The sequence below is a fragment of the Brevundimonas sp. SL161 genome (genome assembly GCF_049896985.1).
In the GTDB taxonomy this organism is placed as follows: domain Bacteria; phylum Pseudomonadota; class Alphaproteobacteria; order Caulobacterales; family Caulobacteraceae; genus Brevundimonas.
In genome coordinates, this window is record NZ_JAFCVJ010000007.1 from 55,123 (window position 1) to 109,650 (window position 54,528).

57 protein-coding genes (2 of these 57 cut by a window edge) are annotated in these 54,528 nt (G+C 68.0%); 37 read left to right on the plus strand and 20 right to left on the minus strand.

The annotated features are described in order from the left end of the window. Positions 1-139, minus strand: the start of a protein-coding gene (gene acnA, locus ACP7AU_RS07370; RefSeq protein ID WP_426051001.1) for an aconitate hydratase AcnA. It extends 2,555 nt beyond the left edge of the window; only the first 139 of its 2,694 coding nucleotides appear in the window; its start codon is at positions 137-139; the stop codon falls past the left edge of the window. 203 nt (positions 140-342) lie between these two features. Here acnA and ccmA point away from each other — a divergent pair, with 203 nt between their 5' ends. After that, on the plus strand, positions 343-966 hold the full coding sequence (ccmA, locus tag ACP7AU_RS07375) for a heme ABC exporter ATP-binding protein CcmA (RefSeq protein ID WP_426051002.1): 624 nt from the start codon (positions 343-345) through the stop codon (positions 964-966). Then, on the plus strand, positions 963-1,628 hold the full coding sequence (gene ccmB, locus ACP7AU_RS07380; protein ID WP_426038096.1) for a heme exporter protein CcmB: 666 nt from the start codon (positions 963-965) through the stop codon (positions 1,626-1,628). Before ccmA ends, ccmB begins: the two co-directional genes overlap by 4 nt. Positions 1,629-1,635: 7 nt before the next feature. On the opposite strand, the gene ACP7AU_RS07385 is transcribed toward ccmB, so the two are convergent. Continuing rightward, positions 1,636-1,950 carry a hypothetical protein gene (locus tag ACP7AU_RS07385; protein ID WP_426038098.1) on the minus strand — a complete coding sequence of 105 codons (315 nt, stop codon included), beginning with the start codon at positions 1,948-1,950 and terminating at the stop codon, positions 1,636-1,638. Positions 1,951-2,179: 229 nt separating this feature from the next. On the opposite strand from ACP7AU_RS07385, the gene ACP7AU_RS07390 reads away from it, so the two are divergent. The 3 genes from ACP7AU_RS07390 to ACP7AU_RS07400 all read left to right on the plus strand — a co-directional run bounded on the left by ACP7AU_RS07390 (position 2,180) and on the right by ACP7AU_RS07400 (position 6,666). Next, positions 2,180-4,201, plus strand: a complete 2,022-nt coding sequence (locus ACP7AU_RS07390) for an AsmA family protein (protein ID WP_426051003.1) — start codon at positions 2,180-2,182, stop codon at positions 4,199-4,201. Positions 4,202-4,260: 59 nt separating this feature from the next. Next, the gene (locus ACP7AU_RS07395; RefSeq protein WP_426038102.1) at positions 4,261-5,145 is read left to right on the plus strand and encodes an alpha/beta hydrolase; all 885 of its coding nucleotides are present in this window, start codon (positions 4,261-4,263) and stop codon (positions 5,143-5,145) included. A 66-nt stretch (positions 5,146-5,211) separates the two neighbouring features. After that, entirely contained in the window at positions 5,212-6,666 is a 1,455-nt protein-coding gene (locus ACP7AU_RS07400; protein WP_426038104.1) for an AMP nucleosidase, read from the plus strand. Positions 6,667-6,891: 225 nt separating this feature from the next. Here the strand turns inward: ACP7AU_RS07400 and ACP7AU_RS07405 are convergent, their stop codons facing one another. Next, positions 6,892-7,638: an SAM-dependent methyltransferase gene (locus ACP7AU_RS07405; RefSeq protein WP_426051004.1), complete on the minus strand. Its 747-nt coding sequence runs from the start codon at positions 7,636-7,638 to the stop codon at positions 6,892-6,894. A gap of 242 nt (positions 7,639-7,880) precedes the next feature. Here ACP7AU_RS07405 and ACP7AU_RS07410 point away from each other — a divergent pair, with 242 nt between their 5' ends. Genes ACP7AU_RS07410 through ACP7AU_RS07430 form a run of 5 tightly spaced genes read left to right on the plus strand, consistent with a single transcriptional unit; the run spans position 7,881 to position 11,525 of the window. Continuing rightward, positions 7,881-8,453: a hypothetical protein gene (locus ACP7AU_RS07410; protein WP_426051005.1), complete on the plus strand. Its 573-nt coding sequence runs from the start codon at positions 7,881-7,883 to the stop codon at positions 8,451-8,453. 28 nt (positions 8,454-8,481) lie between these two features. Further along, positions 8,482-9,108, plus strand: a complete 627-nt coding sequence (locus ACP7AU_RS07415) for a hypothetical protein (protein WP_426051006.1) — start codon at positions 8,482-8,484, stop codon at positions 9,106-9,108. Between the two features lie 2 nt (positions 9,109-9,110). Further along, positions 9,111-9,413: a winged helix-turn-helix domain-containing protein gene (locus tag ACP7AU_RS07420; protein WP_426038112.1), complete on the plus strand. Its 303-nt coding sequence runs from the start codon at positions 9,111-9,113 to the stop codon at positions 9,411-9,413. Positions 9,414-9,432: 19 nt separating this feature from the next. Then, positions 9,433-10,212, plus strand: a complete 780-nt coding sequence (locus ACP7AU_RS07425; protein ID WP_426051007.1) for a tyrosine-protein phosphatase — start codon at positions 9,433-9,435, stop codon at positions 10,210-10,212. Next, positions 10,209-11,525: an anthranilate synthase component I family protein gene (locus tag ACP7AU_RS07430; protein WP_426051008.1), complete on the plus strand. Its 1,317-nt coding sequence runs from the start codon at positions 10,209-10,211 to the stop codon at positions 11,523-11,525. The genes ACP7AU_RS07425 and ACP7AU_RS07430 overlap by 4 nt, the downstream gene beginning before the upstream one ends. Before the next feature lie 6 nt (positions 11,526-11,531). On the opposite strand, the gene ACP7AU_RS07435 is transcribed toward ACP7AU_RS07430, so the two are convergent. Genes ACP7AU_RS07435 through ACP7AU_RS07445 form a run of 3 tightly spaced genes read right to left on the minus strand, consistent with a single transcriptional unit; the run spans position 11,532 to position 13,063 of the window. Further along, on the minus strand, positions 11,532-12,077 hold the full coding sequence (locus tag ACP7AU_RS07435; RefSeq protein WP_426038118.1) for a TadE/TadG family type IV pilus assembly protein: 546 nt from the start codon (positions 12,075-12,077) through the stop codon (positions 11,532-11,534). Then, a complete protein-coding gene (locus ACP7AU_RS07440; protein WP_426038120.1) occupies positions 12,074-12,625 on the minus strand; it encodes a TadE/TadG family type IV pilus assembly protein in 552 nt (183 codons plus the stop codon). Before ACP7AU_RS07440 ends, ACP7AU_RS07435 begins: the two co-directional genes overlap by 4 nt. Before the next feature lie 3 nt (positions 12,626-12,628). Next, a complete protein-coding gene (locus ACP7AU_RS07445) occupies positions 12,629-13,063 on the minus strand; it encodes a pilus assembly protein N-terminal domain-containing protein (RefSeq protein WP_426038122.1) in 435 nt (144 codons plus the stop codon). Between the two features lie 367 nt (positions 13,064-13,430). On the opposite strand from ACP7AU_RS07445, the gene ACP7AU_RS07450 reads away from it, so the two are divergent. The 10 genes from ACP7AU_RS07450 (at position 13,431) to ACP7AU_RS07495 (ending at position 23,352) form a co-directional block, all read left to right on the plus strand. Continuing rightward, positions 13,431-13,595 carry a Flp family type IVb pilin gene (locus tag ACP7AU_RS07450; RefSeq protein WP_425991931.1) on the plus strand — a complete coding sequence of 55 codons (165 nt, stop codon included), beginning with the start codon at positions 13,431-13,433 and terminating at the stop codon, positions 13,593-13,595. A 414-nt stretch (positions 13,596-14,009) separates the two neighbouring features. Further along, positions 14,010-14,174, plus strand: a complete 165-nt coding sequence (locus ACP7AU_RS07455; RefSeq protein ID WP_426051009.1) for a Flp family type IVb pilin — start codon at positions 14,010-14,012, stop codon at positions 14,172-14,174. Positions 14,175-14,288: 114 nt separating this feature from the next. After that, on the plus strand, positions 14,289-14,801 hold the full coding sequence (locus tag ACP7AU_RS07460) for an A24 family peptidase (RefSeq protein ID WP_426038124.1): 513 nt from the start codon (positions 14,289-14,291) through the stop codon (positions 14,799-14,801). A 103-nt stretch (positions 14,802-14,904) separates the two neighbouring features. Next, complete coding sequence (gene cpaB, locus ACP7AU_RS07465; protein ID WP_426051010.1) at positions 14,905-15,846, plus strand: Flp pilus assembly protein CpaB; 942 nt, start codon at positions 14,905-14,907, stop codon at positions 15,844-15,846. Continuing rightward, positions 15,843-17,495, plus strand: a complete 1,653-nt coding sequence (locus ACP7AU_RS07470) for a type II and III secretion system protein family protein (protein ID WP_426051011.1) — start codon at positions 15,843-15,845, stop codon at positions 17,493-17,495. The genes cpaB and ACP7AU_RS07470 overlap by 4 nt, the downstream gene beginning before the upstream one ends. Before the next feature lie 8 nt (positions 17,496-17,503). Continuing rightward, the gene (locus ACP7AU_RS07475) at positions 17,504-18,181 is read left to right on the plus strand and encodes a CpaD family pilus assembly protein (protein WP_426038130.1); all 678 of its coding nucleotides are present in this window, start codon (positions 17,504-17,506) and stop codon (positions 18,179-18,181) included. Positions 18,182-18,187: 6 nt separating this feature from the next. Further along, complete coding sequence (locus ACP7AU_RS07480; protein ID WP_426051012.1) at positions 18,188-19,702, plus strand: cellulose synthase operon protein YhjQ/BcsQ; 1,515 nt, start codon at positions 18,188-18,190, stop codon at positions 19,700-19,702. A 3-nt stretch (positions 19,703-19,705) separates the two neighbouring features. Then, positions 19,706-21,337, plus strand: coding sequence for a CpaF family protein (locus ACP7AU_RS07485; protein WP_426038134.1), 1,632 nt, complete (start codon positions 19,706-19,708; stop codon positions 21,335-21,337). A 5-nt stretch (positions 21,338-21,342) separates the two neighbouring features. Beyond that, the gene (locus ACP7AU_RS07490; protein WP_426051013.1) at positions 21,343-22,323 is read left to right on the plus strand and encodes a type II secretion system F family protein; all 981 of its coding nucleotides are present in this window, start codon (positions 21,343-21,345) and stop codon (positions 22,321-22,323) included. A 9-nt stretch (positions 22,324-22,332) separates the two neighbouring features. Next, positions 22,333-23,352: a type II secretion system F family protein gene (locus tag ACP7AU_RS07495; RefSeq protein ID WP_426038138.1), complete on the plus strand. Its 1,020-nt coding sequence runs from the start codon at positions 22,333-22,335 to the stop codon at positions 23,350-23,352. A 6-nt stretch (positions 23,353-23,358) separates the two neighbouring features. Here ACP7AU_RS07495 and ACP7AU_RS07500 read toward each other — a convergent pair whose 3' ends face one another. Together ACP7AU_RS07500 and ACP7AU_RS07505 are read right to left on the minus strand one after the other, a co-directional pair. Beyond that, the gene (locus tag ACP7AU_RS07500) at positions 23,359-23,790 is read right to left on the minus strand and encodes an SRPBCC family protein (RefSeq protein WP_426038140.1); all 432 of its coding nucleotides are present in this window, start codon (positions 23,788-23,790) and stop codon (positions 23,359-23,361) included. Positions 23,791-23,928: 138 nt separating this feature from the next. Then, positions 23,929-25,224 (minus strand): MFS transporter, encoded by a 1,296-nt coding sequence (locus tag ACP7AU_RS07505; protein ID WP_426051014.1) that lies wholly within the window; start codon positions 25,222-25,224, stop codon positions 23,929-23,931. A gap of 302 nt (positions 25,225-25,526) precedes the next feature. On the opposite strand from ACP7AU_RS07505, the gene ACP7AU_RS07510 reads away from it, so the two are divergent. Beyond that, positions 25,527-25,928, plus strand: coding sequence for an SRPBCC family protein (locus ACP7AU_RS07510; protein WP_426038144.1), 402 nt, complete (start codon positions 25,527-25,529; stop codon positions 25,926-25,928). A 123-nt stretch (positions 25,929-26,051) separates the two neighbouring features. On the opposite strand, the gene ACP7AU_RS07515 is transcribed toward ACP7AU_RS07510, so the two are convergent. After that, a complete protein-coding gene (locus tag ACP7AU_RS07515; protein ID WP_426051015.1) occupies positions 26,052-26,441 on the minus strand; it encodes a hypothetical protein in 390 nt (129 codons plus the stop codon). Between the two features lie 92 nt (positions 26,442-26,533). Here ACP7AU_RS07515 and ACP7AU_RS07520 point away from each other — a divergent pair, with 92 nt between their 5' ends. From ACP7AU_RS07520 to ACP7AU_RS07530, 3 genes are all read left to right on the plus strand, one after another. Then, complete coding sequence (locus ACP7AU_RS07520; protein WP_426051016.1) at positions 26,534-27,853, plus strand: amidohydrolase; 1,320 nt, start codon at positions 26,534-26,536, stop codon at positions 27,851-27,853. A gap of 83 nt (positions 27,854-27,936) precedes the next feature. After that, positions 27,937-28,086, plus strand: a complete 150-nt coding sequence (locus ACP7AU_RS07525) for a hypothetical protein (RefSeq protein ID WP_426038150.1) — start codon at positions 27,937-27,939, stop codon at positions 28,084-28,086. A gap of 38 nt (positions 28,087-28,124) precedes the next feature. Then, the gene (locus tag ACP7AU_RS07530; RefSeq protein WP_425991901.1) at positions 28,125-28,349 is read left to right on the plus strand and encodes a hypothetical protein; all 225 of its coding nucleotides are present in this window, start codon (positions 28,125-28,127) and stop codon (positions 28,347-28,349) included. Here ACP7AU_RS07530 and dapE read toward each other — a convergent pair. Continuing rightward, entirely contained in the window at positions 28,346-29,530 is a 1,185-nt protein-coding gene (dapE, locus tag ACP7AU_RS07535) for a succinyl-diaminopimelate desuccinylase (protein WP_426051017.1), read from the minus strand. The genes ACP7AU_RS07530 and dapE overlap by 4 nt on opposite strands. Before the next feature lie 47 nt (positions 29,531-29,577). Between dapE and ACP7AU_RS07540 the strand changes: the two genes are divergently transcribed. Together ACP7AU_RS07540 and ACP7AU_RS07545 are read left to right on the plus strand one after the other, a co-directional pair. Further along, a complete protein-coding gene (locus tag ACP7AU_RS07540; RefSeq protein ID WP_426038155.1) occupies positions 29,578-30,054 on the plus strand; it encodes a cupin domain-containing protein in 477 nt (158 codons plus the stop codon). Further along, entirely contained in the window at positions 30,038-31,333 is a 1,296-nt protein-coding gene (locus tag ACP7AU_RS07545; RefSeq protein WP_426038157.1) for an MFS transporter, read from the plus strand. Before ACP7AU_RS07540 ends, ACP7AU_RS07545 begins: the two co-directional genes overlap by 17 nt. A gap of 129 nt (positions 31,334-31,462) precedes the next feature. Here the strand turns inward: ACP7AU_RS07545 and ACP7AU_RS07550 are convergent, their stop codons facing one another. Continuing rightward, entirely contained in the window at positions 31,463-32,485 is a 1,023-nt protein-coding gene (locus tag ACP7AU_RS07550; protein WP_426038159.1) for a 2'-deoxycytidine 5'-triphosphate deaminase, read from the minus strand. An 89-nt stretch (positions 32,486-32,574) separates the two neighbouring features. On the opposite strand from ACP7AU_RS07550, the gene apaG reads away from it, so the two are divergent. Beyond that, entirely contained in the window at positions 32,575-32,979 is a 405-nt protein-coding gene (gene apaG, locus ACP7AU_RS07555; protein WP_426038161.1) for a Co2+/Mg2+ efflux protein ApaG, read from the plus strand. A gap of 253 nt (positions 32,980-33,232) precedes the next feature. Here the strand turns inward: apaG and ACP7AU_RS07560 are convergent, their stop codons facing one another. Next, positions 33,233-33,751: a GcrA family cell cycle regulator gene (locus ACP7AU_RS07560; RefSeq protein ID WP_303696410.1), complete on the minus strand. Its 519-nt coding sequence runs from the start codon at positions 33,749-33,751 to the stop codon at positions 33,233-33,235. 283 nt (positions 33,752-34,034) lie between these two features. Here ACP7AU_RS07560 and ACP7AU_RS07565 point away from each other — a divergent pair, with 283 nt between their 5' ends. From ACP7AU_RS07565 to argF, 5 genes are all read left to right on the plus strand, one after another. Then, positions 34,035-34,157 (plus strand): hypothetical protein, encoded by a 123-nt coding sequence (locus tag ACP7AU_RS07565; protein ID WP_426051018.1) that lies wholly within the window; start codon positions 34,035-34,037, stop codon positions 34,155-34,157. Positions 34,158-34,197: 40 nt separating this feature from the next. Further along, complete coding sequence (locus ACP7AU_RS07570; protein WP_426051019.1) at positions 34,198-35,019, plus strand: ABC transporter permease; 822 nt, start codon at positions 34,198-34,200, stop codon at positions 35,017-35,019. A 32-nt stretch (positions 35,020-35,051) separates the two neighbouring features. Beyond that, on the plus strand, positions 35,052-35,432 hold the full coding sequence (locus ACP7AU_RS07575; protein ID WP_426038167.1) for a YkvA family protein: 381 nt from the start codon (positions 35,052-35,054) through the stop codon (positions 35,430-35,432). Between the two features lie 119 nt (positions 35,433-35,551). Further along, positions 35,552-36,733 carry an aspartate aminotransferase family protein gene (locus ACP7AU_RS07580; protein WP_426051033.1) on the plus strand — a complete coding sequence of 394 codons (1,182 nt, stop codon included), beginning with the start codon at positions 35,552-35,554 and terminating at the stop codon, positions 36,731-36,733. Positions 36,734-36,878: 145 nt separating this feature from the next. Continuing rightward, a complete protein-coding gene (gene argF, locus ACP7AU_RS07585; protein WP_426038169.1) occupies positions 36,879-37,793 on the plus strand; it encodes an ornithine carbamoyltransferase in 915 nt (304 codons plus the stop codon). 66 nt (positions 37,794-37,859) lie between these two features. Here argF and ACP7AU_RS07590 read toward each other — a convergent pair whose 3' ends face one another. Then, complete coding sequence (locus tag ACP7AU_RS07590; RefSeq protein WP_426051020.1) at positions 37,860-38,366, minus strand: pyridoxamine 5'-phosphate oxidase family protein; 507 nt, start codon at positions 38,364-38,366, stop codon at positions 37,860-37,862. 60 nt (positions 38,367-38,426) lie between these two features. Beyond that, positions 38,427-38,627 (minus strand): hypothetical protein, encoded by a 201-nt coding sequence (locus ACP7AU_RS07595; protein WP_426051021.1) that lies wholly within the window; start codon positions 38,625-38,627, stop codon positions 38,427-38,429. 216 nt (positions 38,628-38,843) lie between these two features. Here ACP7AU_RS07595 and ACP7AU_RS07600 point away from each other — a divergent pair, with 216 nt between their 5' ends. The 4 genes from ACP7AU_RS07600 (at position 38,844) to ACP7AU_RS07615 (ending at position 44,105) form a co-directional block, all read left to right on the plus strand. Beyond that, positions 38,844-41,843 carry an SEL1-like repeat protein gene (locus tag ACP7AU_RS07600; RefSeq protein ID WP_426051022.1) on the plus strand — a complete coding sequence of 1,000 codons (3,000 nt, stop codon included), beginning with the start codon at positions 38,844-38,846 and terminating at the stop codon, positions 41,841-41,843. A gap of 98 nt (positions 41,844-41,941) precedes the next feature. After that, positions 41,942-42,868, plus strand: coding sequence for a sulfite exporter TauE/SafE family protein (locus ACP7AU_RS07605; RefSeq protein WP_426038177.1), 927 nt, complete (start codon positions 41,942-41,944; stop codon positions 42,866-42,868). A 65-nt stretch (positions 42,869-42,933) separates the two neighbouring features. After that, a complete protein-coding gene (locus ACP7AU_RS07610; protein ID WP_426038179.1) occupies positions 42,934-43,689 on the plus strand; it encodes a TIGR02186 family protein in 756 nt (251 codons plus the stop codon). Then, positions 43,689-44,105 carry a DUF3429 domain-containing protein gene (locus ACP7AU_RS07615; protein ID WP_426038181.1) on the plus strand — a complete coding sequence of 139 codons (417 nt, stop codon included), beginning with the start codon at positions 43,689-43,691 and terminating at the stop codon, positions 44,103-44,105. Before ACP7AU_RS07610 ends, ACP7AU_RS07615 begins: the two co-directional genes overlap by 1 nt. On the opposite strand, the gene pdeM is transcribed toward ACP7AU_RS07615, so the two are convergent. Both pdeM and ACP7AU_RS07625 read right to left on the minus strand, forming a co-directional pair. Continuing rightward, on the minus strand, positions 44,102-44,845 hold the full coding sequence (gene pdeM, locus ACP7AU_RS07620; protein ID WP_426051023.1) for a ligase-associated DNA damage response endonuclease PdeM: 744 nt from the start codon (positions 44,843-44,845) through the stop codon (positions 44,102-44,104). The genes ACP7AU_RS07615 and pdeM overlap by 4 nt on opposite strands. Next, the gene (locus ACP7AU_RS07625; protein WP_426051034.1) at positions 44,842-47,463 is read right to left on the minus strand and encodes a ligase-associated DNA damage response DEXH box helicase; all 2,622 of its coding nucleotides are present in this window, start codon (positions 47,461-47,463) and stop codon (positions 44,842-44,844) included. The genes pdeM and ACP7AU_RS07625 overlap by 4 nt, the downstream gene beginning before the upstream one ends. Positions 47,464-47,569: 106 nt before the next feature. On the opposite strand from ACP7AU_RS07625, the gene ACP7AU_RS07630 reads away from it, so the two are divergent. Next, positions 47,570-50,425, plus strand: a complete 2,856-nt coding sequence (locus ACP7AU_RS07630; protein WP_426051024.1) for an ATP-dependent DNA helicase — start codon at positions 47,570-47,572, stop codon at positions 50,423-50,425. Between the two features lie 30 nt (positions 50,426-50,455). Here ACP7AU_RS07630 and ACP7AU_RS07635 read toward each other — a convergent pair whose 3' ends face one another. The 4 genes from ACP7AU_RS07635 to yidC all read right to left on the minus strand — a co-directional run. Beyond that, entirely contained in the window at positions 50,456-51,406 is a 951-nt protein-coding gene (locus tag ACP7AU_RS07635) for an esterase-like activity of phytase family protein (protein ID WP_426051025.1), read from the minus strand. Next, positions 51,406-53,292, minus strand: a complete 1,887-nt coding sequence (cobT, locus tag ACP7AU_RS07640; RefSeq protein ID WP_426038189.1) for a cobaltochelatase subunit CobT — start codon at positions 53,290-53,292, stop codon at positions 51,406-51,408. Before cobT ends, ACP7AU_RS07635 begins: the two co-directional genes overlap by 1 nt. 197 nt (positions 53,293-53,489) lie before the next feature. Further along, entirely contained in the window at positions 53,490-54,131 is a 642-nt protein-coding gene (gene yihA / locus ACP7AU_RS07645; protein WP_426038192.1) for a ribosome biogenesis GTP-binding protein YihA/YsxC, read from the minus strand. Continuing rightward, on the minus strand, positions 54,128-54,528 hold the final stretch of the coding sequence (yidC, locus tag ACP7AU_RS07650) for a membrane protein insertase YidC (RefSeq protein WP_426038194.1). Its footprint extends 1,432 nt past the window's final position; 401 of the gene's 1,833 nt are visible here — the last part of the coding sequence; its start codon lies beyond the right edge, outside the window; the stop codon is at positions 54,128-54,130. Before yidC ends, yihA begins: the two co-directional genes overlap by 4 nt.

Below are 54,528 nucleotides of genomic sequence, written 5' to 3' on the forward strand. Positions count from 1 at the left end.
GCAGCACCTTCATCGAGCGCGGCAGGCGCGAGATCCCGGTCAGACCGGCTTCCTCGGCGGCGGGAAGGCTGTAATAGGCGTATTTCTTGCGCCCGACGGAGAGATCGCGCCGGGTGGAAAGGCTGTCGACTGACGGCATGGGAGAGGTCCTCTGGTCAAAGCCGCCCGGACATCCGGTTGCGCCGTCTCGCGGCAAACGACGGGGCGCACAGGTCCCCGTCGCGCGCGGCGACAGCCTGCTGCGACGAGGCCGGATATAGCCGTGGTTGCGGGGTGCGTCCATGTATCCACTTCGGCTGTGGAGACATTGAGAACGGATCGCAAATTTAAGGGCTTGCGGCCGTGATTTCGACCCTGTCCATCACCGACCTCCGGCTCGCCCGCGGCGAACGCAACCTCTTCAGCGCCCTGTCGTTCACGACGGCGTCAGGCGAGGCCGTGGCCCTGACCGGGGCGAATGGCGCGGGCAAGACCTCGCTGCTGCGCGCCATCGCCGGATTCATCCGACCGGAGGCCGGGACGATCGTGTTCCGCGAAACCGACGACGAGCCGATCGAAGCCGATCTGGCGCGGGCTCACCAGGTGCATCTTCTGGGCCACCTGGACGGGCTGAAGGGGCAGCAGACGGCTCGGGAAGAGCTGATGTTCCAGTCCCAATGGCTGGGCCACAGCCACCATGGCATCGAGGAAGCCATCGACACCCTGGGCCTGAAGCCGCTGCTCGACCTCGAGGTGCGTAAGCTATCGGCGGGACAGAGGCGCAGGCTGGCGCTGGCCCGGCTGATTGGATCGCCGCGCGCCCTGTGGCTGCTGGATGAGCCATTGAGCCCGCTGGATGCGAGGTGGCGCGAGGTGGTCGGGACGATGATGGCGCGACATCTGGCGGGCGGCGGCCTGATCCTGGCGGCGGTGCATGATCCGCTGCCGATGCCGACCCGGTCGCTGGATCTGGGGACGGGGCGATGAGGGCCGCATACATCCTCTTCAGGCGCGAACTAGCCCTGGCCTGGGGTGGCGGCGGCGGGCCGTTGCTGGCCTGCGGTTTCTTCGCCTGTCTGACGACGGTCGTGCCGCTGGCGGCGGGGGGCGATCCGACTGTGCTGAAACCGGTAGCTGCGGGGATCGCCTGGCTGGCGCTGGCCCTGTCGAGCCTGTTGTCGCTGGAGCGGCTGTTCGAGCGGGATCTGGAAGACGGAGCGCTGGACCTGCTTGCGACCGGGCCGCTGCCGCTGGAGGGGGTGTTCGCGATCAAGGCGGTCAGCCAATGGCTGGCGACCGGACTGCCGCTGGCCCTGACTGCGCCCCTCGCGGCGCTGGCCCTGGGTCAGTCGATCGAACTGGCGCCGCTGACGGCGCTGTCAGCTCTGATCGGGGGTCTGGGTTTCGCCTTCACCGGGGCGCTCGGGGCGGCCCTGGCGCTGGGAGCGAAGCGGGGCGGTCTGCTGATCGCAGTCGTGGTGCTGCCGCTGTTCATTCCGCCGGTGGTGTTCGGATCAGGCGCGCTCGACCGGGCGGCGGCGGGATTGAGCCCGCTCTCGGCGCTGGCGCTGCTGACGGCCTATGTGCTGTTCGCGGCCGTCATCGCCCCTCCGGCGGGCGCCGCGGCGATCCGCAGCGCCCAGGGGTAGTCGAGCCTCAGCGGACCGAGGCGTAGGTGTTCAGTGTCTGGGTCAGACGGCCATGCTCGCGCGTGTTCATGCAGCGAGGGGCGGACCAGGCCTCGCCGGTCGCGCGGGCCTGCAGCACCTGATCGGCGGTCACGAAGGTCGGGGGCGCGCCGTGCTCGCGGCGGAAGGCGCTTCGGGTCGCAGCGTCGTTCGTGCACATCATCACCACGCGCTGGGCGCCGGCGGGCGCCTCGGTCGGCAGGCGGTTCTGCTGCGCCAAGGCAGGGGCGGCGACGGACGCGGCCAGGGCGGCGACGGCGGCAATAGGGGTGAAACGGTTCATGGCGGGCTCCTCCTCAAGACCCGAAAGACATCAGGGTTCGGAGGAATAATGCGCGCAATTCCGGCTCTGTAAAGAAAATAAGACAAATCTGCTGCAAACGGATGAAAATGCCGATGGCTAGCAATCTCGAACAAGGGGCTTTGGCGCCTTTCCGGCGTCTGGCGCGTTGTGTTCCTCGGTGAAGCGCCTCCTCCCCAACCGTCTGAATTTGCCACCGAACTGGCGGGAAGTGCGCACGCGCGCCCTGGTTCTCGCCGGCGCGCGGATGCGTGAATGGCGCGACTGGGTGGTCGAGAACGATCCTGTTTTTGGCTCCTTCCGCCGCCCTGGGCGGACAGAGAAGGTTGCCGCCTCGGTCACTCTTCTGCTGATTCTGGCTGTGGCGATCTTCCTGCTGCTGTTCGACTGGAACTGGCTGAGAGAGCCGATCGGGCGCTGGGCCTCGGCGAAATATGATCGCGAGATCGCGCTCCAGGGCGAACTGGACGTCACCCTGTTCAGCTGGACTCCGTCGGTGATCGTGCGCGACCTGAAGTTCGGCGGTCCGGAGTGGGCGCGCGAGGCCGACACCGCCAATGTCGAACGGATCGAGGCGAAGTTCCGGCTGAGGAAACTGTTCGCCGGCCAGATCGAGATGCCGCTTCTGGCCGTCACGCGGCCCAAGGTCGTGCTGATCTCGACCAAGGACGGCCGGCAGAGCTGGGAGCTTGAGCCCAACAAGCCGGACAGCGGCGAGGGCATGAAGCTGCCGCTCATCAACCAGCTGGTGATCGAGGACGGCCTCATCTCGCTCGACGCCCAGGATCGCGACATCACCCTTGAAGCCGCGATCACCGCGCGAGAGGCGGCCAGCGCAGCCGACGGCGACACCGGCTTCCGGCTCACCGGCGAGGGATCGATCAACGGCTCGCCCCTGACACTGAAGATCGAAGGCGGGCCCTTCATCAATATCCGCCGCGACCGGCCCTATCGGTTCGAAGCGACCCTGGCCGGCGCGCGCTCCCGGCTGGTGGCGGATGGGTCTATCACCCGACCGTTCGATCTGGGTCAGTTCACATCGACCCTGAGCCTGCAGGGTCAGGACCTGAACGACCTCTATTTGCTGACTGGCGTCACCCTGCCAAACACCCCGCCCTATCGGCTCTCCGGCACCCTGACCCGCGATAATGCGATCTGGACGTTCGCCGACTTCAATGGCCGCGTCGGCGCATCCGACCTGTCCGGCGATGTACGGGTCGATGCGAGAGAGCGGTTGAGAGTCGAGGCGGAGCTGGCCTCGCGACTGCTCGATATTGATGACCTTCTGGCGATCCTGGGCGCCGATACGCGGACGAATGCGGCGGGCACCAATACGACGACTGTGGCCTCTGGCTCTGGCCCGGAAATGCTGCTGCCCGACGCGACCCTGCAGGTCGATCGCCTGCGGACCATGGACGGGACCCTTACCTACCGCGCAGCCAGCGTGAAGGCGAACGACCTCGATATCCGTACGGTGCGCCTCGGCGCCGTGCTGGAGGCAGGCGTCCTCGATCTCGATCCCGTCTCCTTCGCCTTCAATCGCGGCGAACTGAACGGGACGGCGAAAATCAACGCCACGCGTGACATGCCTTACAGCGCCATCGATTTCCGCCTGGCGGGCTATCCGCTGGAATCTATCGTTCCGGTCCGGGGCGGCGCGGCGCCGATCACGGGCCGGGCCTTGGGTCGTGCGCGCCTGGAGGGGCAGGGCAATTCGATCCATCGCTTCGCCGCCGGATCGAAGGGTTCGATCAGCCTGGTCGTGCCCCAGGGCGAATTGCGCGCCGCCTTCGCTGAACTGCTGGGGGTCAACGCCAGCGCCGGCCTGCTGAAACTTTTGAGCGGCGACCAGTCGCGCAGTTCGATCCGCTGCGCCGTAGCCGACTTCGAGGTCACAAACGGTGTGGCTCAGGCGAAGACCTTTGTGGTGGATACCGACGTGGTGCTGGCGCAAGGATCGGGTTCGATCAATCTCGGGACCGAGACGCTGGACCTGAAGATCGATGGCGAGTCGAAGAGGCCGCGCCTGCTGCGTCTGTGGGCCCCGGTCCTCGTGCGCGGTCATCTGTCGGCGCCGAGCGTCGGCGTGGACACGGGCGCTGTCGTCGTCCAGGCCGGGCTGACCGGCCTGCTGGCCGCCGTGGTCGCGCCGATCGCGGCGCTTTTCGCCTTCGTCGAGCCCGGTCTGGCCGAGGACGCCAACTGCGGCTCCCTGATCGCCAATGCGCGGTGAGGCCGGATGGCGCAGGCGTGCGTATCTGGCCTCGTCTTGTTCAGTGAGAGAAATATCCGATGACTCGTAGAGGCCTGCTCGCGCCGACGCTCGGCGCCGTGGTCGCGTCGCTCGGCGCCGCTTGCAGTCCCCTCGCCGTGTTGAATGCGGTGGCTCCGCGCGACCGGGGCGTGCGTCGGGTGGCGCGCGATCTGGAATACGGGGCGGATCCTCGCCAGCGGTTCGACCTCTACGCCCCTGACGTCGCCGGCCCGTCCCTGCCGGTGCTGGTCTTCTTCTACGGCGGCGGCTGGGACTCGGGGGCGAAGGACCTCTACGGCTGGGCGGCGCAAGCTCTGGCGGCTCAGGGGTTCGTCGTCGCCGTGCCTGACTATCGGCTCGTCCCGCAGGTGCTGTTCCCGGTCTTCATCGAGGATGCGGCCGCCGCCGTCGCCCGGGTCGCCGAGGTCGCGGCGACCTATGGAGGCGATCCAGCGCGGCTGGGCGTGATCGGCCATTCGGCGGGCGCCCACCTGGCCATGATGATCACCCTGGATCGCAGCTATATGGCCGCAGTCGGCAAGCCGGAACTGATCCAAGCGACGGCGGGCCTGGCCGGTCCCTATGACTTCCTGCCGTTCGATGTGGCGTCTTCCATCAATGCCTTCGGCCAGGCGCCCGACCCGGTCCAGACCCAGCCCCTCCATTTCGCCCGCGCCGACGCCCCGCCCCTGTGGCTTGGCCACGGCACGGCCGACGTCATCGTTCACGACGAGGACACGATCCTTCTGGAAGCCCGCATGCGCGAGCTGGGCGGGCGCTGCGAGGCCAAACTGTATCCCGGTCTCAGCCACGAAGACTTGATCGCGACCTTCTCGCCGCTGTTCCGCAGGAAAGCGACGGTGCTGGCCGACGTCTCCGCCTTCTTCCATCGCGAGCTGGGCCAGGTCGCGGCGAGCCCGTAACGGTCGCTCACACGACATGAAGCGCTGCCGTCTCGCCAGAGCCACGATGATCCGCTAGAGGAGGTCATGACAGAACAGAAAAACGAGGCGCTCTCGGCGCCCGAGGCGCTGGATCGCCTCGAAACCCTCTACACCCAATCCGTCGCCGCCCTGCGGGACGCCGTCCGGACCTTCCTCGCCACCGGCGAGCGGGCGGACCCCGAGGCCCGGGCGAACGGGCTGTTTTCCTACCCCTCCCTGAAGATCAGCTGGTTCGGCGACCGCCCCACCAATCTGCCGATCCGCTCCTATGCCCGGATGTCGCGTCAGGGCGTCTACGCCACCACGATCACCCGGCCGGATCTTTACCGTCCCTATCTGATGGAGCAGCTGACCCTGCTGCAGCACGACTACGATGTCGCCTTCGAGGTCGGACCGTCGGAGCAAGAGATCCCCTTCCCCTATGTGCTCGACGGCTCGGACGTGGTGCTGAACCCGTCGCAGACGGCGGCCATCGCGCGATATTTCCCGACCACCGACCTGGCCCATATCGGGGACGAGATTTCCGACGGCCTGTTCAATCTGGACGAGGATTTTCCCCTGTCGCAGTTCGATGGGCTGCGCACCGACTTCTCGCTGGCGCGGCTCAGGCACTACACCGGCACGCCGGTCGAGGACGTCCAGTCCTACATCCTGTTCACCAACTACAACCGATACGTCGACGACTTCGTACGGTGGGCCTGCGAGCAGCTGAAGGATCCGAACAGCATCTACGAGACCCTGTCGTGCGCCGGCGGCGTGGTGATCACGCGCGAGACCGCGGACGCCGATGCGGTCATGGATGCGGCCTGGAAGAAGCACCAGATGCCCGCCTATCACCTGACCGCGCCGGGCCATAACGGCATCACCCTGGTCAACATCGGGGTCGGGCCGTCGAACGCCAAGACGATCTGCGACCACCTGGCCGTGACCCGGCCGCACGCCTGGCTGATGATCGGCCACTGCGGCGGCCTTCGGCCCAGCCAGACCATCGGCGACTATGTTCTGGCCCACGCCTATCTGCGCGACGACCATGTGCTGGATGCCGTCCTGCCGCCCGACATCCCGATCCCCTCGATCGCCGAGGTCCAGCGCGCCCTCTACGACGCCGCCAAACAGGTCTCCGGCGCGCCGGGCGAAGAGGTCAAGCGGCGCCTGCGCACCGGCACGGTGGTGACCACCGACGACCGGAACTGGGAGCTACGCTATTCTAAGTCGGCGCTGCGCTTCAACCAGTCCCGCGCCGTGGCCATCGACATGGAGAGCGCCACGATCGCGGCCCAGGGCTATCGCTTCCGCGTGCCCTACGGGACCCTGCTGTGCGTCTCCGACAAGCCGCTGCACGGCGAGATCAAGCTGCCGGGCCAGGCGAACCGCTTCTACGAGGGTTCGATCTCGGAACACCTCCAGATCGGCATCCAGGCGATCGACCTGCTGCGCAAGGAGGGAGCGAGCCTTCACTCCCGCAAGCTGCGCGCCTTCGACGAGCCGCCGTTCCGCTGACCGGTCCGTTTCGTCCGGACGGAAAACACCCTGACGAAACGGACAAATCTCCTTTGCTCGGCGGCGGACGAAGGCCCTGTTCGCGAGTATTCTATCCCGGCTGCAAGGAGCGTCGAACAAAACGCCCTTCGTTAGACCCGGCCTTTGATTTGAAGGGCGGATTCGGACGATCCGTTGATGGGTGTGGGCGTCAATCCGAGTATCGGAAGTTAAGTAGCGAGGCCGTCAGGGCTTCCTGAACAGGTAGAGACCGAAGCTGAGCCAGGGCCTGCCGAAGTCGAAGGTGGCCCTGGACAGGTCGGCGCGCCGGCGGATCGACGGCGCGGCAGGGTCATCGGGATTGGCGACGAGCCAGTCGCGGACGCGCGTGTCGGCGCCGCCGAAGAAGGCGTCCCAGTCGGCGTCCGGGGCGATTTCGGCCGAGACGACCTCCAGTCCAGCGGCTTCGGCGGCGGCCAGCCAGCCCTCGTGGGTCGCGTAGTCGCCAGTCGCTCCGATTACCTGACGCAGTGGCTCGGGCGGTTCGCCCTTCCACGTCAGATCCCCCCATAGCAGCCAGCCGGACGAGGCCAGTCTGTCGGACATGCGGGCGAAGATGTCGGTGGGGGACCGGATGTCTGGCCCGGCCGGCTCGGTCGAGCCCAGGGCCACGATCAGGTCGGCTGGGGCGAGCCGGTCGAGCGCCGTGGCCGAGCCTTCGGCGACCACGGCGACCCTGTCGGCGACACCGGCCGCTTCGGCACGATCGCGGATCATCTCCGCCATGTCGGGATAGCGCTCGATGGCCTGGACCCGGAGGCCGAATTCCTGCGCCAGGGCGACCGACACGCCTCCGGCTCCGGCGCCGATGTCCAGCGCGACTGCGCCTTCCGGCAGGCCGGTCCGGGCGACCAGGCCCAGGATGGCGTCGAGCGTCACGGGGTTGGCGACCCCGAAACCGGCATAGGCAATGCTGTGGTAGGTCGGCGTCATGGGCGGATCCGATGGTCTGGTGATCTCCGACATCCGTGCACCCCGGCGAAGGCCGGGGTCCAGATCACGGATGCGGAAGTTTGGGATATCGCACACCACTCTCGTTGATGAATCGGCGTCCTCCCTCTGGACCCCGACCTTCGCCGGGGTGCACAGGGGAAGGCATAACTAAGTAACAAAAAGAACCTTACAACACAAAGTCAATGTGGGATTGAAGCGTCATCAGCCACGGACGCATAGCGATGACCGCCACCACCTTCGACCCCGTCGCCTCCTTCCAGGCCCAGCCGACGCTCGCCGTCGCGGCCGGTCGCAACCTGATCGCCGCCGGTTCGATCTTCGGCGCCGCCAACCTGTTCCAGTGGGGCGTGATGAGCGGGGCGATGCCCCTGCACCCGGCGATGCTGTCTCTCAGCTGGCCGGTGGCGGTCGCCGCCTTCATCATCATCGTGAGGCGCCTGCGCGGCGCGGGCGGCGAACCGGCGCTGCGGGCGGCCTCGTGGTCGCGCTGGGCCATCCTGTTCCAGATCGTCGCGGCTGTGTCGCTGGCGATCGTATCCGGCGTGACGCAGAACTGGGCGCTGATGATGTGGATGTCGCCGATCGGTCTGGCCTTCTACGGCGCCGCCTGGGCCGTCGCGGCCTTCCGGGGCGGCCCATCCTGGGCGGGCGGCGTGGCGCTTGGAGCCCTGGGCGGAACGATGGGTGTCGCGTCGCTGGTCGGCACGCCGACCCAGTACCTCGCCTATGCCTGCGGTCTGGTCTGCGCGGCCCTGATCCCCGGTCTGATGCTGGCCCTCGGCCGCGCCCGCTGACACCGAACACAAACTGGAAAACCCGAACATGACCGATCCGAACAACGACACCGCTGACATCGCCTGGCTGCGCAGTCTCGCCGAGGAAGGCGCAAAGACGCCGCCTCATGGCGGGTCCATCCTGTGCGCGGCCGGACTGATCTGGGGCACGGCCAGCGTCGCGCACTGGTTCATCATCACAGGCCTCCTGCCGGTCGATCCGGCGGGCTACGGACTGGTCTGGGGCGTCGCTCTTCTCGTCTTCTTCGCCACGCTCTTCGTGCTGACCCGTCGGCTGAAGGCCCAGGGCGGAGTGGAGACCGCCGCCAATCGCGCCTTCGGCAGCGTCTGGTCGGCCCTGGGATGGGGCATCTTTTCGCTGTTCACGGCCCTGATGTTGCTCGACGTCGGCCGGACGGGCGAGGTGAATATGGCGGAATGGTCGCTGGCCATCCCCTCGATCATCATCGCCTTCTACGGCATGGGCTGGGCCGTCTCCGCGACCATGCTGCGCCAGCGCTTGCTCTGGGTCCTGGCGATAGCGTCGTTCATTGCGGCGCCCGTGCTGGCCTTGCTCTCGGGCTCGACGGCTCAATATCTGGCCTATGCCGCGGCCCTCTATCTGCTGATGGCCCTGCCCGGGTTCCTGCTGATGCGCCAGGCGAGCCGGGGCTGAGAATGGCCGACGATTTCGATATCGGCCGGATCGACGACGTCATCCATGGACGGGTTCGTCTCGGCATCATGGCGGCCCTGTCCGGGGTCGAGAGCGCCGACTTCGGCACCCTGAAAGCGCGGCTCCAGACCACCGACGGCAACCTGTCGGTCCACCTGAGGAAGCTGGAAGAGGCGGGGTTCGTCGCCGTGACCAAGCGGTTCGTGGGTCGCAAGCCCCTGACCGAGGCCTCGATGACCGAGGTCGGCAGGAAGGCTTTCCTCGCCTATCTGGACGCCATGGCCGGGCTGGTCGGGCCGCGCTGAAACACCCTATAGGGAGGCCATGACCTCCCGCATCCACGCCTTCGACGCGCTCGACAATTTCCGCGACTACGGCGGCTACGACACCGCCGCCGGCCGGGCCCTCAAGACGGGTCGGCTGTTCCGGTCGGCGCATCAGGCCTCGGCCTCGGAGGCGGATCTGCAGCGGCTGGCGGCGCTGGACCTCGGCGTGGTCGTCGATCTGCGTCGTCCGGTTGAACGGCGTCGTCAGCCGTCGAAGCGGGCCGCCAACTTCACCGGCCAGGTGTTCGAGAGCGATCTCGACGAGGCCGGCGAGGCGCCGCACATCACCTTCCTCAAGACCGCGAACCTGACGCCGGACTCGGGCCGCCGGTTCATGACCGCCACCTATCGCCAGCTGCCTTTCGCTCCGGCCCACATCGACCTGTTCGGCCGCTATTTCTCCGCCCTGGGCGAGACCGACCGGCCGGTGCTGATCCACTGCGCGGCGGGCAAGGACCGGACCGGCATGCTGGCGGCCCTGACCCATCACCTGCTGGGCGTCGGCCACGACGACCTGATGGAGGACTACCTGCTGACCAATACGGCAGTGGATCTGGTCGGCCGCGCGCCGGCCATCGCCGAACAGCTGAAAGGCTTCACCGGGCGTGAGGCCTCGCACGACGCCGTGGTGGCCTTCATGGGGGTCGAGCCCGCCTATCTGGACGCCGCCATCGCCGCCATCAATGAGCGGTACGGCTCGATCTACGGCTATCTGGAACAGGCGCTCGGGGTCGATGCCGCCCTGCGCGCCCGGATCACGGAGCGGCTGGCAGCGTGACAGGCGAGGGGACTCTGGCCATTCGCGTCGTCAGGACCCTCGACTGGGTCGAGCCCCTGGCCGTCGCGGCCGGGCTGGCGCATCGTCAGGGGGCCTTGTGTCTCCTGTCCGACGGCGGCCCCAACGCGCGGCGCTCCTGGGTCGCCTGCGCCCCCGACCGGATCGTCGCGACGCGGATGGAGGCGTCCCATTCCTTCTCCGCCCTGGCCGAGGACGGGATGGACCGGTTCGTGGTCGGCCTGGCGACCTATGACGCCGGGGCCCGCCCCGCAACCGGAGACCGGGGTGCGTCGCCGGGAGACTGGCCGGATCTGATGCTGGCCCGCTATCCGGCCATGCTGGTCTTCGATCACGAAGCGTGGACGGTCTCGGCCATAGGGCTGGGGAGGGACGAGGGCGAGGCGACCGGGAAGGCGGACGAGGCCGTCGGCTGGATCGCTTCGGCGACCCCTGTCGCGCCCGGCGGCGTCCCGGCCGCGCGCTTCGAACCGGAGCGGCCCGAGCGGGATTACACCGATGCCGTCGCCGACGTCGTGGCGCGGATCGCGGCCGGCGAACTGTTCCAGGCCAATATCGCCCGGGCCTGGAGCGGCGAACTCGAATCCCATGCCGATCCGTTCGACGTGTTCGCCCGGCTGGCGGCGGGAGGGGCGCCCTATGGCGCCTTCTGGCTCATTGGGGACCGGGTGCTGGTGTCCAACTCGCCGGAGCTGTTCCTGACCTTCGATCCCCACACCCGGCGGATCGAGACGCGGCCGATCAAGGGCACCCGCCCTCGCGACGCGGACTCCGGGATCGATGCGGCCCAGGCGGCCGAACTGATCGCCAGCGCCAAGGATCGGGCCGAGAACCTGATGATCGTCGACCTGATGCGCAACGACCTGTCGCGGGTCGCGCGACCGGGCTCCGTCGTGGTCGAGTCACTGTTCGAGCTGGAGAGCTTCGCCACCGTCCACCACCTGGTCTCGACCGTGACCGGCGTGGCCGAGCCGGGCGTCGGTCCGGCCGAGGTGCTGGCGGCGTCATTCCCGCCGGGATCGATCACCGGCGCGCCCAAGCACCAGGCCATGCGGGTGATCGCGGCTCACGAAGGCCCGCGCGGGGCCTGGTGCGGCAGTCTGTTCCTGCTGGACGACGACGGCGCCCTGACGGCCTCGGTGCTGATCCGGACCATCGCCTTCTGGCGCGAGGGCGAGACCTGGGCGTTCCGTACCCTGGCCGGGGCGGGGATCGTGGCGGACAGCGATCCGGCCTCTGAGCTTCAGGAAACGGACACCAAGATCGCGGCGATCCGCCAGGCGCTCGTCGGGTAGGATCGCCTAGCAGTTAGAGCAGGTGATGGTGTTCACGAGCCGCGGCCGGAGCCAGTAGGTGTGGCTGAATTGCTTGGTCCCGAGGACCTGGTTGAGCGGCGAAACATAGTCATAGGTGCCCTCGCTCATGATGACGCTCTCGCCGTTCTCGATCAGGCCGGAGGGGACCGTCATGGTCCCGCTGCGACTGGTCATGCCCTTGCCCCGGCTCCAGGTCACCCGCGCCACGCCGTCGGCCCCCCGCGTGATGGCGGTGACGCGCAGCTTCAAAGGGGTGTCCGGGAAGGGCGCCAGGACCAGGCCGCCGATGGCGAAGGTGTCGTCGATCAGGTCCGCGTCCACCGCCTGATACTGGGCCACGATGTCGGCGACCTGGGAGGTGGCGTGGCCCATCCGGCGCTGGGCCATATAGGCCTGGCAGAACTCGGCGAGGCCGAAATAGATCAGGATCAGGACAGGGGCGAGCAGGGCGAACTCGACGGCGGACACGCCGGACCCGTCGCGACCGAAACGGTGCAGGAAGCCCAGGCTGGCGGAGCGGCGCAGGCTCATGGCGTGGACCCGCGATAGGGCTCGTTTCGGAAGGCGGTGGCGACCGAGATCACAGCGGCTCCGGAGTCCAGCCGCGACATGGCCTGCTGCATGAAGGGTGTGACCAGCGGCTGGGAGTACCAGACGCGGACCAGCATCAGGTCCCCCGGCTGGCCCTTGTTGTATTGAAGATCGCCCGTGTTCATGACGCCGTTGCGGATCGGGCTGTCCGGGGTGCCGTCGGTGAACTGGGGCATGACGCGAACATCGACGTCGGCGCGGCTGCCGCAGTCGCCCTGGAAGACGCTCATCTCGGCGCACAGGGCTGTCTTGAACTGGGCCGCGGAGATGTTCCCGGTGTCGGCCTGGCCGGTGCGAACCAGCCGGCTGGCGGTCAACACGGCGTTCTCGAGCGTGGAGTCGATCAGGAAGACCAGACCGAGTTCCAGCACCGCGAAGATCATGAAGAAGAACGGGGCGGCGACCATGGCGAACTCGACCGCCGCAGCGCCTTCACGGGGCGTGCGGACAGCGGCCCGGCCGCGCCTGCGGAACAGGGACCGGCTCATGGATCAGGGGGTCGGAGCGGAAGCCGCCGTAGCGGCCGAGGCGGTGGCGGGACCGGAGACGTTGCGGATGCTGGGCGCGCAGGAGGCGGCGCAGGCCATCTCGGTCGCCTGGGCTCCGCGCCAGACGCGCACTGAACCCGTCGATCCGCCGGTGACGACGATCTCGCCCTGGAAGATGGTCCGGCCGACGCCATCCACGGCGACGACCTCGGTCACGCCATAGCCCTTGCCGGTGACAAACAGGGTGTTGGCGTCCACGACCGTGACATCGGCGATGGCCGGGTTGCCGACGATGACCGAAGCGGCTGATCCCGTCAGGCCGATGCGGGCCGAACGGTCAATCTCGACGTTCAGCGTCTGGGCGTGAGCGGCCCCGGCGGCCAGCAACAGGCCGGCGAGGAGGGCGGGGCGCAGCAGGGCGGCGATCGATCCGGCCATGGGTAGGTGTCCTTGTAGCTCTGAACGGGCGCGCGCGAGGGCGAGACGCGAAGATCGGTCGGAAACCTCTACAAAATCTAAACCCAGAGAGATTCGGCCTTGCTTCATTCAGGTGTATGAGCAAGCGCTGGCAAATGATTTTACGGATGGGCGTTCTGGAGCGCTGAGCTGTTCAACGCTGGCAGGCATTTGCTGTTTTTGCATAATGTTCAGGTCGCAGTTTTACAGTAAACAATCGACTAGCCACGCCTTCTATATTGTCTTTAACCAGTCCGGAAGCGTCTGCCCATGCGTTTGGGGGACAAGCGGGCGACCGAGCCTCCCAGCCATCGCTGCTCGTTTCACAGATTTCACAGGGAAGACCATCATGACCAAGTCCATTTCGCGTTTTGTCGAGGATGAGTCGGGCGCCACCGCCATCGAATACGGCCTGATCGCAGCCCTCATCGCCGTGGTCATCATCGGCGCCGTTCAGCTCGTCGGCACCAACCTGTCGGCCACGTTCGATAAGGTCTCGGCCAAGCTCGGCTAAGCCCTCACGGGTCTTGAAACTGGCGGGTCGGCGTGGAAACGCGGCGGCCCGCTGTTTTTTAGCGAGGTCGTCGCGGCGCACCGGACCTGGCCCGCTCCATAGCGGCCGAAAATCGCTACGAGCCCGGAAGTGAGCAACCTTCACCCGCGTTTCGGTCAAGGCGTCTTAACAAGCGCTAACGGACGACCTTGTACATCATCCCCTGGATGGCCGACCTGTTCAGGGCTGAGGGGTATCTGCTGGCCGCGCAAACAGCTCGTGCCGAATTTTCACAGTAAACGTGCAGGTAACCACGCCTTCTAGCCCCGTTTTAACCGGTCCGGGTCAATATGCCCATGCGTTTGGGGGACAAGCGGGCGACCGAGCCTCCCAGCCATCGTTGCTCGCTTCACAGATTTCACAAGGAAGAACACCATGACCAAGTTCGTTTCGCGTTTCGCCAAGGACGAGTCGGGCGCTACGGCCATCGAGTACGGCCTGATCGCGGCTCTGATCGCCGTTGTCATCATCGGTGCCGTGCAACTGGTCGGCACCAACCTGTCGGCCACGTTCGACAAGGTCTCGGCCAAACTCGGCTAAACCCTCACGGGTCTTGAAAGCGGGGGCCGGCGCGGAAACGCGCCGGCCCTTTTTTTTTTCCGGCGAGGTCGTCGCGGCAACCCGGATTTAACCCGCCCCATGCAGAATGCAGTCATGGACATTGTTTCCCTCGCCCTGCTCAGCGTCCTGCCCGGCCTGGTCATCGCCGCGGCCCTGTCGGACCTGACGACGATGCGGATTCCGAACTGGCTGTCGGGATCCCTGATCCTCGGCTTCTTCCCGGCGGCCCTGGCGGTCGGCCTGCCGGTCGATATGGTCGGCATGCATGGCGGCGTGGCCGTCATCGCCCTTCTGGTCGGCATGGGTCTTTTCGCGCTTCGGGTCATCGGTGGCGGAGACGCCAAGCTGATCGCCGCCGCCTGCCTGTGGCTGGGGCCGTCGGCGTCCTTTGAATTCATTCTCTGGACCGCAGTGTTCGGCGGCCTGCTGTCGCTGGCGCTGATCGTCGCCCGGCGCGATGTCGCGCCCCACATCGTCGGCGGTCCGGTCTGGGTCCACACCCTGCTCGAGACCAAGGGTGACATTCCTTATGGCATTGCCATCTGCGCCGGCGCCCTGATGGCGTTTCCTTCCAGCGCTCTGCTCGCTGCATTCGCCGCCGGCTAGCCAGGTTTGCGCATTTAGCGTCGCGTTAACCCGCGCCCGCCATGGTCGTTAACGGTAGACCGCAGGAGCCACGATTCGGGCCCGGTCTCGCCGGAGACCGTCGATGAAGCCCGCCCGTATCGCCGTCATCTGCATCGCCGCCGTGGCCGCCATCGGTCTGGCCCTGGTCGTGCGCGCCATGGGATCGTCCTCTGGCGAGCCTGCGGCTGTCGCCGCGGCAGCCGAACCCGCGCGACCGATGGCCAAGGTACTGGTCGCCGCGCGTGATCTGGCGCCCGGTCAACGGCTCACCGACGCCGATCTGGAATGGAAGGACTGGCCCGCCGACGAGGTCAATCCCGCCTTCATCACCGACGGATCCGTCCCTGTGCCCCAGGCTGAAGCCGCCGACGCCGAGGGCGAGGCCGCCAAAGCCGAGGAAGAAGACAAGCCCGAGGGCACGGTCGCCCGCGTCACCCGCGCCGCCGAGGCGCTGACCGGCGGCGGAGCCAAGTCGGAATATTTCGGGTCGGTCGTTCGCGAACCGATCCTGGCTGGTGAGCCGATCGTGGGCCGCAAGATCGTCCGCGCCGGCGACAGCGGCTACATGGCCGCCTATCTGGAGCCCGGCATGCGGGCCATGGCCGTCGCCGTGTCGACCGAGACCGCCGCCGGCGGCTTCATCCTGCCGGGCGACCGGGTCGACGTGCTCGTCACGCTCGAGCTTGAACGCGGCTCGGACGATGCTCCGAACCAGGCCAAGTTCGCCAGTCGTCTGGTGCTGCAGAACGTCAAGGTCCTGGCCATCGACCAGTCGACCCGCGCCGAGGACGACCAGCAGGCCGTGGTCGGCGCCACCGCCACCCTGGAGATCGCGCCCAGCGACACAGAGACCCTCGCCCTGGCCAAGGCGGCCGGCATTCTTTCGCTGACCCTGCGGTCCTATGCCGACACCGCCGGGCCCTCGGGTCGCGTGGGTCCGGCGGCCCGGACGCCGGTCGCCAGTCGTCCCGCCACGGTCCGCATCTTCCGCGGCGGAGAACCCGAAGTGGTGAGCGTCCAATGACCGCCTCTGTGAACCGTCTCGTCGCCCTGGCCTGCGCCGCACTCGTCGCCGCAGGCGCCGCCGCTCCGGCGACGGCCCAGACCTATGGCGCGCGCCAGACCGTAGCGGCGGGTTCCGGTCCCCAGCTGGTCAACCTGCCGCGCGGCACCTCCTTCGCCGTCGACCTGCCCGCCGATGCGCGGGACGTCATCGTGTCGAACCCGGCCGTGGCCGAGGCCAATGTGCATTCGCCGCGCCGCATCACCATCATCGGCATCGCGCCCGGCGAGACCGACGCGGTCTTCCTTGACGCCGCCGGCCGCCAGATCCTGACCCTGCGCGTCCGCGTCGACGCCGGCACCTCGGCCCTGCAGGACACGCTCAGCCGCATCGCTCCAGGGGCCCAGGTCCACGCCGAGGCGGTCAACGACAGCATCATCCTGACCGGCATGGTCACCAGCACCGCCGAGGCCGAACGGATCGTCTCGGTCGCCCGCGCCTTCGTCTCGGCGCCCGAGAAGGTGCTGAACATGCTCAGCGTCGCCGGCTCGGACCAGGTCACGCTGAAAGTCCGGGTGGTCGAGGTTCAGCGCAACGCCATCAAGCAGCTCGGGCTGGCCACCAACGTCGTCTACAACGACGGCAACTCCTCGATCGGCTTCGGCCGGGGCAATACCTGGGGCGCCAACGGCAACTATCTCGGCGGCAACGGCCTCTGCTACGGCGAGAACAACGCCCGCACGACCAACTACGACAACCAGGTCCAGGCCGGGTCGAACACGAGCAACGGCACGACCACGACCGCCACCAACGGCACCACAAACATCAACCAGGTGCAGGTCGGTATGGAGGGCGAACCGGGCCCCTTTACGCTGGTCGGGACCGCCGTCACCGGGGCGATCACCAGCACGCTCGGCAGCACGGTGACCAACGCCATCACCGGCCTGGCCCAGACGATCTATTCGACGGTCACCGGCACCAACACCCAGAACTGCCTTGAGGCGTTCGAGCGCGTCGGCCTGGTGCGCACCCTGGCGGAGCCCAACCTGACGGCGGTCAACGGCGAAAGCGCCAGCTTCCTGGCCGGCGGCGAGTTCCCGACTCCGACCGGGCGGGACCGCGACGGAAACGTCACCATCGAATACAAGCCCTATGGCGTCAGTCTGGCCTTCCGCCCGATCGTGCTTTCGGGCGGCAACATCTCGTTGCAGATCTCGATGGAGGTCTCCGAGCTGCAGGCGGGCGGCGGCTTCACCCTCGGCGCCGGCACGCCGTCGTCCATCACCCTGCCGGGCCTGGGCGTGCGACGGTCGTCCACAACGGTCGAACTGCCCTCTGGCGGGTCGATGATGATCGCGGGCCTGCTCCAGGAAAGCACCCGCCAGACGGTCGATTCCCTGCCCGGTGTGACCAACCTTCCGGTGCTCGGTTCGCTGTTCCGGTCGCGCGACTATCTGTCGGGCGAGACCGAACTGGTGATGATCGTGGAGCCCTATATCGTCAGTGCGACGTCGCCCGGCCGGATGCAGACGCCCGCTGACGGCCTGCGCATCGCCAACGACGCCCAGACCATCTTCTTCGGCCAGTTGAATCAGGCCTACGGATCCCCCGCCCCCACCGCCTCGCCCTCGGCCGGATGGCAGGGCCCCGTCGGCTATGTGATCGAGTGAGCGCCGCCATGACCCGTTCTTCCCTGATCATGCTCGCCTCGGCCGTCTTGCTGGCCGCCCCGCTGGCGGCCTGCGGCGGCGCCGCCGGTTCCGGACCGGTTCCCCTGACGCCGACCTCGCGCTTCGCTCTGCAGGTCGAACCGGGGATCGACCGTGTGGCTTTCGCCGTGCACGAGACGGGCCTGTCGGAAAACCAGACTCTGGCCCTGGGCGACATGGTTAATCGTTTCGCCGGCGAAGGCGCGCCGATGCTGACGGTCGAGGCGCCATCGGGTGACGACCCCGTCTCGTCGGACATCGCCTGGCGGATCAAGGGCGCCCTCGAAGCGCAGGGCGTGCCGCCCTACCAGGTCCGGGTCGTGACCTATATCGCTCCCGATCCCCGCGCCCCGGTGCTGGTCGGGTTCGACACCGTCAGGGCCGCCGTACCCCAGTGCGGGACCAGCTGGACCAATCTCGGCCGCACCGGCGCCAACGCCGGCTACGCCAACTTCGGTTGCGCGGTGAACGCCAACCTCGCCGCCCAGATCGCCGATCCCCGGGACATCGTTTCGCCGCGCGCCCTCCAGCCGGGCAGCGCTGAACGCCGCGCGGTCGTGTTCGACAAATACCGGCTGGGCGAGCCGACAGCGGCGACGCGCGAACCGATGATCGAGAACCAGCGCATCTCGAATGCGGTGGACTGACGCGACATGACCCATGCCTCCGCCTCCCGCCCTTTTGACGACCTCGACGACGAGTTCGACGCCGATCTCGACTTCATGCCGGCCGCCGCGCCGTCGCCGGACGCCGACATCAATCCGCGCGAGCCGCTGCAGTTCACGGCTCCCGTCGGCGCTCCGGCTCCAGCAGGAGCGGTCGTCGCCCATCCCGGCCTGCCGATGGCTTCGGGACCCGGTCCCGCGCCGGGCTACAACCCGGTCGGCGAACTGGTGGCCGGCGCCTCCGCCGCCTTCGCGCCCCAGCTCTCCGGGCTGCAGAACGAGGTCACGGTCCCGCGCATCGCCATCCACGTCTTCGCCGAGCGTCAGGACACCCTCGCCGCCGCAGAGCGCGCCGGCCAGGATCGGCGCATGTCCCGCGCCACGACCCAGATCCGTGTCGGCGGCATCCCGGGGGCCCTGGACGCCTATTCGCAAGAGCCGACGCCGCCCCTGATCATCGTCGAATGCCTCGAGGATCCCCAGGCTCTGCTGTGGCAGGTCGACCGCCTGGCCGAGGTCTGCGACCCGGGCACCAAGGTCGTCGTTATCGGCGCGACCAACGACATCATCCTGTTCCGCGAGCTGATGAAGCGGGGCGTCAGCGAATACCTCGTCGCTCCGGTCCAGCCGTTGCAACTGATCGCCGCGATCGGCGGGCTTTTCTCCGACCCCGCCCAGCCGTTCGTCGGCCGCTCGATCGCCTTCGTTGGCGCGCGGGGCGGGGCGGGGGCTTCGTCCGTGGCGCACAACACCGCCTATGCGATGTCGGAGCGGATCGGGGCCAACACGGTCATCGTCGACTACGACCTGCCGTTCGGCACCGCCGGCCTCGACTTCAACCAGGACCCGCTGTCGGGCGTGGCCGACGCCTTGGGCCAGCCCGACCGGCTGGACGCCGTCCTGCTGGACCGGATGATGGTCCGCTGCACCGACAAGCTGTCGCTGTTCGCGGCCCCCGCGACCCTGGACACGGACTGGGACATCTCGCCCGACGCCTTCGAGGAGGTCACCGCCCAGATCCGCGGCACCGCGCCCTTCGTGGTCCTGGACCTGCCGCACATCTGGACCGGCTGGATGCGCAAGACCCTGATCTCGGCCGATGAGGTCGTGGTCGTGGCGACGCCGGATCTGGCCAGCCTGCGCAACGCCAAGAACATAATCGACCTGATCCGTTCGGGTCGTCCGAACGACGCGCCGCCCCGGCTGGTGCTGAATCAGGTCGGCGTGCCGGGTCGCCCGGAAATCCCGGCCAAGGACTTCGGCGCGGCCCTCGGCATCCATCCCAGCCTGTCGATTCCGTTCGATGCCAAGCTGTTCGGCATGGCGGCCAACAATGGCCAGATGATTCTCGACGCAGGGGCCAGGTCCAAGGCGGCCGAGGCCTTCCAGACCCTGGCCCAGATCGTCTCGCGCCGCGAACTGCCGATGATCGCCGGGCCCGGCAAGGCGTCGAAAGGCGAACAGAAGTCGATGTTCTCCGGCCTGTTCAAGAAGAAGACCTGACGGGTGTTCGGAAAGCGTACATCCCAGCCCGGCGGGGTAGCGACCCAGCCCCGGCCCGCGCCTGCGCCCCAGCCGGCCGAGGCGTTCGATGACGCCTTGCCGCCCCAACCGGACCAGGGTCAGCAGACCCAGGCCTTCGCCTATTCCGCCGAGGCCCCGCCGGCCGAGACCGGGTTCGCCCACACCTCCGGACGTGCGGCGTCCGCCCCGCCGTCGCCCGCTGCCGATCGCCTTGATGCGCTCGCCGCGCGGCCCAGGCCGGCCGCCGCCCCGCCACCGAACGCCGGACCCGGCCCCAAGGCCACTGCCGGCTTCGAACAGCTGAAAAAGGCCCAGGCGGTCGCCGAGATCGTCCGCGAGCAGAGCGACTACTACCACGCCACGAAGACGACGATCTTCAACGCGCTGATGAACACGATCGACCTGGCCCAGCTGGCCCAGCTCGATACCAAGGCCGCGTCGGAAGAGATCCGCGACATCGTCGCCGAACTGGTGGCGATCAAGAACGTCTCCATGTCGGTCGCCGAGCAGGAGCATCTGGTCCAGGACATCGTCAACGACGTCCTGGGTTACGGCCCGCTGGAGCCGCTGCTGGGCCGCGACGACATCGCCGACATCATGGTCAACGGCGCGGGCCGGGTGTTCATCGAGGTCAACGGCAAGGTCCAGCTGACCAATGTCCGCTTCCGCGACAACACCCAGCTGATGAACATCTGCCAGCGGATCGTGAGCCAGGTCGGCCGCCGCGTGGACGAGAGCTCCCCGATCTGCGACGCCCGCCTTCCGGACGGCAGCCGCGTCAACGTCATCGCGCCCCCGCTGGCCATCGACGGGCCCACCCTGACGATCCGTAAGTTCAAAAAAGACAAGCTGACGATGAAGAACCTGGTGGAGTACGCCTCCATCAGCCCGGAAGGGGCCCGCGTCCTGGGCGTCATCGGCGCCTGCCGCTGCAACATCGTCATCTCGGGCGGCACGGGTTCGGGCAAGACGACCCTGCTGAACACCCTGACCGCCTTCATCGACCCGACAGAGCGGGTCATCACCTGCGAGGACGCCGCCGAGCTGCAGCTGCAGCAGCCGCACGTCGTCCGTCTGGAAACCCGCCCGCCCAACCTCGAGGGCCAGGGCACGATCACCATGCGGGATCTGGTCAAGAACTGCCTGCGGATGCGTCCCGAGCGGATCATCGTCGGCGAGGTCCGCGGACCGGAGGCCTTCGACCTGCTGCAGGCGATGAACACCGGCCACGACGGCTCGATGGGCACGCTGCACGCCAACTCCCCGCGCGAAGCCATCAGCCGGATGGAATCGATGATCACTATGGGCGGCTACGGCCTGCCGTCCAAGACGATCCGCGAGATGATCGTCGGCTCGGTCGATGTTATCATCCAGGCCGCGCGCCTGCGCGACGGCTCGCGCCGCATCACCCACATCACCGAGGTGGTGGGGCTGGAAGGCGACGTGATCGTGACCCAGGACCTGTTCGTCTACGAGATCACCGGCGAGGACGAGAACGGCAAGATCGTCGGCCGTCACCGTTCGACCGGTATCGCCCGTCCCCGCTTCTGGGACCGCGCCCGCTACTACGGCCTGGAGCGCGAACTGGCCGAAGCGCTCGACGCGGCGGAGTAGGCGAGATGCTGCCGATCCTCGCCGCGATCCTCGCCTTCATCACCATCGGCGGCCTGGGCTGGGCCTTCGTCGGCGGCGATGATTCCAGCGCCCAGGCCCTGAAGCGCGCTGAAGGATTCACCTCTCCCTCGGCGCGCAACGCACGCGCCAAGGCCGCGAAGGCGGAGGTCAATACGCCCGAAGCCCGACGCAAGGCCATCGAGCTTCAACTCAAGGAGGCCGACCGCCAGGAGCGCAAGGCCCGCATGACGATGGCGGCCAAACTGAAGCACGCCGGCCTGGCCATGACGATCAGGACCTTCACGATCATCAGCATCGCCGCCGGGTTCATCGTCTTCCTGCTGGCGCTGCTGTTCGGGCCAAACGTTTTCGTCGCCCTGGGCGCGGGCCTGGTCGCCGGTCTGGGCTTGCCGCGCTGGGTCGTCGGCTTCATCGGCAAGAGCCGGATGAAGAAGTTCGCAGCCGAATTCCCCAACGCTGTCGATATCATCGTGCGCGGCATCAAGACCGGCCTGCCGGTCCACGAGTGTTTCAAGATCATCGGCAGGGAGAGCCCCGCGCCGCTCGGTCCCGAATTCCAGAAGCTGGTCGAGGGGCTGGGCGTGGGCCTGACCCTGTCCCAGGCCCTCGACCGGATGTACGAGCGGATGCCGACGCCGGAGCTGAAGTTCTTCGCCATCGTCATCGCCATCCAGCAGAAGACCGGCGGCAACCTGGCCGAGGCGCTGGGCAACCTTTCGACCGTGCTGCGTGCGCGCCGTATGATGGGGGAAAAGATCAAGGCCCTGTCGTCCGAGGCGGTGGCCTCGGCGGGCATCATCGGCTCCATGCCGCCCGTGGTCATGATCCTCGTCTCGATCACGACCCCCAGTTACATGTTGCTGATGTTCACCGACTTCCGCGGCCAGATCATGCTGCTGTGCGGCGCCACCTGGATGGCGATCGGCATCTTCGTGATGAAGCGCATGATTTCGTTCAAGTTCTAGGAGGGCGAGATGGAATCCATCATGCGCGCCATCGTCGAGCCGGTGAACCTGATCAGTCTGGCGGTCGCCGTGCTGGTCTTCGCCACCATCCTGACCCTGCTGGGCGGAATGGGGAGCGGCGTGGCCCTGGAAAGCCGGATGAAGGCGGTCGCCGTGCGCCGCGACGAGCTGAAGCGCCGGTCGCGTCAGGCCATCGCCGGCGGGCAGGGCGGTCTGCGCCATACCGACGACGGCTTCAAGAAGCGGGTCGTCGACCGGCTGAACCTGACCAAGATGCTGGAGGACCCCAAGGTCGTCGAGCAGATGGCCCAGGCCGGCTTCCGGGGCCCCCGGCCGCTGACGACCTTCTACTTCTTCCGGTTCGCCTCGCCCTTCGTCGGCTTCCTGCTGGCGGGGGTCTACATCTTCTTCATCAACGACTTCGGCCAGCCGTTGATGGTCAAGGTGGCGATCGTGATGGCGGGCGCCATGGCCGGGTTCTACGCCCCGAACATGTTCCTCCAGAACGTGATCGCCAAGCGCAAGACGTCGATCATGCAGGCCTTTCCCGACGCGCTCGACCTGATGCTGATCTGCGTCGAGGCGGGGATGTCGATCGAGTCCGCGATCGTGAAGGTGGCCCAAGAGATCGGCACCACCTCCATCGCCCTGGCCGAGGAACTCAGCCTGCTGTCCGCCGAGCTCAGCTACCTGCCAGAGCGCCGCATGGCCTATGAGGGCCTGGCCAAACGGACCAACCATCCGGGCGTCCGCGCCGTCGCCACGGCCATGGTCCAGGCCGAACAGTACGGCACGCCCCTAGGGTCCGCGCTGCGGACCATGGCCAAGGAAAACCGCGATCTGCGCCTGTCGGCGGCGGAGAAGAAGGCGGCGGCCCTGCCGGCCCAGCTGACTGTGCCGATGATCCTGTTCTTCCTGCCGGTGCTGTTCACCGTCATCCTGGGTCCGGCCATCATCAAGATCCAGGACACCATGGCCTCGAATGCGGCCAGGGACGTGCCCCGCGCCGAGCAGAGCGCGGAGAAATAGGTCCGCCTACAGGCTGTCGACCTTCAGCTTCAAAGCCTCGCCGATGGCTTCGCAGGCGGTGCGGATCGTCTTCTTGTGCTTGTCGTGGAAGCCTTCGCCGCGGAAGCCGGAGAAGATGAAGCCGTTGGCGATGATGCAGCTGCCGGGCTCGAGTTCCTCGATCTCGTAGTAGCGGACCACGTTGAACAGCCAGCCGCGCTTCTCGGTCCAGACCAGCTGGGCGTTCGGCTGCCAGTCGGCGACGCGACCGGTGACCTGACGCTCCGGCTGGCCTTCGATGCGTTCCGTCAGATTGATCACGCCGCCGAAGGCGATGGTTCCGCTGACGCCCGTTTCGATCGGGTTCCACTGGTCCCAGCCCGGCAGGTCGGCGATGACCTCCCAGATCCTGTCGGAAGGGGCGCGGACGCCGACGCGTTTTTCGACCTTGAAGTTCATGCCCGACGATGTCGCAAGCCTCTCGCCCGGACGCAAGACCGGCCATTCTGGTTGCGGGCTACCGCTCGCCCCGGGTCCGATCTTCGGTCGGCCCGAGGACAGGTTCTGGGGCTGCTCGGTGCACCAGCCCGCCCACAGCTAGCGGTTGCCCTCAGGCCCTGGTTGCGAGGCCGGCGGCGCATCGGGCGGGGGGTTGTCCTCGACGCCCGGGGTGGGGTCGTAGCGCAGCACCGGGCTGAGGTAGGCCAGGGCGACGCCCGCCGCGAGCAAGGCTGCGTTGGCCGCGAACGGCGCCCACTCGACCATCTCGTACAGCGCTACCCCGACGACCGGCGGCACCAGGAAACTGAGCCCCGCCAGCGACATCATCAGCCCGGCGATGGCCCCCTGCTCGTGCGGCCCCACCGCGATCGAGGCGCCCGCAGTGAAGCCCGGCCGGGCGAAACCGACCCCCATCGACACCACGGCATAGCCAACGACGACCCCGAAATAGGCCGGGGCCGCGATCGTCAGCAGGTTGCCAAGCAGGGCCAGGATCGCCCCCCAGCGCATCAGCTGGAGCGGCTGCATCTTGAGCAGGGGGATCAGTCCCCATTGCACCATCAGGGTCGCCAGGGCGCCCGCGAACATGGCCAAGCCGATGAAGGGCTGGGCCTGGCGCGCCTTTATTCCGGTAGCCGCGAACTCGTCGATGATGTGGAAACCCAGGACCGAGATGTTGACCGCCTGGGCCCCCGTGATGAACAGGCCGAACAGCAGGAAGTCGCGCACACGCGGGTCGCGCCACAGGCCCCTGGCGGCGGCGCCGCGTCGTCCGCTGGGCGAGGGGGTGCGGATCACCTCGCCGCTCGGGAGCTTGAACCAGACGACCAGCAGCACGACCACGCCGACGAGTGCATAGACGTACATCGGTCCCGCCAGCCCCACGAGCGGCAGGATGAAGAAGGGCGACAGCACCGGCCCTATCACCGTGCCCAGGCCCTGGGCCGAGGCCAGCAGGGACATGGCCTGGGTTCGTTGCTCCGGGGTGGTGCGGTCGGCGACATAGGCCTGGGAGGCGATGGGAGATGCGGAGCCGAACACGCCGTAGATGGTCCGGGCCGTCGCCATCAGGATGAAGGCGACGCCGGCGCCCAGCCAGCCCTCGATGCCGGAGGTCGCCGCCAGACCGAAGCCGGTCATCGAGACGACGAAGCCTGTCAGGCCGATCAGGATGACCTTCTTGCGCCCGATACTGTCCGACCAGCGCGCCCAGAACGGCGAGGTCAACGTCCACATCAGGGCCGAGATGGCGAAGGCGCCGGCGACCAGGGTGTCGGCCAGATGGAACTCGCGCCCGATCGCCGGGAGCACCGACTGCAGCCCCATGTTCCCCGCCGTCGCGATCAGGCTGACGGCGAACAGGATCATGAAGGCGGGAGAGCGGGGGGACATGGAGTCTTGTCTGGATCCGTGTTCGGAGGAGGGGGCCGCGACTCTGAAAATAGAGTCTACGGAGTCGACAAAGTCTACATCGAAGGCGGGCGGCGGGACGGCCGTTCGAAAAGTCGGGAAAGTGTCGCACGATTTTCAGAGGCGCCTGAAATAAACCTGTAAATTTCGTCGCGATGCTGAAATCGTTGAGAGATTCCGGGCGTGCGTTGATGGGTGTCGTGTGGAAGGTCGGCGATCCCGTCCGAATGCCGCGAGACATCGGGCGACGAATTCGCCACCGTGCAGGGGAACGGGAGACGGGTATGGCCACCCTCCACATCGAGCGGATCATCGAGGCGTCGGCGGACTTCGTCTGGGATCGGCTGCGCGATTTCGGGGCGCTGCACGCCCGGGTCGCGCCGGGTTTCATCCTGGACACGGTGGTCGATGGGGACATCCGCACCGTTACCTTCAACGGAGGCCTGGTCATGCGCGAGCGGCTGATCGCCATCGACGACGACCATCGCCGCATTGTCTATTCGATCCTCGCTGATCTGTTCGAACACCACAGCGCCTCGAATACCATCGTGCCTGAAGGCGAGGACCGATGCCGGTTCGTCTGGGTCGTCGATTTCCTCCCGGAAGGACCGGGCGAGCGGATCGAGGCGATGATGAACGCCGGCGCCGATGCGATTAAAGCCGCGATGGAGAAGGTGGTCGCGTGATCCCTCTCCCAAAGGGAGAGGGCTTGAGCGTCCAGGAGCGCAGCGATTGGAAACGCGAAAGGGTGAGGGGCTGGCGCTAACCGGTGGGGGCAACCCCTCACCCTTTCGGCTAAGAACGCATCGCTACGCTCTGCGAGCCTCAAGCCCTCTCCCGCCGGGAGAGGGGGGCTCGACGACGGTCAACGTCGGCTTCAGCCGTCGCCCGTCGTCGAGCCCCAGCCGCGCCTTGACCTCGAACAGGTCGGCGCCGACCGGGACGATCAGCAGGGCCTTGGGGTTCGCCGCGTTGATGGCGACGACCGCATTCTTCGGACAGACGTCGAAACAGGCCGTCTCGATCACGGCCAGCTCCGCCTTGCGCCCCTTGCCGTCGCCGGGCTTCAGATACTTCTTCAGCGCCTTCTTCAGGCTCTTGTCGCCGTGCGGGCCGAAGCCGCCATCGAGCCTCTTCTGGCATTTCTTGCAGACCAGGACGACGTCGCGCCATTTCGTCTTCGAGGTCTTGATGGTCATGACCTGATGTCGGTCAACGAGCGGCGTGACGCAAGGCGCTTGCGTCCGCGGACGCGACACCGTCATCATCCCGCACCTTCCCGGGAGCTTTCATGATCCGTATCGCCGCGCACTCCGTTTTCTGGGCCGCCGCCCTCACCCTCGTCGCGGCTCCCGCCTTCGCCCAGACCGTGCCCGCCGCCGACATCGCGACGGCGGCGCAAGGGATCGAGGCGGATGTCATCGCCTGGCGCCGCGACCTCCATGCCCATCCGGAACTCGGCCTGGCCGAGACGCGCACGGCTGCCTTCGTCGCCGGGCATCTGCGCGAAATGGGCATCGAGGTGCGCGAGGGCGTGGGACGCACCGGCGTCATCGGCGTCCTGCGCGGGACCGGATCCGGGCTGCAGCACGTCGTCGCCCTGCGCGCCGACATGGACGCCCTGCCGGTGCTGGAAGCGACGGGTCTTCCGTTCGCCTCGACTGCGACGGGGACCTATCAGGGCCAGACTGTGCCGGTGGCCCACGCCTGCGGTCATGACGCCCACATCGCCATGCTGCTGGGCGCCGCGCGCGTGCTGAGCGAGATGAAAGACCGGTTCGCGGGGACCGTCGTCTTCATCTTCCAGCCGGCGGAGGAGGGGGGTCCTCCGGGAGAGCCGCTGGGCGGCGCCCGGCTGATGATCCAGGACGGAGCTCTTGAGAACCCGAAGGTCGAGGCCATCTTCGGCCTGCATGTCGTGCCGGGCCGGGCGGGGACGGTCTTCTATCGACCGCAGGGCTTTATGGCCGCGTCGGACCGGATCGACATCACCCTGCACGGGCGCCAGACGCACGGCGCCTGGCCGTGGCGCGGCGTCGACGTCATCGCCGTGGCGGGACAGGTGATCCAGACGGTGAACACCCTGACGGCCCGGACCATCGATCCGACGACCACGCCGACCGTCTTCACCATCGCCACGATCCAGGCGGGCGTCCGCTACAACATCATTCCCGACGAGGCGGTGATGTCGGGCACGCTGCGCACCTTCGACGTGGCCCAGCGCGACGATCTGGTGAAGCGGGCCGAGGCTGCCATCGACCACGTCGCCGAAGCCTATGGCGCGACCGCCGACTTCTCGATCCGCCAGAACGCCGCCCTGGTGTTCAACAATGAAGACCTGTCCGCCTGGCTGGCCCCGGTCCTGACCGAGGCTGCGGGCGAGGGCAACGTCAACTCGGCGGCGCCGCCGACGACGGTGGCGGAGGACTTCTCCTACTTCCAGAATGAGGTCCCGGGGGTCTTCTACCACCTTGGCGGGACCGCCGACGGCGTCGATCCGGCGACGGCCGCGCCGAACCACTCGCCCCGGTTCGACGTCAACGAGGATGTGCTGGTGCTCGGTGTGAAGACCCATGCCCTCTCGGCCCTGCGCTTTCTGGAGCGGGAATAGGTCAACGGCGGGTTCGCCACGTTTGTGCACGATCGCTCAAGAACCCGGGCGCACCCTGCGAAGGTTACGCCCGGAGAGCGACCATGAGGATCCTGAACTTCCATCTTCCCGCCATCGAGCCGATGTCTCGACACCAGCTCTGGCGAGAGACCGGCTTCTTCCTCGCCTCCTTTCTCGCGACGATGGGTGGAGCGGTGGTGATGATGAATCACGCAGCGGCGGTCCTCGCCTGAAGCTTGACCTGCGGCGCAGGGGCGGCGAGGGGAGGCCAATGACCTCCTCCGACACCGAACTGGAACGCTTCAAGGCCGCGCGCGACACGGCGATCCATCGCCTGAACCTGATCCAGCAGGGCGCGCAGATCCTCTATGAGGACGGCACGCCCGTGGATATGGCGTCGGAAAAGGCGCGACTTGAGGCTTTGGTCGCCGACATGGACCGCCGTATCGCCCGATTGGCGCTGATGGCTGCGACGCCGACCGGACCGCTGAACTAGCCGGCCAGAACCGCCTTGATGACCCTGCGATAGGTCGCGGTCAGGGCATCGAGCTCGACGACCGGAACCCGCTCGTCGATCTGATGCATGGTCTGCCCGACGAGGCCCAGCTCAAGGACCGGACACAGGACGCGGATGAAACGGGCGTCCGACGTGCCGCCCGTGGTGGAGGCTTCCGGGCGCACGCCGGTCGAGGCCTCCACCGCGTCCTGCACCGCCGTCACGAACGGGCCGTGCGGCGTCAGAAAGGCGTCGCCGGAGCACATGTGGTCCAGGGTGATCTGCAGGCCGGTCTCGGCCTGGATACGCCCCGCCTCGCGGTTCAGCCAGTCGATCAGGCCGTCGCCGGTCTGGGCCGGGTTGAAGCGGATATTGAGCCGCGCGCGGGCCTCCGCCGGGATGACGTTCGTCGCCGGATTGGCGATGTCGATGGTGGTGATCTCCAGGTTTGACGGCTGGAAGGCTTCGTAGCCCGTGTCGAGCACATGGGCGTCGAGCGCGGCCAGCAGGCGCACCAGCACGGGGGCCGGATTGGCGGCCCGGGCGGGATAGGCGACGTGGCCCTGTTTGCCGTGGACGGTGATCCAGGTGTTCAGCGAGCCGCGCCGGCCGATCTTGATCATGTCGCCGAGCTGCTGCTGCGACGACGGTTCGCCGACGACGCAGGCGTCGATGACCTCGCCCTCGGCCATCAGGGTCTCGACCACCCGTTTGGTGCCGTGCAGCGCGGGGCCCTCTTCGTCGCCGGTGATGAGGAAGGAGAGGGAGCCTGCCGGTTCGCCCTCGGCCAGGACCTGCGACACGGCGGCGACCCAGGCGGCGATACCGCCCTTCATGTCCACGGCCCCCCGGCCATAGAGGATGCCATCCCTGACCTCGGCCTCGAACGGGCCGGACGACCAGGCGGCGGCCTCGCCGGTCGGGACGACGTCGGTGTGGCCGGCGAAGCAGAGGTTGGGCGAGGCGGTCCCGCGCCGGGCGTAGAGGTTCTCGATCCGCGCCTCCCTGCCCTCGCCGCCCGGCCCCTCGAAGGCCATGCGGCGGCAGGTGAAGCCGAGGTCGGTGAGGACGCGCTGAAGGGTGTCCATGGCGCCCGCGTCAGCGGGTGTGACGGACGGCCTGCGGATCAGGTCACGGGTCAGTTCGACAGGATCGATGACAGGAGTTGATGCTGCGCCCATGCGGCTATGCTTTAGGGAGATCGCGTCCAGCCGGAAAGGGGACCGCCATGCCGAAGATCGACCTCGATGCCGCACCGACCGGTCACGGGACCGCCTATCCGGAGGAGCACGCCGAACACTGCAAGCCGCGCCGTCGCTGGAAGCTGGGTGACGCGGCCGGGCTGGATCAGTTCGGGGTCAACATGCTGCGGCTTCCGGCCGGGGCGTGGTCGTCGCAGCGCCACTGGCATGTGACCGAGGACGAGTTCGTCTGGGTCCTGTCCGGCGAGGTGGTCCTGATCGAGGAGGACGGCGAGACGGTGCTGAGGGCCGGCGACTGTGCGGGCTTCAAGGCGGGCGTGCCGAACGGCCACAAGATCGAGAACCGATCGGGCGCCGAGGCGGTTCTGCTGGAAGTCGGGACGCGCACCCCCGGCGGCGACGGGGCCGACTATCCCGACATCGACATGGTCCTGCCCCTGGGGGGGGACCGTTATTTCCACCGAGACGGAACGCCGTACCCGAAACATGACCGACGCACCTGAGGCGCCCGAGCCGATCACCAAGCCCAACGCCGAAGCCGCGCTGGCCGCCCACGGGACCAATCCCTGGGCCATCAACGATTTCCGTTTGATCTGGCTGGGCCGGCTCGCGGCGGTGCTGGCGATCCAGATCCAGTCCTCGGCCCTGTTGTGGCAGGTCTATGAGATCGCGCGCCGCGACCATCCAATCGAACAGGCCAGCCTCTATCTCGGCCTCGTCGGGCTGGCGCAGTTCATCCCCTTGCTGCTGTTGACCCTGCCGGCCGGGGAGATGGCGGATCGGCGCGATCGGAGGGGCACGGTGATCCTGGCGATCCTGGCCGAGGGGACCTGCGCCCTGTCGTTCATGGCCATGGCGATTCACGGCAATCCGCCGCTGTGGGGACTTCTGGCCGTGGCCGTCGGGTTCGGGGCGTCGCGGGCTTTCCTTGCCCCGGCGAGCCAGGCCTATCTGCCGATGGTGGTCGGGCGCGCCGCCCTGCCGCGCGCCATCGCGGCCCAGTCGATCGCCTTCCAGACCGGGGCCATCGCCGGCCCGGCACTGGGTGGCGTCATCGTCGGCGTGAACGTGCCGCTGGCCTATGCGGTGTCGCTGGCCATGTTCGCCGTGGGCCTGATCTGTTTCCTGATCATCAAGACGAGCGGCAAGCCGACGCAGGTCGAGGCCGCGGGCGATCGCTGGGAGGCGGTGAAGGACGGGCTGAAATATGTCTGGAGCACGAAGATCGTGCTGGGCGCGATCTCGCTCGACCTGATCGTGGTGCTGTTCGCCGGCGTGGCCCTGCTGACGCCGATCTTCGCCAGGGACATCCTGCATGTCGGGCCGGAAGGGTTCGGCCTGCTGCGCGCCTCGTTCGGGGTCGGAGCCTTCATGATGGCCCTGATCCTGGCCCGCTATCCGATCCCCGGTCGGGGCGGGATGCTGATGTTCGCCTCGGTCGCCGTGTTCGGGATCTGCACCATTGTCTTCGGCCTCTCGAAGGTTGTCTGGATCTCGGCGGCGGCCCTGTTTATCGGCGGAGCCGCCGACATGATCAGCGTCAACATCCGCCAGACCCTGATCCAGCTGTCGACGCCGGATCACATGCGCGGGCGGGTGTCGTCGGTGTCGATGCTGTTCATCGGCGCGTCGAACGAACTGGGCGAGGCCTACTCCGGGGTGATGGTACGGTTCCTCGGGCCGATCGGGGCTGCCGTGTTCGGCGGGGTCGGGGCGCTGGCGGCGACGGGCGTGTGGGCGAAACTGTTCCCCAGTCTGAGGAAGGCCGACAAGCTGGTGTGAATCCTCCCCCATCGGGGGAGGGGGACCGCGAAGCGGTGGAGGGGGCAACCTCAGACGCCGGAGGTGGGGCGAGCCCCCTCCACCGCTTCGCGAAGGCGCGCCGCGCCACCTCCCCCAACGAGGGAGGATCTAGCCCCACGCCCGGAAATGCTTCGACAGCTTCAGCCCCTGCCGCTGGTAGTGGCTGCCGCCCTCGCCGTAGAGGCGTGAGGGGCGTTCGGTCAGCGGTTCATAGACCAGTCGGGCGACGATCTGGCCGTGTTCCAGCAGGAACGGCGTATCGTGGGTGCGGACCTCCAGCACCCCTTTCGATCCGGCGCCGTGGGCCTCGTCGGTGCCGAAGCCGGGGTCGAAGAAGCCGGCGTAGTGGACGCGGAACTCGCCGACGCTGGGGTCGATCGGTGTCATCTCGGCGGCCTGCATGACCGGGATTTCGACCGCTTCGTTCGAGGCCAGGATGTAGAACTCGCCCGGGTCCAGCAGCAGTTCGCCGCGACGGAGCGTCAGCGGTTCCCAGAAATCCTTCGGGTCGTGGCCGTCGATCTTGTCGAGATCGACGACGCCGGCGTGCCGACGGCCGCGGAAGCCGACGATGTCGCCGGTCTGGAGGTCGACGCCGACGCTGCGGGTCTCCAGCTTCGGCGGCTCCCCGGCCTTCAGGCGTAGCTGGTTCAGCCGGGTGCCGGGGCGCACCAGGATGGAGAAGGTCTGGGGCGCGATCTCCAGATACAGCGGTCCCTCATAGCCCTCGTCCACATCGTCGAACGCGCCGCCACGATCCGTGAGCAGGCGCACGAAGACATCGACACGGCCGGTCGAGGACTTCGGATTGGCGCGCGCGATCAGGCCCTTGGGAAGGTTCAGCTGCTCCTGAAGTTCGGCGATATAGACGCAGCCCTTTTCCAGAACGACGCCGTTGGTCATGTCGATCGGGTGCATCTCGACGTCGGCGATCCGCTCGGACACCAGTCGGCGGCCCGGCAGGAAGGACGCGCGCACGCGCCAGGCGCGGTCGGACAGGCGCAGGTCGAGACTGGCCGGCTGGACCTGGTCGGCGTCCCAGGGCGTGGCCGATCTGATTGCTCCGGCGGCGATCAGGGCCTCGATGGACTGGGCCGGCAGGATGCCCGGCGTGGGGAATTCAAGAGTCATGGAGAACGGCATACACAGGGATTGCCGCCAGAAATAGCGGGTTGGGCGACCACGCTTGCCACGATCCCGGCTCCGGGCGACGGTGGGTCATGCATGAGACCGCACCCTATGTGGCTGAAACCCAAGGCGTCATCGTGCGCGTTCGGCCCAGCTATCTGGCCGGCCAGTCCGATCCGGACGAGCGTCGCTGGGTCTGGGCCTACCAGGTAGAGATCGAAAACCACGGCCCCGAGGCAGTACAACTGATGGCGCGCCGCTGGGTCATCACTGACGCCACGGGTCATGTCGAGACGGTGCGCGGACCGGGGGTGGTCGGCGAACAGCCCTTGATCGCGCCGGGCGACAGCTATTCCTATGCGTCCGGATGCCCGCTCCCGACGCCGTCGGGATCGATGGAGGGGGCCTATATGATGACCGACGCCACCGGCCGGTCGTTCGAGGCCGTCATCCCCGCCTTCAGCCTGGACGTGCCGGGCGGCCGGGTTTTGAACTGACCCGGCCGGGCGAGGGGGGCGTGTCAAACGGGCCCAAGCAGCGAGACGCCGCGCGTCGAGCGGTAGCCTACAAAGAGAGAGGTGGGGGGCTGCGTCAACCCGGATAACCGCAGCCCCGCCCCGGTCTCGCCAGGGACCTGGCGAGGCGGATGTGTCCCCGTTTTCGCGGGGATGACAATCGACGGGTCTCTGCGGAGATGACACTCCGCGCTCAAGCAGTGAGCGACCGCGTCGCGAGCGATAGCGCCCTTAGCTAGATGTAGCGACGCAGGCTGCGAGCCAGCTCTTCCTTGCCGCCGCGCTTCATCTGCGGCTGGTAGGCGACACGGGCGTGTTCCTGACAGTAGACGCCTTCCGAGGCGCGACGGCCGCAGAAGCTGAACTCGGTCGAGGACGGGTCCCCGATCGGCCATTTGCACATGTGGGCGCCCAGGGTCATTACCGTGGCGGTGCCGGGCATTTCGGCGACGGCCGGCAAGCTGGGGGTCGTCACGACCGGGCGCGGCACGGCCTGTGCGGCCTCGATACGCCGAGGCGCCGACGGCTGGGCCGGGGGCGTGGTGCGCGTACGGGCCGGGCGGAAGGCGGTGGCGGTGCGCGCCGGCTGCGACGGGGTCGCGCGACCCGACAGGCCGAGGCGGTGGACCTTGCCGATGACGGCGTTGCGGGTAACGCCGCCGCCCAGCTGTTTGGCGATCTGCGAGGCGGATTGCCCCTCGAGCCACAGCTTCTTCAGCGCGCCGACGCGATCTTCGGTCCAGCCTGCGGTCATGCCACCCTCCGGGGTACAGTTTTGATTCAACATTTGGCGCCTGGAGCCCCTCCCGGGTCCCGTCAGCCACAACTAATCGTAAACGAGACCTTAACAGACGCAAGATGTGCGAATCAGTCGTCCACAGAAACTACATCTTGAATCGGTGTTCGCTGAGCCAGCCCAAGCGCCGCGATACGGAACAGGCGCGGGCGGGCCGGGTTTCGGCTCTATGTCCAATACGCCTCTCGTCGACCCGCCGATCACGCGTAAGCCTATGACTCCATTGGCGGGCGATGGCTGCGTGAGGGTCGTCGATCCGCCGGAGATCGCCATCACCATGACGCCCGACGCTGCCGAGATATCGGGCCTGCGCCTCATCGCCGAGGCGGACGAGGCGCGGCGCAGGGCTAACCCCCTCGCCTGAGCCCTTGCGTGTCGTGTCACGCGGCCGCATCTGACGGACCATGACCGATCTCGCCTCCACCCGCCCCTCCGGCCTGCCGACCCCGCGCCACTACGCCGGGGTCAACTGGATCGGAGTGCAGACCCTGTACCTGCGCGAGGTCCGGCGCTTCTGGAAGGTCGGAGCCCAGACGGTCGCCGCCCCGGTGGTGACGACCCTGCTCTATATGCTGGTCTTCGTCGTGGCGCTGAAGGGCGCGCGGCCGCCGCTGCACGGCACCCCCTTCGCCGAGTTCGTGGCTCCGGGCCTGATCATGATGGCGATCCTGAACAACGCCTTCGCCAACGCCTCTTCAAGCCTCATCCAGGCCAAGATCATGGGCACCTCGACCGACTTCCTCACGCCCCCGCTGAGCCCGCTGGAGCTGACGATCGGCTTCTCGCTCGGCGCCGCGACCCGGGGCATCGTGGTCGGCCTGGTTACGGCGATCTGCGTCATGCCGTTCGCCAAACTGGGCGTGACCCATATTGCGGCCATCCTGTATTTCAGCCTGATCGCGTCCCTGCTGATGGGGATGGTCGGCGTCCTCGCCGGTCTGTGGTCCGAGAAGTTCGACCAGTTATCAGCGGTCCAGAATTTCGTCGTCCTGCCGATGACCTTCCTGTCGGGCACCTTCTATCTGGTCGAGAACCTGCCGCAGCCGTTCGCCGCCATCAGCCTCTGGAACCCGTTCTTCTATCTGATCGACGGCTTCCGCTACGGCTTCATCGGCCACGCGGAGGGCAACCTTCTGGTTGGCGTCGGGATGTCGGGCGTCTTGACCGTCGTCATGGCCGGAGCCTGCTGGATGGTGTTCAGGTCCGGCTGGCGGCTGAAGAGCTGACGACGGGCCGTCATCCGCAAAGAGTGCTGGCCGTGCTCCGTGACTGGGCGCGTCGGCTCAAGCGCGACGTGGTGGCGATCTATCTGGCCGGACGGGATCCCAGGGTGGCCTGGCCCACCAAGCTCCTGGCCCTGGCCGTGAGCGCCTATGCGCTGTCACCCATCGACCTCATCCCCGACTTCATTCCGGTGATCGGGATGGTTGACGACCTGATCCTGGTTCCACTGGGCCTGCTCGCCGTCATCCGTCTCCTGCCCGCCGCGATTCTGGAGGAGCACCGGGCGAGAGCAGTCGAGATGCTGGATCGCCCGACCAGTCGTGTCGCTGGCGCGCTTATCCTGGCGATATGGGTTCTCGCAGTCGTGGCCTGTGGCCTTTGGTTCTATCGCCTGCAATGGGATCGACATGGCTGACGGGGGCCGGTGTTGACTAACCCCCGCCCCCGTCCGACAACGCCAGACTGCTGAAAGTCCCGTCGCACCCGCGCCGGGGCTTCGTTTCTTCTGGAGGTCTGTCCGTGTCCGGTCATTTGATGGGTGTCTACAATCGCGCGCCGCTGGAAGTGGATCGCGGGCGAGGCGCGCGTCTGTGGGCCACGGACGGGACCGAGTATCTGGACTGCGTTCAGGGCATCTCGACCAACGGCCTGGGTCACGCTCACCCGGTTCTGGTCGAGGCTGTGAAGGCCCAGGCCGAGAAGCTCTGGCACGTCTCCAACATCTTCAAGATCCCGGGTCAGGAAGAACTGGCCGACGCCCTGACTGAGGCCAGTTTCGCCGACGTCGTCTTCTTCACCAATTCCGGCACCGAAGCGGTCGAGTGCGCGCTGAAGACGGCGCGCAAATACCACGCCGCCAACGGCCAGCCCGAGCGGATCGATATCTACGGCTTCGACGGCGCCTTCCACGGCCGGACCTACGGGGCCATCAATGCTGCAGCCAACCCCAGCTACACCGAGGGCTTCGGGCCCAAGATGCAGGGCTTCCACCAGCTGAAGTGGGGCGATCACGAGGCGCTCAAGGCCGCGATCGCCGAACCCAACACCGCCGCGATCATCGTCGAGCCGGTGCAGGGCGAGGGCGGGTGCCGGGCCATGCCCGACGTCTGCCTGCGCGGCCTGCGTGAGCTGTGCGACCAGCACGGCGTCCTGATCATCTTCGACGAGGTCCAGTGCGGCATGGGCCGTTCCGGCAAGCTGTGGGCCCATGAATGGGCCGGTATGGCTCCCGACATCATGGCCGTGGCCAAGGCGCTGGGCGGCGGCTTCCCGATCGGGGCCTGCCTGGCGACGACGGAAGCGGCCAAGGGCATGACGGTCGGGGCCCACGGCTCGACGTTCGGCGGCAATCCGCTGGCCATGGCGGTGGGCCTGGCGGCCTTCAACGCCATCAACTCCGACGAGATCCTGGGCAACGTCAACGAGATCGCCGGCTATGTGAAGCAGCAACTGCACGGGCTGAAGGAACGCTTCCCCGACGTGATCGAGGACGTGCGCGGCAAGGGGTTGCTGATCGGGCTCAAGCTGATCCCTAACAATCGCGAGTTCATGGGCTGGGCGCGCGACGAGCAGCACCTGCTGATCGCCGGCGGCGGCGACAACTGCGTGCGCATGCTGCCGCCCCTGAACCTGACGCTGGACGAGGCCCGCGAGGCTGTCGAACGGCTGGAGCGTACCTGCGAAGGCGCGCGGACCAAGATCAAGGCGGCAGCCTGACCTCACTCCGATCATCCCCGCGAAGGCGGGGACCCAGACCTTTGGGCGATCGGACTTTCACACCGGGCGTGAGCGTCATCCCAGACGCCGTGCCTCACAAAAGGACTGGGTCCCCGCCTTCGCGGGGATGCACGGGGTTTTAGAGATGGTCAGACATTTCCTCGACATCCACCGGCTGGAAGCGCCCGAGCTGCGTGCCATCCTTGACGACGCCCATGCCCGCAAGGCCGCCCGCAAGGGCAGGCCCCAGGGCTGGGTCGATGCCGATGCTCCGGCGAAGGATCGCGTCCTGGCGATGATCTTCGAGAAGAACTCGACCCGCACCCGCTTCAGTTTCGACGCCGCCATCCGCCAACTGGGCGGAGACGCCATCATCGCCAATGCCGGCGACATGCAGCTGGGGCGCGGCGAGCCGGTCGAAGACACCGCGCGGGTCCTTTCGCGCATGGTCGACGCAGTGATGATCCGCGCCAACAGCCACGAGGACGTCGAGAGGTTCGCCCGGGTCGCCACCGTGCCCGTCGTCAACGGCCTGACCGACCGCTCGCACCCGTGCCAGATTCTGGCCGACATCATGACCATCGAGGAACAGCGCGGCCCGATCGAGGGCAAGACGCTGGCCTGGATCGGCGACGGCAACAACGTCTGCCACAGCTTCATGCACGCGGCGCCGAAGCTGGGCTTCCACCTGAACGTCGCCTGCCCGGCCGAGTATCACCCCGACCTGCACGACATGGCCAAGGGCGGCTCTGCTGTCAGTCTGACCTCGGACCCACGCGATGCGGTCAAGGGCGCAGACGTTGTCATCACGGACACCTGGGTGTCGATGGGTGACAGCGACTACGAGGCCCGCCTGCATGCGTTCGAGAGTTACACGGTCGACGAGGCCCTGATGGACCTGGCCGATCCGGACGCGGTCTTCCTGCACTGCCTGCCCGCGCACCGGGGCGAGGAGGTCACCGACGCGGTGATCGACGGACCGCGCTCGCTTGTCTGGGACGAGGCAGAAAACCGCATCCACGCCCAGAAGGCCGTGCTGGCCTGGTGTTTCGCGGGCTGACCCGATTGCCGGCATCAAAAGGGGCGCCGTCGCGAAACGGCGCCCCTGATCTTTGCCTGATCGAACCTACTGCAGGTTCACATCAGCGACCCCGCCGGCGTCCGGCGTCGTCTTCGTCAGATTGGCCTTGGCGATCTCGAAGGCGAACCTGACCAGACCGCCCTTGTTGACCCAGACGCGGCCGTTATCGGCGTCGAAGCGCAGGATGGTCAGGTGGCGATCCTCCTTGCCGTCCGGATACCAGGCGGCCAGCACCGGGTTCCAGTAGCGGTCGACGATCTCGCGGTCATTGCCCTGGACCGACAGCTCGCCATGGATGCAGGCCCAGGTGTTCTGGTCCTTTGAGCCATAGTGGAACATGGCGCTCTGGCCGCCGCCGACCCCGGCGTCTTTCGCCAGATCGGTGTCGTCGCGGGTGAAGAACCAGATCGTGCCGGTCTCGGCCTCGCGGAAGGCGGTCATCGGCTGGGCGTGATACCCGGGCTGGTCGAGGCCGAGCAGGCCGGTGTTGGAGTCCTTGAGGGACTTCCAGAACTCTTTTTCGGCTTCGGCGGAGGTGAGTGTATCGGCCATGTCGGGCTCCTGCGGTTTGCGTTCGGTGGGATAACCGCCGGACCGCGCGCCTGTTCCGCCTCAGGTCCGGGGCGTGACGCCCATCAGCGTTCCGATGTGGATCATCAGCAGGAAGGCCAGCGCTCCGGCCAGCAGCATGATGAACCGCCAGGGCACCATGCGCGGCTTCAGGAAGTCGCTCGGTCGCGCGCCCCGCCATCCGGCGAAACCGGCCACGAGCAGGGCGCCGGCCAGCAGCGAGAGCGTCAGGGTCATCGACATGGGCGCGATGTGGCGGCAAGTCCCCGGATGCGCAAGCGAACCCTTACCGGGATCTTAATCTTCACCGCTCATTAACCACGTCGGCGCGATGAAATGAGTTGCGGCGGAGCCTATCCACAGGTGATTGGCCAACCGTCAAGATGTTGGGGTTAACCACACGTTTACACCCCGGATATGGGCGATTAGCGTGAGACCTATGGGTCGGGAGCCGAATCAGTGAGCGCAGCCGCTGCGCCTTGGAGCGTAAAGGGGATCGACCCGAAAGCGCGCGAGGTGGCCAAGGATCTGGCGCGCCGTTCGGGCATGACGCTGGGCGAGTGGCTCAACACCATGATCATGGACGACGAGGACGACGGCGTTCAGCCGTTACCGCGCCGTCCGCACGCCGCCGAGACGTTCGATCGTCGCGGCCGGTCCCGCCGCCTCGACGACGCCTATGAGCCCGAAAGTCGCAGCTACGGCCGCGACGACGAGACCCTGCAGCGCGTCGCCGCCTCGGTCGACGCCATCGCCGCCCGTCTGGAAGCCGCCGAGCGTCGCTCCACCATCGCCATCCAGGGGGTGGACCAGGCCGTGTCCGGCCTCGTGCGTCGCATGGAGGCGCAGGACCAGCAGGCGGGCCAGTATGGCCGCCGCATCGACGACATCTCTGACGAACTGAAGGAGGGCCACAAGCGCCTTCGTCGGTTCGAACAGGACGTCGGCCCCCAGACCGTCGAGACCATTGGTAAGGTCGAACAGGCCATTGGCGGGCTCGCGGGTCGTCTGTATGACATCGAGGAGCGTCAGCGCTCGGGCCTGAACGAGGTGCGTCAGCGTCTCGACGGTGTCGAGAAGGCCGATGTCTGGGGCAAGACCGACACGGCCGTCGCCGCCCTGACCAGCCGTCTCTACGATCTTGAAGAGCGCAACCGCGCCCACGGCCAGACCCTGCTTCAACGTCTGGAGGCCGTCGAGAAGGTCGCCGGTCCGGGCGCCGGTTCGGATATGCTGGCGCGCGTGGGTCAGCGCCTCGATGCGGCGCAGAGCCAGACGACCGAGGCCCTGCGCAATCTGGAGCGCTCCTTTGCCGGCCTCGACCAGCGGCTGCGCGCCGCCGAGACCCGTGTCGAGCCCGAAGGCATCCGCGAGGCCGCCCGGTTCGAGAAACTGGCCGAGACGCTCTCCCGCCAGGTCGATGCCAACCGCACCGAGATGATGCGCCGGCTGGAGACCGCCGAGAGCGAGGGCCGCATGGCCCGCATCGAGGCGACCATAGCCTCGCTTGGCGAACAGGCGCGTTCGGCCGAGCAGCGCTCCGCCCAGGGCATCGACGCCATGGGCCGCGAGGTCCTGCGCATCGCCCAGAACCTGGACACTCGCGTCGACCGCATCGAGACCGTCGGCGACGCGCGTCTGGAGAAGTTCGAGACAGAGCTGAACAAGCGGGTCTCCGACAAGATCGAGCAGGACATGGGCCGCTACGGCCAGGCGATCGAGCATCGCCTGACCCGCGCCGATGACCAGCACGCCATCGCCCTGGAAAAGCTGGGCGTCGAGATCACCCGCATCTCCGACCGCCTCGCCGACCGTATCGCCCAATCGGAACGCAAGTCCGCCCAGGCACTGGAAGACATCGGCCGTCGCATGGGCGAGGGCGCCGAACGCATCGAGCAGCGCTATGATCGCGCCTCCGGCGAACTGGCCGAGCGCATGCGCCTGTCCGAAGACCGTACGGCGAAGCTGCTGGCAGACGCGCGCGAAACCCTGGACCAGCGTCTGGCCGAAACCGCCGCGCCGATGCCTGCGCCGGTGTTTGACCCGACCCCGCAGCCCTTGCCGCCCGCAGCTGAGTTCGCCCAGCCCGACTGGCGCTCCGCCGCCTTCCCGGCCGAGGACTTCGCTTCTGCTGATGACGGCTGGTCGATTGATTCCCTCTCGGCCGATATCGAACCCTTCCCGGAGGCCCCCTCCGAGACCGCGCTCGCGCCCGAACCTGTTGTCGCCGCCCTGGGGGCCGAAGACAGCTTTGACGCCCTGCCGCGACGCTTCGAGCCGGTTGCGTCCGAGTCGACCCCGTTCGGTTCGGCGGTCCAGCCCTTCGGCGGTTTCGGCGGCGCCGACGTCAGCGACGCACTGGACGCCATCGCAGAGATAACGCCCCAGTCTACGGATCAGGCCGTGCCGCCGGCTGCCTTTGCCGGAGTGGTCGCCGAGACCTTCCCTTCGGCCCGCACCTTCGATGGCGGCGATGATGACTTCGCGGCCGAGACCGAGTTCGTCGATGCCCGTCGCCTGCGCGCCGGTCTGGGCGGCGGCGCCGCGGCCGGCCGCGCCGCCTCGACCCGCGACACCATCTCGGCTGCCCGCGCCGCCATGAACACGTCGGTCGCCGCCGAACCCGCCCCCCGGGCCAGCTTTGGACTGGGCGGCCTGAAGAAGGGCGGCAAGTCTCGTCTGCAAGAGCGGTTGGACAAGCAGGCCTCGCGCGACGGCACGGTCAAGAAGGCCTTCCTGGCCTCGGTCACCGGCGTGGCCGTCGTCTGCGGCCTCTACGCCACCGGTCGCCTGACCGGCTATGAGATCATGGATGTCGGCCAACTGCTGGGTCAGTCGAGCGGCGAGGCCGAGGCGACCCCGATCGCCGCCCTGGCGCTCAGTCCGGCCGATGCGCCCCTGGACGCCGCGCCCGCCGATGCGACCGAGGCCCAGAACCTGTTCGCCCAGGCGACGGAACAGCTGGACCGCAACGATCCGGCCGGGGTCGAGACCCTGACCCGCGCCGCCAACCTGGGCGAGCCCCAGGCCCAGCTGAAGCTGGCCGGTCTGTATCAATCGGGCGAGAACGGTGTCGCCGCCGACCTCGAGGAAAGCCGCCTTTGGGCCCGACGCGCGGCCGAGGGTGGCGACGCACGCGGCATGCACGCGTTCGGCATGTATCTGTTCGACGGCGTCGGCGGCGCCCGCAACCGGGCCGAGGCGCTGGACTGGCTCAGGAGGGCTGCGGACCAGGGTCTGGTCGACAGCCAGTACAATGTCGCCCGCATCTATGAGAACGGCGACGAGGGCATCGCCCCCAATCCGACCCAGGCCTATCGCTGGTACCTGATCGCGGCCCGCGCAGGCGATCCCCAGGCCCAGGCCGCTGTCGATCGGCTGGCCCCGACCATTCCGGCGGCGGCGCGACAGACCGCCCGCGCCCAGGCCGAGGCCTTCGCCCTGGAACCGCTCGCCTGACCGTTTAACAGGGTGGTCCCCGAAACGCCGTCCGACTAAGACACCTTCGCTCGCCTTCCGGCGCTTAAGCTTATCCGTTCCAGCCGAAGGCCCGCCCTTTGGAGATCTATCTGCCGATCGCCGAGGTTTCGGTGAACTGGCCGCTCCTGGTTCTGCTGGGCGCGCTGGTCGGATTCGTGTCTGGCCTGTTCGGCATCGGCGGCGGTTTCCTGTTGGCGCCGGCGCTGGTCTTCCTCGGCATCCCCCCGACCGTTGCCGTCGCCAGCCAGGCCAGCCACGTCGTGGCCTCCTCAACCTCCGGCGTGATCCGCTACACCGGCCAGGGCGCGGTCGACTTCAAGATGGGGGGCATTATGGCCGCCGGCGGCGCCGTCGGCGCCATCGGCGGGGTCGAACTATTCCGTTATCTCCGTCTGCTCGGCCAGGCGGATTTGGTCGTGGCGCTGTCCTACCTCATTTTCCTCGGCGCCATCGGCCTGCTGATGCTGCAGGAAAGCCTGACTGAAATTCTCCGCCGTCACCGCGGCGAGATCGCCCCGCACAAGGAGCGCCGTCGTCCGTTGTGGCTCTATGGCCTGCCGTGGAAGGTGCGCTTCCCCAAATCGGGCCTCTATATCAGCGCCATTCCGCCGTTCGGCCTCGGCGTCTTCGCCGGCGTGCTGTCGGCCATCATGGGGGTCGGCGGCGGCTTCATCCTGGTCCCCGCCATGCTGTATGCGCTGCGCATGCGGGCCGGCGTGGTCGTCGGAACCAGCCTGTTCCAGATCATCATCACGACCGCGATCACCACCATCCTTCAGGCCGGCCGCAACCAGACGGTCGACATCGTCTTGTCCAGCCTCCTGCTCGTCGGCGGGGTGGTCGGCGCCCAGCTGGGCGCGCGTTACGCGGGCCGGTTCCGGGCCGATGTGCTGCGTGCGGCGCTGGGTCTGCTGATCCTGTTCGTCGGCATCCAGATGGGGCTGGACCTGTTCGTCCGGCCGTCCGACATCTTCCTTCTGGCGCCCGGGGTGTCGGACGGATGATCCAGACGCCATCCCCGCCGCCGCCCTCGATCGAGGCGCCCCTTCTTGCGGAGTCGGGCCCTGAGATGTCCGTCGGGACTCAGGGAGAACTGCGCGTCGCCGCCGCCCTGACCGATGCGCGGGTTCAGGTCGATTCCAGCTTCCAGGGGGCGAGCATCGTCCTCTACGGCGCGGTGTTCAATCCGACCGACGACCCGACCGACGTGGTCGTCGTGGTGCGCGGGCCCGACGCCCCGATCCGTCTGGTCAAGAAGACGCGTAACCTCGGCGTCTGGCTGAACAGTCGTCCCGTCCTGTTCGAGGGTGCGCCGGGCTTCTACATGACCGCCTCGACCCGGCCGCTGCCGGACATCGCCGGTTTCGGGCAGTTGAGGCGTCTGGGCGTCGGCGTCGATCACCTGCGTATCGACGCGCCGGAGGAGAGCCGCACGGTCACCCGCTACGGCGTGCGTGACGTGGTGATCTCGCGGCTGGGTGAGGACTACCTCGCCTGGCGTCGCGCCGTGATCCGGCTGAAGGAGGCGGCGGCGCTGTATGACACGGATCCCAATGGGGTCCGCTTCGTCGATCGCGGCCTGTTCCGCGCCCAGGTCGAGCTGCCGGCGACCGCGCCGACGGGCGAATACCATGCCGAGGTCTGGCTGTTCCGCGACGGCGAACCGGCGGGCGTCTCCAACCTGACCCTGACTGTCGAGAAGGTCGGCTTCGAACGCGACATCTACGAACTCGCCCACCGACGACCGTGGAGCTATGGGGTGCTGTGCGTCCTTCTGGCCGCCGGCATGGGGTATCTGGCGAGCAGGGTGTTCCGGAGAAGCTGATGGATCGGGCTCGACTGACGGCGTGGACGCTGACGCTCGCGGGACTGATCCCCTTCGTCGGATGCGCCGCCCTGGTGCTTCTGACGCCAGACGGCGCGCGGGTCTGGATCGAGCCGCTGACGGTCTATGGCGCGATCATCCTGTCCTTCCTGGGCGGGGCTCGATGGGGGCGGACGATGGCGGGCCCGGAGCCGGACTGGCTTCAACTGGTGCTCAGCAATCTGCCGGCGGTCGCGGCCTGGTTGACCTTCCTTCCGACCGTGCCGGATGAGTTTCAGCTGCTGGTCATGATCTTCGGCCTGATCGCCATGCTGTACTGGGACCTGAGGAGCGCGCCGGTCTGGTACCGGAACCTGCGGCTGACGGCGACTGGCGGCGCGGCGCTCAGCCTGCTCGTCGTGATGCAGTCCTTCTAGACCAGCCCGTTCCACGCCAGTGCATGCACCCGGTCCTTGCCCAGCGCCGCGGCCATCGGCGGTTCCTTGAACAGCCCGGCGATGGCCGCGTCCCGCACGTTCAGCCCTCCGGTGAAGGCCCCGAAGGCCGGCAGGAGTAGCCTGCGCCCGTCGGTGACGAAACACGGCCGCCGCACCATTCGCGCGTGGGCCACGATCCGCGCACACGGATGTAGATGCCCCGCCACCTCGCCGTCCTCGGCCTCCGGCATCGGCTCATGGGTGAGGAACAGGGCGCCGAGCCGCAGGTCGCCGACGACGCGGCCGGGCAGGCCCGAGACCGCATCCCCATCCGCCGCTGTCAATGCTTCGCGATCATGGTTGCCCTCCAGCCAGACCCAGTCGCGCCCGAAGGCCAGCCGGTCCAGCCGTGTCCGGTCGTCCGTCGCCATCCGCCCGATGGACCGGCTGTCGTGGAAGCTGTCGCCGAGCAGGACGACGCGCTCGGGCTTCAGTTCGGCGATCTCCGCTTCCAGCCGATCCAGCGTCGCGCGGCTGTCGTAGGGCGGCAGCAACTGGCCTCGTGCGGCGTAGGCGGATCCCTTCTCGAGGTGCAGGTCCCCCGCGACCAGGGCCCCATGCGCCGGCAGCCACAGCGCGCCCGAACAGCGCAGCACGCAGAGCTCGCCCACGACCCGGACCGACAGCGATCCGCACGGCCGTCGCGCCGGGGTCAGCGCCTCTCGCAGGGCCGCGTTCATGCTGCCCCCATCAGTTGGGCCCCGCCTGGCCCGGGATGGGCGTCTTCCATGACCTCGTCGATCAGGTCCTGGGCCGAGGCCTCCAGGATCATGTCGGCCGCGTCTCCGCCGACCCGCTCGCGCCCGATCATCACCAGCACCGGCACGCAGAAGGGTGACGCCCGCTCCAGCGGCGCATGGCGGATATGGCCGGCGATGCGGGCCAGCAGCTGACCCAGCCGCGCGACGTCCAGCAGGCCGGACGCGGCGTCGGACCGGGCGGTTCTCAGCAACAGGTGATCGGGCTGGTGGCGGCGGAGCACGTCGTAGATCAGGTCCGTGGAGAAGGTCACCTGGCGCCCCGTCTTCTCGGCGCCCGGCTGTCGTCGCTCGATCAAGCCGGAAACGAGGGCGCAATTGCGGAAGGTGCGCTTCATCATGAAGCTCTCCTCCAGCCAGGCCTCCAGGTCATCGCCCAGCATGTCGGGCTGGAACAGGGCGTCCCAGTCCAGACCGTCCATTGGCTTGATCGACCAGATTGCGAAGGCATAGTCGGTGACAACGAAGCCCAGCGGCCCGACCCCCAGCCGGTCCAGCCGCCGGGTCAGCAGCATGCACAGGGTCGAATGGGCCAGCCGTCCCTCGAACGGATAGGCGACCATGAAATGGCGGCTGCCGCGCGGGAAGGTCTCGATCAGAAGGCTGTCGGCGTCGGGGATCATTGACCGTGAGGCCTGCAGTTCCAGCCACTCCTGCACGTCGACGGGCAGGACGCGCCAGTGGTCGCGGTCCTGCACCATGGCCCGGACCCGCGCGGCCAGCGAGGTGCCCAGCGGAAACTGCGATCCGCCCCAGGACGGGATCTTCGGATCCTTGTCGGTCGCATGGGTGACCAGGGCGTCCATGCCGTTGATCCCCTGAAACGCCCAGACCTGCCCCGCGAAGACGAAGGTGTCGCCGGGCGTCAGCTGTTCGAAATACCACTCCTCGGCCTCGCCGACCTTGCGCCCGCCGATCAGTTGTTTCGACGCCCCGCCGCGCCGCGAGGCGACCTTCACGTTCAGCGTCCCGGCCGCCACGATGGCCCCGACGTTCATCCGATGGCGCTGGGCGATCAGCTGGTTGCGGACGGTCCATTGGCCCTCTGGCGTCCGCACGATCCGCGCGAAGCGATCGTAGGTGCGCAGGGCGTATCCGCCCGTGGCGACGAAATCGACCACCTCCTCGAACGCCTCCCAGGTCAGGCCGCGATAGGGCGAGCAGGACGTCACCTCGGCGTGCAGGGCCTCAAGATCGAACGGTTCCGAACAGGCCACGCCCATGATGTGCTGGGCGAGGGTGTCGAGCGTGCCGATGTGATGCGGCTCCCAGTCGAAGGCGTTCTCGGCCACGGCCTCCTTGGCCGCCTGGCATTCCAGAAGTTCGAACCGGCTGGCCGGGACCATCAGGGCGCGGCTGGACTCGTCCAACCGGTGGTTGGCCCGGCCGATGCGCTGGACGAGCCGGCTCGAGCCCTTGGGCGCCGCCATCTGGATGACCAGGTCAACGTCCCCCCAGTCGATGCCGAGGTCCAGCGTCGAGGTGCAGACCACGGCCCGCAGTTCGCCCCGCGCCATAGCCGCCTCGACCTTGCGCCTCTGCTCGGCTGCCAGTGAGCCGTGGTGCAGGCCGATGGGCAGGTTGTCGTCGTTGATGGCCCACAGCTGCTGGAACACGAACTCGGACTGCCAGCGGGTGTTGACGAAGACCAGGGTCAGGCCCGAGCGCTGGATCGCCTCATAAACCTCGGGGATCGCATGCTGGCCGGTGTGCCCGGCCCAGGGCACGCGTCCCTCCGACACCAGCACGTCGATGATGGGGACAGCGCCGGGGTCGCCTTTTACAATCACGATCCCTTCTCCCCTTGCGGGAGAAGGTGGCTCGCGCAGCGAGACGGATGAGGGGTCACTCTGATCTTCGGAATTCTGCGCTGGTTCGGCTGACTCCAACGGCTCGTGTGACCCCTCATCCGTCGGGCTTCGCCCGCCACCTTCTCCCGCAAGGGGAGAAGGAAGACCCGGCGCCAGCCACTGCGCAATCAAGTCCGGATCGTCGATGGTCGCCGACAGGGCCACCCGTCTCAGCCCCGGCGAAAAGCTCTGCAGCCGCGCGAGACCGAGGTTCAGCAGGTCTCCGCGCTTGCCCGACCAGATGGCGTGGACCTCGTCGAGCACGATGCATTTCAGGTCGGCGAAATACGCCCGCGCTCCGCCCCAGGCGCAGAACAGGGCCAGCTGTTCCGGGGTGGTCAGCAGGATGTCGGGCGGGTTGTCCCGCTGGCGCTGCTTCTTGGATTGCTTGGTGTCGCCGGTGCGGCTCTCGACATGGATGTTCAGCCCGATCTCGCGGATCGGCGTCATCAGGTTGCGCTCGACGTCGGTGGTCAGCGCCTTCAGCGGCGAGACATAGATTGTATGGATGCCGCTGCCCGGCCCATGCGGCGGCCTCGGCCCGCGTTCGGCCAGGTCGATCAGGCTGGGCAGGAACCCCGCCAGTGTCTTGCCGCCCCCGGTCGGAGCGACCAGCAGGGCGTGCGACCCGGCCTCAGCCGCCGCGATCATCTCCAGCTGGTGCCTGCGGGGGCTCCAGCCGCGAGACATGAACCAGTCGGCGAACAGAGGCGGCAGGTTGGCGGCGGGTGGCGTCACGAGGGGGATATAGCATGTTCCCGTTCCGTTTCATGCCGTTCGTCGCTATCTCTCTGACGTGTCCGACGAATCCGTCCTCTCCAACCTCAGCCTGACCGGCGCCGAGCCGTGGCTCGTCCTGCCGCCTGCGCTGGCCGTGCCGCCGGGCGCGGGCGCGATCTGCGACGACGAGGGCGCGCGGAAGATCGGGCGAGGCGCCGCTGAGGGCGTATTCACCGGTGGGCCGGTGATGGTGGCGCACGCCTCGCTGACGGCGCGCAGGCTGGGCCTGTCCGCCCCGCCCCGGTCCGCCGACCTTCTGGACGTGCTGGAGCTGTGGGCCTTCGTGCGGCCGGCGACCTTCTGCGCCCCGTCGCCGTCAGGGCTGGCCCTGGCGCTGGGCATGGCCGAACCCAAGGGCGCTGAGGCCCAGGCAGCTGCGCTCAGAGACGCCGCCGCCGTTCTGCTGAAGGAGCTGGCCGACCCCGCCTATCCGCATCGCGAGGATGCCTTCACCCTGGCCGAGACGCTGGGGCGCGCCGGCTGGTCCTGGGCATGGCGGGTGTCGGGCGCCTTGCAGGCTGGACCGCTCCGGGCGCGCCAGCATCGGGGCTCGGGGCTCGACGCCTGGTCGCGCCTGCCGGAGTGGCAGGACGAGGCGCCGCGTGGGGAGGCAGGGTCCGCTCCGGTCGATTCCGAATCCGCTCGGATCCGGCTCGAGAAACTGCTGCAGGCCTCGGGCCTCGACGAAACCCGCCCGACCCAGTCCGACTACGCCGCCGAGGCCGCCTACGCCTTCTCGCCCCGCAACGAGGAGGGCAGGCCGCGCATGCTGCTGGCCGAGGCTGGCACCGGCACTGGCAAGACGCTCGGCTATCTGGCCGCCGCCTCCCTGTGGGCTGAACGGAATCAGGGCGCGGCCTGGGTCTCGACCTATACCCGGGCCCTGCAGCGCCAGATCGATCGCGAGAGCGCCGCCCTGTGGCCCGATCCGGTCGAGCGCAAGCGCAAGACTGTCGTCCGCAAGGGCCGCGAGAACTACCTCTGCCTGCTGAACCTTCAGGACATGGTCCAGGCGGCCCAGCTGGGGAACGGCGACCTGATCGGCCTGGCCCTGACCAGCCGCTGGGCCCTGCACACGCGCGACGGCGACATGACCGGCGGCGATTTCCCCGGCTGGCTGCCCGGCCTGTTCGCAGTGGCGTCTGCAAGCCAGGCCTCGGCGGGCAACCTCGTCGACCGACGCGGCGAATGCGTCCACGCGGCCTGCCCCCACTACCGCACCTGTTTCGTCGAAAAGACCATCCGCGCGAGCCGCCGTGCCGACCTCGTCGTCGCCAACCACGCCCTGGTCATGACCCAGGCGGCCTTCGACGGCGCACGTTCGGCGCGAGGCCTGAAGCAGGACGGCGAGACCGCCGCCCTCAAGCGCATCGTCTTCGACGAGGGCCACCATCTGTTCGACGCCGCCGACAGCGCCTTCTCCGCCTGCCTGTCGGGTCAGGAGGCGGCCGAGCTGCGCCGCTGGATCCGGGGGCCGGAGGGACGCGGTCGTCGGGGGCGTGGTCTGGAACAGCGGCTAGGCGATCTGTGCGCCGACAACGAGGCAGCGGCCAGGGCGCTTCAGGATGCCATCCGCGCGGCGGCCGCTTTGCCGGGTGAAGGCATCTCCGGCCGGATCGCGCCGCCCTCGGGAGAAGTGAATCCCGTCGGCCCGATCGAACAGTTCCTGATGGCTGCGCTGGAACAGATCAGGGCCCGCACGTCGGAAGCGGCCTCGTCGGGATCGTCCGAGTTCGGCACCGAATGTTCGGTCCGCCCGGCGACCGAACCGCTGCTGGAAACAGCCCGGCGCGCAGCCCAGGCCATCGCTGCCGTCGAGGCCCCCCTGCTGGCCCTCGCTCGCCATCTGGAGGACATCCTCGACGACGAGGCGGCGGAGTTGGACGGAGCCTCGCGCGCCCGGATCGAAGGGGCCCTTCGCGGCCTCGACCGTCGTGCCCGCATGACCCTGCCGGGGTGGCGGTCGATGCTGGCGGCGTTGGAGGACGGCGGCGACGCGCCCGACCCGGATTTCGTCGACTGGCTGTCGGTCGAGACGGCGTTCGGCCGCATCCACGACGTGGCCCTGCGCCGTCACTGGATCGACCCGACCGTGCCACTTGAGGCGGCCGTGATTCTGCCGGCCCATGGCGTGCTGGTGACCTCCGCCACCCTGTCCGACCCGATCGCGGAGGCGAGCGGAGGAGACCTCTTCGGCATGGCCCGGATGCGCACCGGGGCCGCGCGGCTGATCGAACCGGCGCGCACCCTGAAGGTCGAGAGCCCCTTTGACTATGCGTCGAACAGTCGGGTGATCGTCGTCACCGACGTGGGCAAGGACGACCCGCGCCAGACGGCGGCCGCGATGCGCGAACTGTTCCTGGCGGCCGGGGGCGGGGGCCTGGGCCTGTTCACAGCCATCCGCCGGTTGAAGGCCGTCTACGAACGCCTCGGCCCGGACCTGGCCAAGGCCCAGATCCCCCTCTACGCCCAGCACGTCGATCCACTGGAGGTCGGGGCCCTGGTCGACATCTTCCGCGCCGAACAGGACAGTTGCCTGCTGGGCACCGATGCCGTCCGGGACGGCGTCGATGTGCCCGGCCGCTCGCTGCGGCTGCTGGCCTTCGACCGGGTGCCCTGGCCGCGCCCCGACCTGTTGCACAAGGCCCGGCGCGAGAAGTTCGGGGCCAAGGGCTATGACGATGCCCTGGCCCGCGCCCGTATCGCCCAGGCCTTCGGTCGGCTGATCCGGCGGGCGGACGACAAGGGGGTGTTCGTCATGCTGGACGCGGCCACGCCGACACGATTGTTCGCCGCCCTCCCGCCGGGGACCGAGGTCCAGCGAATGAGCCTGGTCGAGGCGATTGAGCTGACGAAGAGCTTCTTGTCCTGACCCTTCATCCCTTGCGGGAGAAGGGGCCCGTCAGCGCCTCACATCAAAGGCCAGCAGCAGGGTCTTCTGGACGATGTTGTCATTGTCGTCGCTGAGCAGATAGACACGCGTCCCCGTCGCGGTCGGGACCGCGGCGATCCCTTCGAAATTGTCGGTCGAGGCCGGTGGGCGCAGGTGGATCAGGGGGGCCGACAGGGTCCCGTCCGGGGCCATCCGGCGGACGCGGGCCTGCATGTTGAGCGGGGGCGTGAACAGACGCTGGACGATGAACCAGCCGCCCGCCGGGTCGACATCGGCGCCGGTGGTCAGGAAGCCATCCATGTATGAGGTCGGGGCGTTGGGCAGGGACTTGCAGGCGTCGGCGTGGCAGAGCCAGGCGCCGCCGGCCTCGCCGAGCGCGAGCCAGTGGCCGTCGGGGGCGGGGGCCAGACCCTCGAGGCCCTGATTGTCCTCGAACGGGTGACGGGGGGTGGAGACCAGGCCCGGCCGATCGTTCGCCCCGACGCCGTAGGACCAGATGCGGTGATCGCGCTCGAAACTGATCAGGACGCGGCCGTCGGGGAGCAGGGCCAACCCTTCCGCATCCGCATCCGCATTGGCCTTGGGCGTCAGGACGGCGCCGTCCGGGCCGGTCAGGGGGCGGCTGACGGCGCTGTCGGCGGAGCTCAGGCGGCCGTTGCGGTCGAGCCGGAGGGTGAAGCGGACGAGGTCGCCGAAGTCGCTGACGACCCAGGCGCGGTCGCCCTGCATCTTCAGGTCGGACAGGCCGTGCAGGCCAGGCCCGCGAAGGATCAGGCCGCCCCCATAGGTGACGCCGGGCGCCAGGGTCGCGCCGCCGATGCCCAGGGGCACATGGCGGGCTTCCATGCGGAGGGCATGGTCGGGACCGGTGACCAGGCCGGGCATCGAGGTCGCGATGGCCGCGCAGGCCGCCATACCCATGAGGGCCAGCGACGCCGCGGCGCGGAAAAGCAGCCGCATCACGCCGCGCGCTTGAGGCGACGGCCGCCCTTTTTCGTCGCCTGCTTGGGCGCCGCATCGAACAGTTCGGCCAGCTTCTCGATCATGACGCCGCCCAGTTGTTCGACGTCGACGATGGTGACGGCGCGGCGATACCAGCGGGTTACGTCGTGGCCGATGCCGATGGCGATCAGTTCGACCGGGGACCGGGTCTCGATGTCCTCGATCACCTTGCGCAGGTGTTTGTCGAGATAGAGGGCGGCGTTGGCGGACTGGGTGGAATCGTCGACCGGCGAGCCGTCGGAGATGACCATCAGAATCTGGCGCGACTCGGGCCGGGCCTTCAGCCGGTCGTGGGCCCAGGTCAGGGCCTCGCCGTCGATGTTCTCCTTCAGCAGGCCTTCGCGCATCATCAGGCCGAGGTTCTTCCTGGCCCGTCGCCAGGGGGAATCGGCGGCCTTGTAGATGATGTGGCGCAGGTCGTTCAGGCGACCGGGCATCGACGGCTTGCCGGCCGTGATCCAGGCTTCTCGCGCCTGTCCGCCCTTCCATGCGCGGGTGGTGAAGCCGAGGATCTCGACCTTGACGCCGCAGCGTTCCAGCGTCCGCGCCAGGATGTCGGCGCAGACCGCCGCGACCATGATCGGGCGGCCGCGCATCGAGCCGGAGTTGTCGAGCAGCAGGGTGACGACCGTGTCGCGGAAAGGGCTTTCACTCTCCATCTTGAACGATAGCGGGCTGGTCGGGTCGGTGATGACGCGGGTCAGGCGGGCGGTGTCGAGAACTCCTTCCTCGAGGTCAAAGGCCCAAGACCGGTTCTGCTGCGCCATCAGCCGGCGCTGCAGCTTGTTGGCCAGGCGGGCGACGACGGACGACAGGATGGTCAGTTGCTGGTCCAGCAGCGACCGCAGCCGGTCCAGCTCCATCGGGTCGCACAGGTCGGCGGCGTCCACGACCTCGTCATAGGCGGTCGTGAAGACGCGATAGGCGTCGATGGCGCGGCCATCGTCGGCGTTCTCCTGGCGGTTCGGCAGGGCGCCCTCGGCGACGTCGGGACCGTCGTCGGCGGCGTCGCCATCGCGCTCGGCGGGGGAGCCGTCGGGGCGAGCGTCGCGGTCCTGTTCAGACGTGGGGTCCTCGGAGGCGCCGTCCATCGACTGGCCGCCTTCGCCGCCGCTCTCGTCCTCTTCTTCGTCCTGGTCCTCGCTGGCCTCGGGCTCCTGGGGATCCGGCTCCTCGTCGCCCTGGTCCTCGGACGCGTCGTCGCCACGCCCGTCGCCGGGGTCGAGGTCGAGGGCGCGCAGCACGTCCTTCAACGCCTTGCCGAAGGCGGCCTGGTCGCCGGCGGTCTCGGCCAGCCTGTCGAGCTGGACGTGAGCCTTGGCCTCAATGTCCGTCCGCACGAGATCGAGCATGGCCCCGGCGCCGTCGGGACTGCGCTGGCCGGTGACGCGTTCGCGCAGCAGCAGGGCGACGGCCTCGCCGACGGGGACGCGGTCGGCCTCGGTGATCCGCAGGGCGCCCATCTTCTCCAGACGGATCAGGAGCGCGGCGTTCATATTGTTGCGGACGCCGGCCAGGGCGGTGGACCCATGGGCCTCAACGCGGGCCTGTTCCACGGCCTCGAACACCTCCGCCGCGCGGCTGTCGGTGGGGCGCAAGGTCGAGTGGATCGCCGGATCGTGGTTGGCGAGACGGAGCGCCAGCCGGTCGGCCTGCCCCCGGATGGTGGCGCTGTCGCCCTCGCTGGGCGTGCGGGGGGGATGCGGCAGGGTCAGGACGCCGCCGGTCAGCTTGGGGCCGTCGGAGCCGAACGCGACCTCGAGCTCAGACTGTTCTGCGAGGGCGCGGGCCGCATGGGCGAGCGCGCGCTTGAAGACCTCGGCAGGGGTGTCGGCGGGGGGCATGGGGGCTAGTTAGGCGGTCAGGGATGGAGAGGCCAGAGCAGACGGGCTCCCTCTCCCGTTGGGAGAGGGATTAAGCGCCGGAGAGCGTAGCGAACCGCCTTGCGCGAAAGGGTGAGGGTCGTGCGTCACCGGTGAGGCCGAACCCTCATCCGTCTCGCTTCGCGAGCCACCTTCTCCCACCGGGAGAAGGAAGGGACTCAGAGCTCCGCGCCCGTCGTGCGCATGATCTCCGCCCGCAGTTCGGGCAGACCCGCGCCCTTTTCGGCCGAGGTCACGATCACCGCCGGGAAGGCGGCGGGGCGTTTGGAGATGGCTTTGAGCGTCGCCGCTTGAACCGTGTCACGCTCGTGCGCCTTGATCTTGTCGGCCTTGGTGAGGACGATCTGATAGCTGACGGCGGCGAGGTCCAGCGCATCGAGCGCCTCGGTGTCGACCGACTTCAGACCATGGCGGGCGTCGATCAGCAGATAGACCCGCTTCAGCGTCACCCGGCCGCGCAGATAGTCGCGGCCCAGGTTCTGGAACTGACGCACGGTCGTCTTCGACGCCTTGGCCCAGCCGTAGCCGGGCAGGTCGACCAGCCGCAGCTTGCCGTCGAGGTCGAAGAAGTTGACCTCCCGCGTCCGGCCCGGCTCGTTGGAGGCGCGGGCCAGCTTGTGCATGCCGACCAGCCCATTGATCAGGCTGGACTTGCCGACGTTCGACCTTCCGGCGAAGGCGATCTCGGGCAGGTTGGGTTCTGGAAGTTGCTCGATCTTGGCGGCGCCCATGACGAAGGTCGCCGGGCGCGCGAACAGAACGCGTGCGGCCTCGACCTCTTCGTCGGAAAACTCGGTCAAGCGGGCTTCTTCGTGAGTTTGGCGATCAGGTCATCGATCGGGTTCTCGGCCCCGAAGCGATGCATGATGAAATACTGCTGGGCGATCGAGAGCACGTTGTTCCAGGCCCAGTAGACCAGCAGGCCCGCCGGGAAGCCGGCCATGATGAAGGTGAAGACGATCGGCATCCAGGCGAAGATCTGGCGCTGGACCGGATCAGGCGCGGGCGGGTTCATCGCCTGCTGCAGCCACATGGTGAAGCCGTAGATAATGGCCAGGACGCTGAGCGCCAGGGTGAAGCCGCCAGCGTGCGAACCGATCAGATTGCCGACCAGGGGCACGGACGAGGGATCCCAGGGGATCAGGCCGAACAGGTTCCAGATGTTGGTCGGGTCCGGCGCCGACAGGTCGCGGATCC

Bases quoted from the DNA above. Each gene is read 5' to 3' on its own strand.
- ccmB (WP_426038096.1), top strand. From the start codon at position 963: ATGAGGGCCGCATACATCCTCTTCAGGCGCGAACTAGCCCTGGCCTGG.
- ACP7AU_RS07385 (WP_426038098.1), bottom strand. From the start codon at position 1,950: ATGAACCGTTTCACCCCTATTGCCGCCGTCGCCGCCCTGGCCGCGTCC.
- ACP7AU_RS07395 (WP_426038102.1), top strand. From the start codon at position 4,261: ATGACTCGTAGAGGCCTGCTCGCGCCGACGCTCGGCGCCGTGGTCGCG.
- ACP7AU_RS07400 (WP_426038104.1), top strand. From the start codon at position 5,212: ATGACAGAACAGAAAAACGAGGCGCTCTCGGCGCCCGAGGCGCTGGAT.
- ACP7AU_RS07405 (WP_426051004.1), bottom strand. From the start codon at position 7,638: ATGACGCCGACCTACCACAGCATTGCCTATGCCGGTTTCGGGGTCGCC.
- ACP7AU_RS07410 (WP_426051005.1), top strand. From the start codon at position 7,881: ATGACCGCCACCACCTTCGACCCCGTCGCCTCCTTCCAGGCCCAGCCG.
- ACP7AU_RS07415 (WP_426051006.1), top strand. From the start codon at position 8,482: ATGACCGATCCGAACAACGACACCGCTGACATCGCCTGGCTGCGCAGT.
- ACP7AU_RS07420 (WP_426038112.1), top strand. From the start codon at position 9,111: ATGGCCGACGATTTCGATATCGGCCGGATCGACGACGTCATCCATGGA.
- ACP7AU_RS07425 (WP_426051007.1), top strand. From the start codon at position 9,433: ATGACCTCCCGCATCCACGCCTTCGACGCGCTCGACAATTTCCGCGAC.
- ACP7AU_RS07435 (WP_426038118.1), bottom strand. From the start codon at position 12,077: ATGAGCCTGCGCCGCTCCGCCAGCCTGGGCTTCCTGCACCGTTTCGGT.
- ACP7AU_RS07440 (WP_426038120.1), bottom strand. From the start codon at position 12,625: ATGAGCCGGTCCCTGTTCCGCAGGCGCGGCCGGGCCGCTGTCCGCACG.
- ACP7AU_RS07445 (WP_426038122.1), bottom strand. From the start codon at position 13,063: ATGGCCGGATCGATCGCCGCCCTGCTGCGCCCCGCCCTCCTCGCCGGC.
- ACP7AU_RS07450 (WP_425991931.1), top strand. From the start codon at position 13,431: ATGACCAAGTCCATTTCGCGTTTTGTCGAGGATGAGTCGGGCGCCACC.
- ACP7AU_RS07455 (WP_426051009.1), top strand. From the start codon at position 14,010: ATGACCAAGTTCGTTTCGCGTTTCGCCAAGGACGAGTCGGGCGCTACG.
- ACP7AU_RS07460 (WP_426038124.1), top strand. From the start codon at position 14,289: ATGGACATTGTTTCCCTCGCCCTGCTCAGCGTCCTGCCCGGCCTGGTC.
- cpaB (WP_426051010.1), top strand. From the start codon at position 14,905: ATGAAGCCCGCCCGTATCGCCGTCATCTGCATCGCCGCCGTGGCCGCC.
- ACP7AU_RS07470 (WP_426051011.1), top strand. From the start codon at position 15,843: ATGACCGCCTCTGTGAACCGTCTCGTCGCCCTGGCCTGCGCCGCACTC.
- ACP7AU_RS07475 (WP_426038130.1), top strand. From the start codon at position 17,504: ATGACCCGTTCTTCCCTGATCATGCTCGCCTCGGCCGTCTTGCTGGCC.
- ACP7AU_RS07480 (WP_426051012.1), top strand. From the start codon at position 18,188: ATGACCCATGCCTCCGCCTCCCGCCCTTTTGACGACCTCGACGACGAG.
- ACP7AU_RS07490 (WP_426051013.1), top strand. From the start codon at position 21,343: ATGCTGCCGATCCTCGCCGCGATCCTCGCCTTCATCACCATCGGCGGC.
- ACP7AU_RS07495 (WP_426038138.1), top strand. From the start codon at position 22,333: ATGGAATCCATCATGCGCGCCATCGTCGAGCCGGTGAACCTGATCAGT.
- ACP7AU_RS07500 (WP_426038140.1), bottom strand. From the start codon at position 23,790: ATGAACTTCAAGGTCGAAAAACGCGTCGGCGTCCGCGCCCCTTCCGAC.
- ACP7AU_RS07505 (WP_426051014.1), bottom strand. From the start codon at position 25,224: ATGTCCCCCCGCTCTCCCGCCTTCATGATCCTGTTCGCCGTCAGCCTG.
- ACP7AU_RS07510 (WP_426038144.1), top strand. From the start codon at position 25,527: ATGGCCACCCTCCACATCGAGCGGATCATCGAGGCGTCGGCGGACTTC.
- ACP7AU_RS07515 (WP_426051015.1), bottom strand. From the start codon at position 26,441: ATGACCATCAAGACCTCGAAGACGAAATGGCGCGACGTCGTCCTGGTC.
- ACP7AU_RS07520 (WP_426051016.1), top strand. From the start codon at position 26,534: ATGATCCGTATCGCCGCGCACTCCGTTTTCTGGGCCGCCGCCCTCACC.
- ACP7AU_RS07525 (WP_426038150.1), top strand. From the start codon at position 27,937: ATGAGGATCCTGAACTTCCATCTTCCCGCCATCGAGCCGATGTCTCGA.
- ACP7AU_RS07530 (WP_425991901.1), top strand. From the start codon at position 28,125: ATGACCTCCTCCGACACCGAACTGGAACGCTTCAAGGCCGCGCGCGAC.
- dapE (WP_426051017.1), bottom strand. From the start codon at position 29,530: ATGGGCGCAGCATCAACTCCTGTCATCGATCCTGTCGAACTGACCCGT.
- ACP7AU_RS07540 (WP_426038155.1), top strand. From the start codon at position 29,578: ATGCCGAAGATCGACCTCGATGCCGCACCGACCGGTCACGGGACCGCC.
- ACP7AU_RS07545 (WP_426038157.1), top strand. From the start codon at position 30,038: ATGACCGACGCACCTGAGGCGCCCGAGCCGATCACCAAGCCCAACGCC.
- ACP7AU_RS07550 (WP_426038159.1), bottom strand. From the start codon at position 32,485: ATGACTCTTGAATTCCCCACGCCGGGCATCCTGCCGGCCCAGTCCATC.
- apaG (WP_426038161.1), top strand. From the start codon at position 32,575: ATGCATGAGACCGCACCCTATGTGGCTGAAACCCAAGGCGTCATCGTG.
- ACP7AU_RS07560 (WP_303696410.1), bottom strand. From the start codon at position 33,751: ATGACCGCAGGCTGGACCGAAGATCGCGTCGGCGCGCTGAAGAAGCTG.
- ACP7AU_RS07570 (WP_426051019.1), top strand. From the start codon at position 34,198: ATGACCGATCTCGCCTCCACCCGCCCCTCCGGCCTGCCGACCCCGCGC.
- ACP7AU_RS07580 (WP_426051033.1), top strand. From the start codon at position 35,552: ATGGGTGTCTACAATCGCGCGCCGCTGGAAGTGGATCGCGGGCGAGGC.
- argF (WP_426038169.1), top strand. From the start codon at position 36,879: ATGGTCAGACATTTCCTCGACATCCACCGGCTGGAAGCGCCCGAGCTG.
- ACP7AU_RS07590 (WP_426051020.1), bottom strand. From the start codon at position 38,366: ATGGCCGATACACTCACCTCCGCCGAAGCCGAAAAAGAGTTCTGGAAG.
- ACP7AU_RS07595 (WP_426051021.1), bottom strand. From the start codon at position 38,627: ATGTCGATGACCCTGACGCTCTCGCTGCTGGCCGGCGCCCTGCTCGTG.
- ACP7AU_RS07610 (WP_426038179.1), top strand. From the start codon at position 42,934: ATGTCCGTCGGGACTCAGGGAGAACTGCGCGTCGCCGCCGCCCTGACC.
- ACP7AU_RS07615 (WP_426038181.1), top strand. From the start codon at position 43,689: ATGGATCGGGCTCGACTGACGGCGTGGACGCTGACGCTCGCGGGACTG.
- pdeM (WP_426051023.1), bottom strand. From the start codon at position 44,845: ATGAACGCGGCCCTGCGAGAGGCGCTGACCCCGGCGCGACGGCCGTGC.
- ACP7AU_RS07625 (WP_426051034.1), bottom strand. From the start codon at position 47,463: ATGTCTCGCGGCTGGAGCCCCCGCAGGCACCAGCTGGAGATGATCGCG.
- ACP7AU_RS07635 (WP_426051025.1), bottom strand. From the start codon at position 51,406: ATGCGGCTGCTTTTCCGCGCCGCGGCGTCGCTGGCCCTCATGGGTATG.
- cobT (WP_426038189.1), bottom strand. From the start codon at position 53,292: ATGCCCCCCGCCGACACCCCTGCCGAGGTCTTCAAGCGCGCGCTCGCC.